46 protein-coding genes (1 of these 46 only partly in view) are annotated in these 57671 nt (G+C 53.8%); 22 read left to right on the forward strand and 24 right to left on the reverse strand.

What is annotated here, in order from left to right; translation table 11 throughout:
* Positions 1-67 precede the first annotated feature (67 nt).
* Entirely contained in the window at positions 68-1204 is a 1137-nt protein-coding gene (locus tag Pla144_RS02330) for a hypothetical protein (RefSeq protein WP_146447703.1), read from the forward strand.
* 17 nt (positions 1205-1221) lie between these two features.
* Here the strand turns inward: Pla144_RS02330 and Pla144_RS02335 are convergent, their stop codons facing one another.
* From Pla144_RS02335 to fae, 3 genes are read right to left on the reverse strand one after another with little or no spacing between them, the layout of a single operon-like run.
* Positions 1222-1788 carry a hypothetical protein gene (locus Pla144_RS02335; protein ID WP_146447704.1) on the reverse strand — a complete coding sequence of 189 codons (567 nt, stop codon included), beginning with the start codon at positions 1786-1788 and terminating at the stop codon, positions 1222-1224.
* Between the two features lie 12 nt (positions 1789-1800).
* Entirely contained in the window at positions 1801-2676 is an 876-nt protein-coding gene (locus Pla144_RS02340; protein ID WP_146447705.1) for a methylene-tetrahydromethanopterin dehydrogenase N-terminal domain-containing protein, read from the reverse strand.
* Between the two features lie 15 nt (positions 2677-2691).
* Positions 2692-3189 (reverse strand): formaldehyde-activating enzyme, encoded by a 498-nt coding sequence (gene fae / locus Pla144_RS02345; RefSeq protein ID WP_146447706.1) that lies wholly within the window; start codon positions 3187-3189, stop codon positions 2692-2694.
* Positions 3190-3748: 559 nt separating this feature from the next.
* Between fae and Pla144_RS02350 the strand changes: the two genes are divergently transcribed.
* On the forward strand, positions 3749-4843 hold the full coding sequence (locus tag Pla144_RS02350) for a DUF1559 family PulG-like putative transporter (protein WP_197530331.1): 1095 nt from the start codon (positions 3749-3751) through the stop codon (positions 4841-4843).
* Between the two features lie 77 nt (positions 4844-4920).
* Here Pla144_RS02350 and Pla144_RS02355 read toward each other — a convergent pair whose 3' ends face one another.
* Positions 4921-5295 carry a FliM/FliN family flagellar motor switch protein gene (locus Pla144_RS02355; RefSeq protein ID WP_197530332.1) on the reverse strand — a complete coding sequence of 125 codons (375 nt, stop codon included), beginning with the start codon at positions 5293-5295 and terminating at the stop codon, positions 4921-4923.
* A gap of 200 nt (positions 5296-5495) precedes the next feature.
* Between Pla144_RS02355 and nadA the strand changes: the two genes are divergently transcribed.
* Positions 5496-6632 (forward strand): quinolinate synthase NadA, encoded by a 1137-nt coding sequence (gene nadA / locus Pla144_RS02360; protein WP_146447709.1) that lies wholly within the window; start codon positions 5496-5498, stop codon positions 6630-6632.
* 31 nt (positions 6633-6663) lie between these two features.
* On the opposite strand, the gene Pla144_RS02365 is transcribed toward nadA, so the two are convergent.
* Positions 6664-7344 carry a hypothetical protein gene (locus tag Pla144_RS02365; RefSeq protein WP_146447710.1) on the reverse strand — a complete coding sequence of 227 codons (681 nt, stop codon included), beginning with the start codon at positions 7342-7344 and terminating at the stop codon, positions 6664-6666.
* A 174-nt stretch (positions 7345-7518) separates the two neighbouring features.
* Here Pla144_RS02365 and Pla144_RS02370 point away from each other — a divergent pair, with 174 nt between their 5' ends.
* Entirely contained in the window at positions 7519-8355 is an 837-nt protein-coding gene (locus Pla144_RS02370; protein WP_231936127.1) for a 3-keto-disaccharide hydrolase, read from the forward strand.
* A gap of 43 nt (positions 8356-8398) precedes the next feature.
* On the opposite strand, the gene Pla144_RS02375 is transcribed toward Pla144_RS02370, so the two are convergent.
* The gene (locus tag Pla144_RS02375; RefSeq protein ID WP_146447711.1) at positions 8399-8899 is read right to left on the reverse strand and encodes a hypothetical protein; all 501 of its coding nucleotides are present in this window, start codon (positions 8897-8899) and stop codon (positions 8399-8401) included.
* Positions 8899-10015 (reverse strand): peptide chain release factor 2 gene (prfB, locus tag Pla144_RS02380; protein ID WP_391580956.1). Its coding sequence is split into 2 segments (ribosomal slippage): positions 8899-9945 and positions 9947-10015, totalling 1116 coding nucleotides; the frame shifts between segments, so codons are not numbered across the junction. The genes Pla144_RS02375 and prfB overlap by 1 nt, the downstream gene beginning before the upstream one ends.
* A 230-nt stretch (positions 10016-10245) precedes the next feature.
* On the opposite strand from prfB, the gene mnmA reads away from it, so the two are divergent.
* The 12 genes from mnmA (at position 10246) to glsA (ending at position 26713) form a co-directional block, all read left to right on the forward strand.
* Entirely contained in the window at positions 10246-11358 is a 1113-nt protein-coding gene (gene mnmA, locus Pla144_RS02385) for a tRNA 2-thiouridine(34) synthase MnmA (protein WP_146448978.1), read from the forward strand.
* 72 nt (positions 11359-11430) lie between these two features.
* Positions 11431-12285, forward strand: a complete 855-nt coding sequence (locus Pla144_RS02390; RefSeq protein WP_146447713.1) for a DUF502 domain-containing protein — start codon at positions 11431-11433, stop codon at positions 12283-12285.
* Positions 12286-12357: 72 nt separating this feature from the next.
* Positions 12358-12957: a DUF3611 family protein gene (locus Pla144_RS02395; RefSeq protein ID WP_146447714.1), complete on the forward strand. Its 600-nt coding sequence runs from the start codon at positions 12358-12360 to the stop codon at positions 12955-12957.
* A gap of 60 nt (positions 12958-13017) precedes the next feature.
* Positions 13018-13911, forward strand: coding sequence for a YihY/virulence factor BrkB family protein (locus tag Pla144_RS02400; RefSeq protein ID WP_146447715.1), 894 nt, complete (start codon positions 13018-13020; stop codon positions 13909-13911).
* Complete coding sequence (locus tag Pla144_RS02405; RefSeq protein ID WP_146447716.1) at positions 13908-14651, forward strand: carbonic anhydrase family protein; 744 nt, start codon at positions 13908-13910, stop codon at positions 14649-14651. The genes Pla144_RS02400 and Pla144_RS02405 overlap by 4 nt, the downstream gene beginning before the upstream one ends.
* Before the next feature lie 173 nt (positions 14652-14824).
* Entirely contained in the window at positions 14825-16117 is a 1293-nt protein-coding gene (locus Pla144_RS02410) for an efflux RND transporter periplasmic adaptor subunit (protein ID WP_231936128.1), read from the forward strand.
* Entirely contained in the window at positions 16114-19245 is a 3132-nt protein-coding gene (locus tag Pla144_RS02415; RefSeq protein ID WP_146447718.1) for an efflux RND transporter permease subunit, read from the forward strand. The genes Pla144_RS02410 and Pla144_RS02415 overlap by 4 nt, the downstream gene beginning before the upstream one ends.
* 83 nt (positions 19246-19328) lie before the next feature.
* The gene (locus Pla144_RS02420) at positions 19329-20822 is read left to right on the forward strand and encodes a DcaP family trimeric outer membrane transporter (protein WP_146447719.1); all 1494 of its coding nucleotides are present in this window, start codon (positions 19329-19331) and stop codon (positions 20820-20822) included.
* 113 nt (positions 20823-20935) lie between these two features.
* Positions 20936-22753: an SLC13 family permease gene (locus Pla144_RS02425; protein ID WP_146447720.1), complete on the forward strand. Its 1818-nt coding sequence runs from the start codon at positions 20936-20938 to the stop codon at positions 22751-22753.
* 42 nt (positions 22754-22795) lie between these two features.
* Positions 22796-24439, forward strand: a complete 1644-nt coding sequence (locus Pla144_RS02430) for an AbgT family transporter (protein ID WP_146447721.1) — start codon at positions 22796-22798, stop codon at positions 24437-24439.
* A 75-nt stretch (positions 24440-24514) separates the two neighbouring features.
* The gene (locus Pla144_RS02435; protein WP_146447722.1) at positions 24515-25714 is read left to right on the forward strand and encodes a M20/M25/M40 family metallo-hydrolase; all 1200 of its coding nucleotides are present in this window, start codon (positions 24515-24517) and stop codon (positions 25712-25714) included.
* A gap of 6 nt (positions 25715-25720) precedes the next feature.
* Positions 25721-26713, forward strand: coding sequence for a glutaminase A (gene glsA, locus Pla144_RS02440; protein ID WP_146447723.1), 993 nt, complete (start codon positions 25721-25723; stop codon positions 26711-26713).
* A gap of 29 nt (positions 26714-26742) precedes the next feature.
* Here the strand turns inward: glsA and Pla144_RS02445 are convergent, their stop codons facing one another.
* The 5 genes from Pla144_RS02445 to Pla144_RS02465 form a co-directional block, all read right to left on the reverse strand.
* A complete protein-coding gene (locus Pla144_RS02445; protein WP_146447724.1) occupies positions 26743-28053 on the reverse strand; it encodes a threonine/serine exporter family protein in 1311 nt (436 codons plus the stop codon).
* A gap of 18 nt (positions 28054-28071) precedes the next feature.
* Positions 28072-29607 (reverse strand): AbgT family transporter, encoded by a 1536-nt coding sequence (locus Pla144_RS02450; protein WP_146447725.1) that lies wholly within the window; start codon positions 29605-29607, stop codon positions 28072-28074.
* A 254-nt stretch (positions 29608-29861) separates the two neighbouring features.
* Positions 29862-30299 carry a universal stress protein gene (locus Pla144_RS02455; protein ID WP_197530334.1) on the reverse strand — a complete coding sequence of 146 codons (438 nt, stop codon included), beginning with the start codon at positions 30297-30299 and terminating at the stop codon, positions 29862-29864.
* 25 nt (positions 30300-30324) lie between these two features.
* On the reverse strand, positions 30325-30813 hold the full coding sequence (locus Pla144_RS02460) for a CBS domain-containing protein (protein WP_146447727.1): 489 nt from the start codon (positions 30811-30813) through the stop codon (positions 30325-30327).
* 13 nt (positions 30814-30826) lie between these two features.
* Positions 30827-31135: a hypothetical protein gene (locus Pla144_RS02465; protein ID WP_146447728.1), complete on the reverse strand. Its 309-nt coding sequence runs from the start codon at positions 31133-31135 to the stop codon at positions 30827-30829.
* A 217-nt stretch (positions 31136-31352) separates the two neighbouring features.
* On the opposite strand from Pla144_RS02465, the gene Pla144_RS02470 reads away from it, so the two are divergent.
* Positions 31353-32831: a sigma 54-interacting transcriptional regulator gene (locus tag Pla144_RS02470; protein WP_146447729.1), complete on the forward strand. Its 1479-nt coding sequence runs from the start codon at positions 31353-31355 to the stop codon at positions 32829-32831.
* Positions 32832-32893: 62 nt separating this feature from the next.
* Here Pla144_RS02470 and Pla144_RS02475 read toward each other — a convergent pair whose 3' ends face one another.
* The 7 genes from Pla144_RS02475 to nifJ all read right to left on the reverse strand — a co-directional run bounded on the left by Pla144_RS02475 (position 32894) and on the right by nifJ (position 42564).
* Positions 32894-33658, reverse strand: a complete 765-nt coding sequence (locus tag Pla144_RS02475) for a hypothetical protein (RefSeq protein ID WP_146447730.1) — start codon at positions 33656-33658, stop codon at positions 32894-32896.
* Positions 33659-33694: 36 nt separating this feature from the next.
* Positions 33695-36250 (reverse strand): sodium-translocating pyrophosphatase, encoded by a 2556-nt coding sequence (locus Pla144_RS02480; RefSeq protein WP_146447731.1) that lies wholly within the window; start codon positions 36248-36250, stop codon positions 33695-33697.
* An 88-nt stretch (positions 36251-36338) separates the two neighbouring features.
* The gene (locus Pla144_RS02485; protein ID WP_146447732.1) at positions 36339-36836 is read right to left on the reverse strand and encodes a Crp/Fnr family transcriptional regulator; all 498 of its coding nucleotides are present in this window, start codon (positions 36834-36836) and stop codon (positions 36339-36341) included.
* A 78-nt stretch (positions 36837-36914) separates the two neighbouring features.
* Complete coding sequence (locus tag Pla144_RS02490) at positions 36915-37406, reverse strand: CBS domain-containing protein (RefSeq protein WP_146447733.1); 492 nt, start codon at positions 37404-37406, stop codon at positions 36915-36917.
* A 2-nt stretch (positions 37407-37408) separates the two neighbouring features.
* On the reverse strand, positions 37409-37861 hold the full coding sequence (locus Pla144_RS02495) for a CBS domain-containing protein (RefSeq protein ID WP_197530335.1): 453 nt from the start codon (positions 37859-37861) through the stop codon (positions 37409-37411).
* A gap of 68 nt (positions 37862-37929) precedes the next feature.
* Positions 37930-38943, reverse strand: a complete 1014-nt coding sequence (locus Pla144_RS02500) for a dihydroorotate dehydrogenase-like protein (RefSeq protein ID WP_146447735.1) — start codon at positions 38941-38943, stop codon at positions 37930-37932.
* Positions 38944-38994: 51 nt separating this feature from the next.
* Positions 38995-42564, reverse strand: a complete 3570-nt coding sequence (nifJ, locus tag Pla144_RS02505) for a pyruvate:ferredoxin (flavodoxin) oxidoreductase (protein WP_146447736.1) — start codon at positions 42562-42564, stop codon at positions 38995-38997.
* A 487-nt stretch (positions 42565-43051) separates the two neighbouring features.
* Between nifJ and Pla144_RS02510 the strand changes: the two genes are divergently transcribed.
* Positions 43052-44101 (forward strand): class I fructose-bisphosphate aldolase, encoded by a 1050-nt coding sequence (locus Pla144_RS02510; RefSeq protein WP_146447737.1) that lies wholly within the window; start codon positions 43052-43054, stop codon positions 44099-44101.
* 258 nt (positions 44102-44359) lie between these two features.
* On the opposite strand, the gene Pla144_RS02515 is transcribed toward Pla144_RS02510, so the two are convergent.
* The 5 genes from Pla144_RS02515 to Pla144_RS02535 all read right to left on the reverse strand — a co-directional run bounded on the left by Pla144_RS02515 (position 44360) and on the right by Pla144_RS02535 (position 52050).
* Complete coding sequence (locus tag Pla144_RS02515) at positions 44360-45799, reverse strand: PEP-CTERM sorting domain-containing protein (protein WP_197530336.1); 1440 nt, start codon at positions 45797-45799, stop codon at positions 44360-44362.
* 83 nt (positions 45800-45882) lie between these two features.
* Positions 45883-47157 (reverse strand): PEP-CTERM sorting domain-containing protein, encoded by a 1275-nt coding sequence (locus tag Pla144_RS02520; RefSeq protein WP_146448981.1) that lies wholly within the window; start codon positions 47155-47157, stop codon positions 45883-45885.
* Positions 47158-47471: 314 nt separating this feature from the next.
* Positions 47472-48398, reverse strand: a complete 927-nt coding sequence (locus tag Pla144_RS02525; RefSeq protein WP_146447739.1) for a DUF1559 family PulG-like putative transporter — start codon at positions 48396-48398, stop codon at positions 47472-47474.
* Positions 48395-51448, reverse strand: a complete 3054-nt coding sequence (locus tag Pla144_RS02530) for a serine/threonine-protein kinase (protein ID WP_146447740.1) — start codon at positions 51446-51448, stop codon at positions 48395-48397. The genes Pla144_RS02525 and Pla144_RS02530 overlap by 4 nt, the downstream gene beginning before the upstream one ends.
* Before the next feature lie 5 nt (positions 51449-51453).
* Positions 51454-52050 carry a sigma-70 family RNA polymerase sigma factor gene (locus Pla144_RS02535; protein WP_146447741.1) on the reverse strand — a complete coding sequence of 199 codons (597 nt, stop codon included), beginning with the start codon at positions 52048-52050 and terminating at the stop codon, positions 51454-51456.
* A 1763-nt stretch (positions 52051-53813) separates the two neighbouring features.
* Here Pla144_RS02535 and Pla144_RS02540 point away from each other — a divergent pair.
* The 4 genes from Pla144_RS02540 to Pla144_RS02555 form a co-directional block, all read left to right on the forward strand.
* Complete coding sequence (locus Pla144_RS02540; protein WP_146447742.1) at positions 53814-54323, forward strand: hypothetical protein; 510 nt, start codon at positions 53814-53816, stop codon at positions 54321-54323.
* A gap of 459 nt (positions 54324-54782) precedes the next feature.
* Positions 54783-55052 (forward strand): hypothetical protein, encoded by a 270-nt coding sequence (locus Pla144_RS02545; RefSeq protein WP_146447743.1) that lies wholly within the window; start codon positions 54783-54785, stop codon positions 55050-55052.
* Between the two features lie 56 nt (positions 55053-55108).
* Complete coding sequence (locus Pla144_RS02550; RefSeq protein ID WP_146447744.1) at positions 55109-55306, forward strand: hypothetical protein; 198 nt, start codon at positions 55109-55111, stop codon at positions 55304-55306.
* A gap of 447 nt (positions 55307-55753) precedes the next feature.
* Positions 55754-57671, forward strand: partial view of a glycosyltransferase family 4 protein gene (locus Pla144_RS02555; protein ID WP_146447745.1) — the 5' portion only. It continues 410 nt past the right edge of the window; the window shows 1918 of its 2328 coding nt (coding positions 1-1918); its start codon is at positions 55754-55756; its stop codon lies beyond the right edge, outside the window.

Below are 57671 nucleotides of genomic sequence, written 5' to 3' on the forward strand. Positions count from 1 at the left end.
AGGCCGGCTATTCGTTACAATAGAAACTCACTGAATCATCCGCGATTCGTCCTAGCGAGAATATCTGATGCGAACGTTCTTTCAGACTCCCTGGTTTACCTTCTTGGTTCTCGTAGGGATTGCTTACCCTCGGGATTTCGTAGCGGCACAACGAACCTCCGAAGTGGAGACCAAGGTCAATGAATACCGGCCAATCACGGAACCTACTAAACTCACGCTCATTACGGCAGGCACGGATCTCGATGCCGTGCTTGCCGATATCCAAGCACAGACTGGTAACAAACTCGTCGATTTTCGTGAGCGATTCGGTCAAGATGTCTCGCAGTCACTTTGGAACTTTAGTATTAGTGACCGTGATTTTTGGCCGGTTTTAGACAAGTTTCTCGATGCGGCGGATTTGGGATTGTACGCAGCTTCGGGGGAAGATGCCCTTGCCGTTGTCAATCGTACTCCTGATTCTTTGTTACGTTTCGGTCGAGCTTGTTACTCAGGCCCATTTCGGATCGAAGCTACAAACATTACTGCGCGAAAGGGATTGCGGAATCCAAGAGAAAGTTCAGCGCAACTCGAATTGGAAGTTGCTTGGGAGCCTCGACTTAACCCCATATCTTTTTCACTTGCCAAGGATACGCTTGAAATCACTGCCGACGATCAGACGATGCTTACCGTCGAAAAAGGGGTTCCAGTGATTGGTGCCGAGGTCTTGTATGGCACCCATACCGCCGAAATGGTCGTGCCACTCCAGCTTCCTCCCCGACAGATTCGTTCTCTCATGTACTTGAAGGGTCAACTTATTGCTTTGGTTCCCGCAGGAAAGACGGAATTCCGATTCACCGATCTTCCGGTCGCCGCAGATGTTGAACAGATTTGGGGCGGAGTAAAGGTTGTACTTGTCGATGTCATTCGAAAGCAATCGCTCTGGGAACTCCGTATGCGGCTGGAAGTGGTAGGCAAGGTACAGGCCCTGCAGAAATATCGCGGCTGGGCATTTCAGAATCGGACCTACCTGGAAAACCCGGAGGGAGAAGTAGTTGACCATGCTGGTTTCGAAACAATTGGTCAATCAGAGGGCTTTTTAAGTCTGGCCTATTTCTTCGATCTTCCGGTGGAAAGTCTCCAAGGATACACCTGGGTCTACCACACTCCCGCTGACATTACTGAACTGCCAGTGGAAATTGAGTTGAAAGACCTTCCGCTGCCGTAACGGGAGTCGTGTTAACCCTAGTTGGGACCACGGAACATACCGCCGAGTTCTACGACAGGTTTCCCCTCGGTTTGCATCTCGTCGATCCAGCTGCGAATCGCCAGCGGGTCGTTGGGGTCCATGGCGAGCATGTGCTCGACCACCTCGAGTGCCATGGACGTTTTTTGCAGATGGTGTAAACACCAGGCGAGGCCGCGGCCGCAATCGAAGAAGACGCGGTTGGCTGGGTGAAGGGCGGCTACGGGGGTGGGTTTGCCGGCACGGCGCCAGGCTTGCAGGCCCAATTGATAGCCCGCGCCGAAGTGGCCACGGCCCAGGTCAACATCGTTGTTCACTTCGACGGCCAGTTTGCCGAGCAGAAAATGGGCAGCGAGCATTTCACTACACATGCCCAAGAGCCAGCGGAGTTCGTCCGTGGCTATGTCGGTTTCGCCTGCCTCGATCATCTCACGAACTTCTTCGAGGTCTTCGGCACATTCACGCACCTCTGCTGGGTGCGCAAAAACCCAGGCATTGCCCCCCTGCGACCGGACGAGTGAAAGCCTGTTCTTGGAAGAGGAGCGACGCTGCGGGTGTTTGGCCACGTGCTAACCGCCCTATTTTGCGTCGGCCAAGAGCTTGCCGAGGTTGTAGATTTCGTCGGCATCGAGGATCCGATCGTTCGACTCGAACAATTGACGGATCGCTGCCTTGTGGATCTTCATCTTGAGTCCCCCGACGGCCAGAGCCCCATAGCAGATGCGACCCTCTTTGTTGACGGCCTTATCGGTGGGAGCAATCCCCGTGATGCCCGCCGGCGGGACGGCATTGAGATCGAGCGCCACTTGCAGTGTTTTGGCGTTTTTTAAGTCAGCCGAGTCGAGCAGATTCACTCCTGCCGCACCTGTTGCGATCACCAAATGAGCAGCATCCAAGAGGTCGCCCTTATCGGTGTCGGTTGTACTGCGTGGAGTGACGCGGGCCCCAGGGACGGCGGCAGTTATGCGATGGCAGACCGCTTCAGCGTGGGTCAAGCGGCGCGATGCAACACGGACATCAGCCCCCTCGCGGGCAAGCATTCGCACAACTCGCTGACCGACCGAACCGGTAGCGCCCAGCACGAGGGCAATCGTTTCGGGGCCGAGAGGCAAGTGACGACTAGCGCACACCACGGCGGCTGCGGCAGTCGTATTGGCACCGTTCGAGTCCAGCATCACCGACACCCGCACTGGCCCGAAGAAGGCCTGTTTGGCGGCTTGCAAGAGTTGTTCGCCAGCCACCACATCGGAACCACCGATGATCGCTGCGGCATGATGGAGTTGATCGCCGCCGCGTGTGAACATGAGTCCGTGAATCAAGTTCTTCACGTCTGCGGGAGTGACTCCCCCATGGCGCAGTAGCTGCCCCGCCCCGGCGTCGAGCGCGACGACACTGTCGAACACGCTCGGCTGGGGATCGGTGTCCATGCAGAGCAGGATTTTTGCCAGAGCCATGGGGACTCCTAAAACCTAAAACCCACGGAAGGGGTGGGCAGCTTCGTCTTTACCAGCCAGCATTTCATCGACACTGGGCTTGTTTTCCATCGCGTTCTTGACGGCCATCTTCGTGGCCTCGTAGTTGTAGTCGTAGATCTTCTTGTCGTCGGCCGCTTCGGGGTGAATGAACACGCCACAGACGCAAACCAAATTCTCGGCATCGCCCTTCTTGATCACACCGTCAGAGACGCTGTCGGCAATCGCCTTGGCGACGGCGGCCTGGGCGGGGCCGAACATCTGCACGGCTTGGCGCATTCCCTTGATGGTCACCTTGGTAATCATCACGGTAGCAGGCTTGACGGCGAGGTTGGGGGTTAACACGGCCAACAGGTTGCTGTGGCCTTCGCTCTGTCGAGCCAAGGCATTGGCGAACGCGGTCCCGACGGGGCCGTCCTTCGAGCCGATCAAGAGATCGATATGGGCAATCTCGTTACCATCGCCGGACAAAGCCTCACCAATAAACATCGACATAAAAATTCTCCTAAAACCTAGATACCGGGAAAGTTTGTTGTCGAGTGGTAGCGGCGTGGCCGGAGTGGCATGGCCGCGGGTATAGCTGGCAATGGAAGAGTTCACTTCGCCAGGTGACACCAGTCCTCTCAGTTGTTACTTAGAGCCATAACATACCATTGAGGAGCAACGGGCTTCAACTGGCGGAGTGAATTAAAGGTCAATGGCCAATGTCCAATATCCAAGGCCCAATTGACAAAGGTTGCAATTAAGCCCGAAATTGGTCACTGGACCTTGCTCATTGGTCATTTTCTTGTGCCCTCTGCTTGCTGCGAGATTCGTTTGAATAGAGGTTTTTTCCGGATTTCCGATTGCAGGTTCGCGAATTTCGGGGCTACGAATGCTGGACAAGTGGCCCGAATGTTGCGACAATTTAATTGCTGGCCGATTTGTGCGGGAACAGAGAGCAATTTCAGTCATTCGTCGGTAGCCGTTGCTTGCGGCGGCAGTTCGATCATTGAATTCGATAGGTTGGCTAGCCGGGCAACACTCTTCCACCCTACGCATGGAGAAAATCGAGATGAGGCACTCAATTTATCGCCGTAATAATTCTGCTTTCACTCTGGTCGAACTTTTGGTGGTGATCGCCATCATCGGCACGCTAGTGGGCCTGTTGTTGCCTGCCGTGCAATCGGCGCGCGAGGCAGCACGTAGCAATACGTGTAAGAACAACATCAAGCAACTCTCGCTGGCCATGCAGACCCGGGAAACTTCTATTCCATCTTTCCCGGGGTATGTCAATGCGTTGGGGATCAGTCAAAGTCGGAATATGACTCGAGCCAGTTGGCTCGTAACGGTGTTCCCTTATCTTGAGCAAAGTCAGTTGTTTGAACAGTACAGCGGTGGCCTCGTTCCGGATCAGTTGCCTCAGCTAGAGAACCTTATTTGTCCTAGCAATCCTCCTTCGGTACAAAGCGAGCCCAATCTGTCCTACGTGTCGAATTCCGGGTATCTTTTTGCTTGGAATTTTGGTCAATCCGATGGCTGGGAGAACCCTGCGGATGGGGTTTTCTTTGATCAGACTCGTATTGCTGACGTTACTCCTACATCAGGTCCCGCGCCTAGCTGGGTAAGTGTCACCGACAAGCGAGACACGCCTGTGTACGCCCCACGCGTATCCATGTCGATGGCTTATATCCAAAGCAAGGGGGACGGCACGAGCAAGACTTTGATGTTCTCGGAGAGTTTGGCTTCGCTCTTCTATTCCTACCCCTCGCCGCTATCAAGCTCTTCAGCGAAGGATGATTACGAGAGCACCCCGGATCGCAATTTCCATTTTGGCTTCTGTTGGGTCCAGCCTAATGACGTGGCTACAAACAGAGAATTGAGAATTAACGGCAGCAAAGAAGTACCAAACTACATAACATTTGAGGATATGAACGTCCTTGGTGATAATCCGCCACTTCCAGATACAGCTAATCCTGTTGCTAGACCCGGTATCGCGTCCAGCTTCCATCCTGGTGGTGTCAATGTGGCCTTTGTTGGCTCTCAGGTGTCATTTATCTCAGATCAGATTTCTCCGTTTGTTTTCGCACAATTGATGACCTCTAATCATAAGAAGTCGAGTCTCAGTGGAGATGCGACAGAGCCTGAGCCAGCGGACGGGCAGTTCTAAGTCGAATTACTTAGCAATGACCAAGCGCGGGGTGCCAATGGGCACCCCGTTTTTATTGGGAGCGAGAAGAGCTGCGACTACCCAGTCTTCTTGCGCAGCTGAGAAAAGTGTTCTCGCGGCAAAGTCATGGTCGCGGTGCGGAAGCCGAACTTGTCGCCTACTTTAACGGCTTCGCCCTGAGCCACCTGCTGATTGCCGACGAAGAGTTGCAGCAGTTCGTCGCACGGCTTCTCGAATTTGATGATCGTGCCGGGAGCCATCTCTACGATGTCTATCAGGTTTTCCTTCTTGCTGGCTAGCACCACGCGGACCGGCACGGTTATCTTGAGAAGACTGCGAGTGTAGTCGGGGAGTTCGGCAAAGCTGGTCGGGTGACGTCCATGCGGTTGCTCCGATGGGCTTTGCTCCTGGGGAGCGGCATCGTCAGCAGTTTCTGGAATGGAATCACTCATAGAGAAGTTCAAAGATTGCGGTGCAAGCGTCGGCAAACGTACCATCAGCGGGCGCATCCCCTGCGCAGGCAGATATGGGTATCTATCGACCAACGAGGCGTTAAACTTTGCCCAGTTGACCGCTGCCTGTTTTCTCTAGTTGCTATCGCCTATAATTGGGCTGCTCTTTTGCTAGCACACCGCCAACCGGGTGAAATCTGATGACCGCCACGCTTGATGCCCCGAAATTCGAATTGAAACCCTATAAATCGCTCTCGAACGAGCAATTGCAGGAGCGGATCCAGAAGATACGCGATGAGTTGGGGCCGAAGCTGCTGATTCTGGGGCACCACTATCAGCAAGACGAAGTGATCGCCCAGGTTGATCTCACCGGCGACAGTTATCAACTGAGCCAGATGGCCGCCGATTCGAGCGACTGCCGAGCGATCGCTTTCTGTGGCGTGCACTTCATGGCCGAGACGGCCGACATCCTGGCCAATCGGCCCGAGAAACTTGCTGAACGCGGAGGGGAACGGGTTCGCGTGATACTGCCCGACATGGCGGCAGGTTGTTCGATGGCCGATATGGCGGCAATCGACCAGATCGAGGACGCCTGGGATCAACTTGGCGAGGTACTCGACACCGAGGACATCACGCCGGTCACATACATCAACTCGGCCGCGAGCTTGAAGGCGTTTGTCGGTCGCCATGGGGGGATCGTATGTACTTCGTCGAATGCCCAGGCCGCGCTGGAATGGTCGTTTGCCAAAACGTCGCGAGTGATGTTTTTCCCCGATCAGCATCTGGGCCGTAACACGGCGCTGGGGATGGGGATCACCACCGACGAGATGCCCGTGTGGGACCCGTATGCTGAGGAGCTGGGTGGCAACTCGGCTGAGATGCTCCAGCAAAGCAAGGTAATTCTATGGAAGGGGCATTGCAGCGTACACCAAATGTTTCGCCCCGAGCATGTAGCTTTGTTTCGCGAGCAGCATCCGGGAATCAAGATTCTGGTCCACCCGGAATGCCCGCGAGAGGTGTTCGAAATCGCCGACGAGTTTGGCTCTACGGGCAAGATCATCCGCATGGTGGAGTCTGCCCCCCCCGGCACCAAGTGGGCCATCGGCACGGAACTGCATTTGGTGAATCGGCTCAAGCAGGAGCACCCCGAGCAGGAAGTTTATTTCTTGTCGCCGGTGGTATGCATGTGTGCGACGATGTATCGGATCGATTTGGCGCACCTGTGTTGGAGTCTAGAGAATCTGGTCGCGGGGACGCCAGTCAACACGATCGAAGTAGACGAAGAGACAGCGCGCTGGTCGCTAGTAGCGCTGGAGCGGATGCTAGAAGTGCGATGACCCATCGAGTCGTATCGTTACATCGCATGATCTACGCCGCGTCGTGTTCGCGGCAGTAGGCGACCATCTCGTCGATGCTCATTCCCGTTTTATCGATCTTGACGATGCCGTCGGCGGAAGGCGCTGCAGCTTTCGCGGGTGCGGGTTCTGACGCTGGGGTGGGCTCGGGTTCGACGGCCGCTGAAGCGGCCTCGCCACCGTCGGACTTTTGGGAGTCACCGCCGCGGGCGGCGGCTAGCATGTCGGCGACAGACATCTTGCTGCGGTCGGGCTTGCCGCCTGATGCGGGTTTGGGTTCCGCTTTGGGCTTTGGTTTCGCAGGTGCTGAAGCAGCTTCTCCACTGGTGGATTTTGCTGCGCCGCCCCCTTTGAGTTTGGCGAGAATGTCGGCGGTGGAGGGTTTGCCTGCGGGTTTTGATTCCCCAGCCGCTGGAGCGGCCTTGCTGGCTGCGGGTTTAGCGGCAGGTTTCTTCGGCTCGGCCTTCTTCTCTTTTGGGAGCGGTTTGTCGACGACTTTGAGGTAGTCCAGATCAATGTCGAACCAGCCAATGTTGAGGTGGTAGTCCTGGAACTCGACGAGGGCGCGGCCGCTCATGTTGACCGTTTTGACCTGTCCCACAAGGTCTGCGAACCGTGCCAGCTCGGGCTGGCTGGCGTCGACCACCACGTACTTGTCGGTGTATTCCTGTTTGATCTTTTCAATGTTCGCCATGACCATTGCCGGAATCGACTCCTAACTCTGCAGCTCAGGGGAAGAAAAACGAACTGAAATTGTGGCCAATAATACGGCCTCTGGCAATGACCTCAATGGTTTTCCTTGCGAACCGGCACGGGATACTCAATAATTGCCGAAAATCCGCTTTTCCCTATAACTTGGAGATATTCGATGATGAATTCAGCGTTTGGACGAATCACGTCGTTTTTTGCATTCTCTATTGCCTCTTGTATCGCATTTATTCCGCTCAGTGCCAAAAACCTTGAGTACCTGCCTGGCATCGATTGGCCCGAGCCCCCCGTGGTAACTCCAGGGGCAACCAGTTCGGATCCTCCCTCCGATGCGATCGTGTTGTTTGACGGCAAGGACCTCTCGGCATGGGAAGGGGCCGAGAGCTGGAAGGTTGAAGATGGGGTGGCAATTGCCGGCCCGAATATGATCCATACGAAACAGAAGTTTGGCGATTGCCAACTGCATATTGAATGGTCCGCTCCCTCTCCTGCCAAAGGCCAGGGCCAAGATCGCGGAAACAGTGGCGTGTTTTTTATGGACGTCTATGAATTACAGGTACTCGATTCTTACCAGGCCAAAACCTATTTCGATGGCCAGGCCGGCGCGATCTACAAACAGTCGCCGCCGATGGTCAACGCGATGCGTCCCCCAGGTGAGTGGAACACGTACGACATTATCTGGACTGCCCCCCGTTTCAACTCGGATGGTACGCTTGCGTCGCCTGCCTATCTCACGGCTTTGCAAAATGGCGTGTTGATCCAAAATCATTATGAACTAGCCGGGGGAACCTATTGGAACGAACCTCCCAATTACAAGATGCATCCCGACAAACTGCCCATCTCCCTGCAATATCACGGACACCCAGTGCGCTATCGCAATATCTGGGTGCGTGACTTCAAACAGATCAAGGGGATCCAAGCCAGAGAACCGATGTTCCACGATCACGACAGTGACAAGAAGTGGAAAGCAAGCGAAGGGACCGACCCCCCTAGCTGAGTGCAAAAGGTAATTCCGGACCGCGTGGCGGTCCGGCTGGGGATCATACCCGCGCGGCGTATTTCCACTGGAGGGTGGTGGGGAACTCCAGAGGGACTTCAGCAGCGGAAGCGATGCAGATTTGCTCCGAGTCATTTAACATCGCTTTGCCACTCAAAGTGTGGAGCATTTCCTGCGCTGAATCGTGCATGACTTCATACTTACTCCCCAGCCATGGCGGCTTTGCTTTGAGCCGACACGCGACTTCAAACACCAAGCGATTGGCAGACATGGATTGGACACTGAGTGACCAATGGCAAACGGAAGTCGCGCCGGTCAGAAAGAGAACCTGTTCCTGTTGATGCAGTTCGAACAGACAGGGGCTCGCCGGGAATAATTCGTCCTCCGCGCCTTCTAGGGAGGTGACAACTGGAACCGCCGTGTCGCAGGTGACGCGATAAATCGTGTGAAAGTAGCGATCATCGCGCCAGTGGAACTCGACTCGCAAGCCCTGACGCTGCTCGTCGAGTGCATCCAGAGCAACCATCGGCGGGGGGCTGGCCACTACTCGTCGTCCTCTTCCACAGGATGACCGGCGCGCCAGCGTAGCACCGAGTCCAGAAAACCCTGGATGTCGCCGTCCAGCACGGTGTGGAAGTTGCCCATCTGAAATTTGGTGCGGGCGTCTTTCACTCGCTGATCGGGATGCAGGAAGTAATTGCGAATCTGGGAACCGAAACCGCTTTTAGCCTGCTGCTGGTATTTGATCGCGTCCTCGGCTTCGCGTTTTTCTTCTTCGACACGGGCCATGCGTGCCCGGAGCATTTTCCAGGCGGTCGCGCGATTCTTGTGTTGGCTCCGCTCGTTCTGACACTGCACGACGATGTTCGTGGGGATGTGCGTCAGGCGAATCGCGCTGGAAGTCTTGTTCACATGCTGGCCCCCCGCACCAGAAGCGCGGAAAGTGTCTTCGCGAACATCCTCTTCATCGATCTCGATAGCGACCGAGTCAGAAATCTCGGGAGAGACATCCACCGCGGCAAAACTGGTTTGGCGTTTCCCTTCACTGTTGAACGGGCTGATCCTCACGAGGCGATGCATGCCAGTCTCACCACGCAAGTATCCGTAGGCCATTGGGCCGCGGATAGTGATCGTGGCGTTGTTGATGCCCGCCTCTTCATTGTCCTGGCGGTCAACCAGTTCCACACCGTAGTCGTTTTTCTGGGCCCATTGCATATACATCCGCAGAAGCATCTCAGCCCAGTCGTTGGCGTCAGTGCCGCCGTCACGGGCATTGATGGTGAGTATTGCCCCAGCGGCATCATGCGTGCCATTGAGCAGGGCTTGAAGTTTGAGTTGTTCGATAATCGCTTCGAGTCGGACGACTTCGGCGGGGACCTCAGCGGCGAAGGTTTCGTCATCCTCGGCCATCTCGAGCATGGCATCCAGATCATCACTCGAAGCTAGTGCTTCGGAAAGTGGCTTGACGATCGAGTCGAGCGATTTGCGCTCGGAAACGATCAGCTGGGCAGCTTCCTGACTGTCCCAGAAACTGGGGGCTGCCATCTCGGCATCGATGGCTTCGATACGTGTTTCTTTGGCAGCGCAGTCAAAGAGAGTCCCGCAACTGGAGAATCGCCGTGCGAATCGCGGCCGCGCGATCGTACCATTCTTTTTCCAGTGCCATCGGTGGGGACTCCAAATTTAGGGTGGGAAGGGAAGAGCGGCATTATACGCGTCGCTGGTGAGAGTTGCTAGACGGGCGAAGGACCGAAGAAAAATGACTAAGGACCAATTAACAATGAACGATCTGGTTAAGTTTTCTGCCTTGAATTGGTCATTGGACCTTGCTCATTGGTCATTCTCTCCAGGAGGTAGCCCGTGGTTTGGATTGCTCGTAAACTCAAGGATATGGCACGAGTCGTACTGGCAATGTCGGGCGGAGTAGATTCCAGCGTCGCGGCCCATCTGCTCACCGCAGAGGGACACGAGGTGATTGGAGTCTTCATGCGCCATGGGCAGAAGTCGCCGGTGGCGTGTGGCGAGCCCGCTTCGGCGGGCGGTAGTCTACCCATAGTGAATCGATTGGATCACAAGCAAGGATGCTGTACGGCAGCCGACGCCGAGGATGCACGGCGCGTGGCGGATCGCCTTAATATCCCCTTCTACGCATTAAATCTGGAAGCAGAGTTCACCCGGATCATTGATTACTTCGTCGAGGAGTACACCATTGGACGCACGCCCAATCCGTGCGTGCAGTGCAACAACTGGATCAAGTTTGGCAAGCTTTTTGACTACGCCGACAGTGTTGATGCCGAGTTCGTAGCGACAGGCCATTATGCACGCTTAGAGTCCACGCTTGCGGGTTTGCCCGCCTTGCTGCGAGGGGTCGACAGCGGCAAGGATCAGTCCTACGTACTCTTCGGTATCGAGCGCGACTATCTCAAGCGGATGCTGTTGCCTGTTGGTGAGTATGAGAAACCTGCGATCCGTAGGATCGCGGCTGATCTGGGTTTCAACGTGGCGGAGAAGAAAGACAGCCAAGAAATTTGTTTTGTGACTCAGGGGCGATATGACCAATTCGTGCGGGATCATCGTGAGCCAGTCGATACCTCGGGCGAGTTTGTCACCACCGATGGCACCGTCGTCGGTACACACTCGGGGATCGAAGGGTTTACGGTCGGACAGCGAAAGGGACTGGGCATCGCGCTGGGAGAACCGAAATTTGTCGTGCGTATCGAACCAGATTCGCGACGGGTTGTGCTAGGAGATCGTGAGGAACTTGCACAGCCTTCACTCACTGCGACTCAGACCAATTGGTTGGTTCCTATTGAAGATGTACCACGTCGCTGCCAAGTACAGATTCGTTACAACACGGCACCCGTCTGGGCAGACGTGCAATTGTTGCCGGAGCGGCGCTTGGCAGTGAAATTTGTGGAACCCCAATGTGGCGTTGCGCCCGGGCAGGCAGTTGTCTGCTACGACGGGGATCGCACACTTGGGGGTGGCTGGATTGAGTCGTGACAATGAATTTCTTTGCTTCGACGTATTTCTTTGGTTCGACTTAGCTTCCTCAACTCGTAGACACTGGTCTAGTTGAATTGGTCTGGTGAGCAAGCTACAATCCTCAACACAGGCGGCGGGCCGCCCCGCGATATACCGATTTGTACTTTGCTCACGCTTCGGCCCGGTATTATCGAAACGCTGCGTTCTCAAAATTCCTGCAAGCAGTTTGAGGGACTGGTGATGAAAGTAGGGGAAGAAAAACTGACGCTTTCACAGCGGATCAGCCAGCCATTTATTACCGGGCTGATCGGATTTCTTCCCTTGGCCCTCACGCTTGCCATTCTGGCGTGGGTGGTTGTTTTTCTGCACGATCTCGTAGGACCAAAAAGTGAGTTTGGAAAAATCCTCTCCAAGGCTGGATTGAACTTAGTAGTCTGTGAGTCGATTGCCTATCTCGTGGGATTAGTAGGTACTTTAGTAGTGGTCTACGTTTTCGGCTTGCTCGTCGAAAGTGGAAGGGCAGGACGCTACCATTTTGTTGTCGAAGGTGCCCTGCACCGTGTTCCCTTGGTGGGAACCATCTACGATGCATCCAAGCAGCTTACCAGTGTGTTCGATCGCAAGAACGAAGACGTCAAGGCAATGTCACCGGTGTTGTGTACCTTCGGTGGGCAAGGGGGGGCAGCCATGTTGGCTTTGTTGCCGAGTCCCAAGGTCGTTCACATCGACGGTTATGACTATCATGTGGTTATCGTCCCCACGGCGCCGGTTCCATTCGGTGGAGCCTTAGTGCTGGTTCCCGTAGACAGTGTGAAACCTGCCGGTTGCAGCGTCGATGGGCTGGTGAGTGTCTTTATGTCAATGGGAGCCAGTGCTCCCCAGGTTCTCGGTACAGCGAAAGACGACAAGTTAGAAATTTGCGAAAACGATCAGGCACCAGAATAGATTTCGTTTTTTCACGGCCGCAAGCCGAAAATTCCAATTTCAGAACAGACCGTTCGCAACCATTGGTCAGCCATGTTTAAAAAATTCTCGCTATTTTCCTCGCAGCCTCAAAGTATCGCCAAGGTGTTTTCGCGACTCGGCTGGATTGGATTCTGGTTGCAGCTCATTCTGGCCGCCTTGCCGATCCTCTTGATGATCTATGTGTTGTTCTTCTGCGAATCTGCAGCCTATCAACGCGGTGTTATGGGAATCGGCGAATACCTGGGATTGATTGGCTTGGCAATTCTGATGTTCACGATCTTCTGGTCCTATCGCTATACACGACTGGCGAGGCGAATTGCCGACCCTGATCGGCGGCCCCCCAAGTCATCGGTGGAAGGAACCTTGTGGATCGGCTTGTGGGCAAGTTGCCTGGGTATCCTGTTCTCGATGTTGTTGATGGTGTTCGAAGTGGGGCGATTGCTGTTTATTTTCCTGCGAGCACCTCAAGGGGGAGTTCCGGTCATGCGCACTGAGACGGCGAATCCATCGAATTGGGTGTCCGCGATCGACATGGTTGGGTTATTGGCCGACCTCTCGGTGTTGGCGGCCGAACTGTTGGTGTTGGCCTTTACACTTTGGCTGCTCTTTCGGATGACCAAGGCAACGGAGTACGACCAGAATGTGGCATGATGCGATCGAATTGCGACTAACAGTCGAACAAAGAGACTTGGGTAACTGTGTTGGATCCGCATGAATAAATCACGTTCCTTGCGAGCATTCATCGCGCAGCTCTACAAGACTTACACTTTAGAACGTCCCACGCATTTCGCAGCATCGCTGGCCTATTACTCACTGTTTTCATTGGTTCCCATCATCTATGTCGCCATCACCGTGGCCGGTCTGTTTGTGGATAACGATGCTGCCTCTGATCGCTTGATGGATAACATCGACTCTGTGTTTGGGGCCGATGTGGCGGAAATGGTCATCACAACACTCGAGGAGGTTTCGGACGGGCATGATCAAGGCCCCCTGTGGAAGAGAGGGATCAGTTTCGTCGCCATCCTGGCTGGTGCTTCGCTGGTGTTCTTTCATCTCCAACATGCATTGACCTCAATCTGGAAGATGCCACAGCCAGAGAAAAGTGGCGCAAGAAAAATGATTTGGGACCGGATGTTGGCCTCCGTAATCGTGTTGGGCATCGGTCTGCTGATCGTCCTGATCACGCTGACAAACTTTGTGATATCGATCTTGAATTCACAATTCAACATCGAACAGACTAGACCACTGATCAGCTTGATCGCAACAGTGCTCGTGGGCACCCTGTCATTGGCGTTGATGTTTAAGTACATGACCAATGCCATCGTGGCTTGGAGGGACTCCTTGGTGGGGGGACTGGTCACAACACTGTTGTTGGTTGTCGGAGCTAACCTGTTGGGTCGATTTGTGGCACAGGGGAACTTCGGATCGGCCTTTGAAGCAGCGGGGACCGTCGCGGTGCTGTTGATCGCCGTCTATTTTCTTGCCCAGTGCTTGGTGTTTGGGACAGTATTTACAAGAGTCTACGCCAACATGTATGGCAGCGGAATTCGTCCGCGGATTCAGACAGGGCGACGTAATAACAATTCTAAGGAGAGTGAATCATGATCGGAAAACATTTGTTCTTGTGCGCTATGGGGAGTGCTTCCGTATTACTATGGGGTGGGAACGCAAAAGGTCAGGAGCCGTCTACTAGCGGGGCAGAGTCCAAGCCTCTCGTGGTACGCGTGTTGACTCGAGAGGAGCAGGAGAAACTGACTCCTGATGACGTGATCGAATTGTTGAAGAATGGAAACAAGCGATTCACCGCAGGAACGCTGACTAGCCGTGATCATTCCAAGATGATTCGTGAGGCAGCGCTAAATCAGTTTCCCAAGGCGGTCATCTTGTCTTGCTTGGATTCACGCATTCCCGTGGAGGATGTTTTTGATCGGGGGATTGGCGATATCTTTGTGGCCCGCGTGGCAGGCAACTTTGCCAACACCGACATCTTGGGAAGCATGGAATTTGCATGCAAGGTATCGGGTTCAAAACTTGTCTTTGTGCTCGGCCACGAGCATTGCGGTGCGGTGAAGGGAGCCATCGACGGCGTCGAGTTGGGCAACATCACCCCGATGCTCGCGAACATTACGCCTGCGGTCGATCATTTTGCCGCTTACAGGGGAGAAAAGTCGAGCGAAAACGAGGAATTCGTAGAAAAGGTGGCAGAGCAAAATGTGCGAATGACCATCGAAAACATTCGAAAACACAGTCCGATTCTTAAAGAGATGGAAGCCGACGGCGAGATCAAGATCGTCGGGGGTATGTATGACATGAATTCGGGGGAAGTCCACTTTTTTGACAAGTGACCGTGCTATAGTAGAGTAGCTGGACAAGCCCAATGCAATTCGGCATACTTTTTTGCTTCGGTGGCGAAACTGTGATCGGTTTTTGCCGGCGATAGAAATGATTTACTGTTTGCGGCATCGAGCCGTCTCAGGCAACTTTCTAACAACTATCGGAACAAAGAATGCGAGTTCAGATGGCAACGAAGAGATTTCTTCCTGTTCGGCTTGCCGGGTATTTGTCTTGCGCAGCTATCTTGTTCGTGAGTGGGTGCCGACCGGAGGAGTCGCCTCCAGTCCCTGGGGTTCGCCCCGTGAAGACTATGGTCGTGACTGCCGGAGACGGAGAACGATTGCGCTCCTTTCCTGGGACGGTTGAGGCCTCGCGACGCGTGGAGCTTGCCTTCCGAGTACCGGGATTGCTCGCCGAACTGCCGGTTAAGGAAGGGCAAGAGGTTGTCAAAGGGGACTTAATCGCCCAACTTCGGCAGGGGGAATTTGAGGCTCGACTCAAGTCGCTCCAAGGAGAATTGGGACAGGCTCGTGCAAACCTTGCTGCTTTGCTGGGGGGCGAACGGCCTGAGGAAATGCGTCGCCGAGAGGCCCAAGTTAGGGCGACCGAGGCCAGAGTGGCTAATACGCGAATGATACTTGCTCGCAACCAGCAGTTGATCACCCAGAGGGCGGTCTCGCAGCAGGAATTAGAGAAGTCGGAATTAGACTATCAGGTCGCCCAAGAGGAGAACACTGCAGCAGTCGAGTTATTGCAAAAAGGAACTCGTGGTCGCAACGAGGATATCGAGGCGTCCGAGGCCCAAGTGCGGGGATTAGAAGGTCGAGTGGTGGAAGCACAAATCCAACTCGACGACTCCAATCTGCGAGCCCCTTACGACGGAGTCATTGCCCAGCGGTTTGTCGATGAGGGCCAAAACATCACTCCGAACACCCCTGTTGTGCAATTTCAAGATCTCAACGAGATCGACATTGTTGTGGATGTCCCCGAGGCAGTGATGGTGGGCGAGATACAGTTAGCCGACATCGTGGATATGTCTGCCGAGATAAGCTCCGTTCCAGGAGTTGATTTCCCTGTGCGAATCCGGGAGGTTAGCCAGGTAGCAGATCCCGTGACGCAGACTTTCAAAATTCGTGCAGCAATGCAGTCTCCTGAAAACTTGCGTGTGCTTCCTGGCATGACCGCCAACGTCAACGTCCGCTACCACCGGTCCCGCGCTTTAGCAGAGAACCATATTTGGATACCCATTGAAGCCGTTGGCGTGACACCCGCCGGGGAGCAATTGGCATGGGTCTTTGGTGAAGAGGACACGGTTTCCAAACGCCCGATCAAGCTGGGAGCGACCGCAGCTGGTCGGATCGAAATCGTCGAGGGGCTCGAGCCGGGGGACCGCATTGTCGTCGCGGGTGTGCGATTTCTCCGTGAAGGGATGAGAGTCCGAGATCTCGGGGATGCGTTGGGAAGGGCTACGCCATGAATCCCGGCGTACTTTCCGTCAAACATAATCGCGTGGTTTTCGTCGCGATGGCGCTGTTGATCGTGGGTGGCGCTTCAGCCTACATGTCATTGGGGCGGCTGGAAGACCCTGAATTCACCATCAAGCAGGCGCTCATCATTACGCCTTATCCTGGTGCCAGTGCGGAAGAAGTTGCTCTGGAGGTCACCAACCATATCGAAACTGCCTGCCAGCAGCTTGGCCAGCTCGATCGGGTGGAGTCGGAGTCGGTGCGCGGGCGTTCCATTGTGAAAGCCTTCATCCGCGACCGGTACGACAAACATCGGATGCCCCAGGTGTGGGACGAGTTGCGTCGCAAAATAAACGACGTCCAACCACAACTTCCCCCCTCGGTCCGCGGACGGACGATGGTGGTCGACGACTTTGGCGATGTGTATGGCGTGTTTCTTGCAATCACCGGCGAAGGGTTCACCTATCCCGAGCTCCGAAGGTATGCCGAGTTTCTGCGCCGTGAGTTAAAGCTCGTTGATAACGTGCAAAAGGTCGATCTGTTTGCTGAACAGCAGGAGCAAGTGTTTCTGGAAATCTCGCGACAACGCCTCTCGCAACTTGGCATTAACGAGGATGCGATTTACCGCTTGCTGCAGGAAAAGAACATAGCCGCTGATGGAGGTCGAATCCAGGTCGGCGACGAGCATCTGCCAGTCGATCCCGCAGGGGGCTTTCGCATACCTGAGGAGATGCTCGGCATCGTCATCGGATCGGATAAATCCGGCAGGCAACTTACGCTCGGTGATGTAGCCACACTAGAGCGGGGGTATAGCGATCCTCCTCGCCGAATTCTTCGCTTCGATGGCAAGCCAGCCATTGGAATCGGCATTTCGACGGTGCCTGGCGGTAACGTCGTCTATATGGGCGAGGGTGTCCGTGAAACATTTGCCCGACTCAAACCGTATCAGCCCATCGGTATCGAGATCGGCGAGATCAACTTTCAGCCCGAAGCCGTCACCAAAGCTACCAACGACTTTGTGTTCAATCTATTTAAGGCGGTGAGCATCGTTGTCTTGGTACTCCTGGTGACTATGGGTCGCAAGACAGGCCTGATTATCGGCATGGTGCTTTTCCTCACGATCATGGCAACCTTTCTGGTCATGTCTATGAAAGGCGATCTGCTGATGGAACGTATTTCCCTCGGTGCGCTGATCATCGCCCTCTGCATGTTGACCGACAATGCCATCATCGTCATCGAAGGGATCAAGGTTCGCATCGAAGCGGGCGAAGACAAGTTACAGGTCGTCCGCGATGTCGTCGCACAAAATCAATGGCCGTTGTTTGGTGCCACGGCCATTGGCGTCCTCGCATTCGCCGCGATTGGTCTCTCGGAAGATAGTACTGGTGAATACACCAATTCACTTTTTTGGGTGATCCTCATTGCGCTCAGTTGGAGTTGGGTGACTTCCGTCACAGCGACTCCCTTACTGGGAGCTTTGTTTTTCAAGCCAAGCCAAACAGCCGGCGACGGCAGCGCCCCGGCCGATCCCTATGGCGGCCCGGTCTTTCGCGCCTATCGCTGGCTGCTTGTCATGGCGCTCCGCTATCGATGGCTCGTGATGGCGGCATCGGTCGCACTCTTTGTGGCGTCTCTCTACGGTTTTACGATGGTTAAGCAAAGCTTTTTTCCCCCAGCGACTCGGCCCCAATTTATGGTGGATGTCTTTCTCCCCACCAGCACGCATATTCGCGAGACAGAGGCGTTTGCTGAAGACATCGAAAACTTCATCCAAGAACAGTCTCACGTCACGCACATCGCATCTTTCGTCGGTGGCGGGGGACTACGCTTCCTGCTGGTCTATTCACCTGAATTGGAAAACCGCGCCTTTGTGCAGTTCCTTGTCGAAGTGGACGATCCAGACGCGATAGATGATTTAGTGGATGTCGTGCAAACTCAATTGGACGAAAAGTATCCGGATGCCAACGCCGTTGCCAATAAATTCCTGCTCGGACCAGGCGATGGTGGTCGTATCCAGGCCCGAATTCGCGGACCGGATCCCGACATGCTGCAGCAACTAGCCGACGAAGTCATTCAGGTCTTTGAAACAGACGGCGGTGCGAAAGGAGTCCGACATGACTGGCGCGAGCGCGAGAAAGTGATCCGTCCGACTCTGTTCGAATCACAGGCGCGTCGCAATGGCCTCACCCGTATCGATGTGGCTCAGGCACTGGAAACGAGCCTTGAGGGCCGAGTGGTTGGCTTTTATCGCGATCCGGGGCACGGCGGCACCGGTACAGGCGACTTCCCGCAGGAAACTCGCTTGTTGCCGATCATTGCTCGACCTCCCTTGGGCGAACGCAACGATGTGGCCTCGATCGCCAGCATGCAGATCTGGAGCCCTGTGGCGGGTCGGATGATCCCGCTTAGTCAGGTAGTTTCCGGCGTGGATGTCTCTTGGGAATCTCCCGTGATCATGCGCCGTGATCGTTTTCCCACCATCACGGTCCATGCAGACCCACGCTCTGGATTGCCGAGCCAACTCTTCGGCCGAGTCCGCTCGGCCATTGAAGCGATCGACCTGCCTCCAGGCTATTCGCTGGAATGGGGCGGCGAATACGAAGATTCCCGCGATGCACGTAAAGCGTTGGCAGCACCGCTGCCCTATTTTCTCGCGTTGATGTTTTTTATCGTCGTGTGTCTGTTCAACTCTATGCGTGTTACAGCACTTATCTGGCTGATCATGCCACTGGCTATCATTGGTGTGACGGCTGGACTACTGCTCACCGGGCAGCCCTTCGGATTCATGGCGCTCTTAGGTACGCTGGCCCTTTGCGGCGAACTGATCAAGAGTCAGATCGTCGTGCTCAGCAAGGTTTTCACCGAGATCGAAGAGGGCAAGCCACCTTACGAGGCGATCCTCTACGGGGGCACCAGCAAGATGCGGCCCGTTTGCATGGTCGTTATTACAACGGTTCTCGGCATGATCCCGCTGCTGCAGGACGCCTTTTTCGGCTCCATGGCAGTTTGCATCATGTTCGGCCTCTCGTTCGCTGCCGTGCTATCACTGCTCGTGACTCCGGTGCTCTATGCGATCATGTTCGATATTCATGAGGAACCTGCGCGAGGGACCAACGATCCAGTGCCTGCGAAGGCATAGTTTCTGCAATCGTTAAAGTCAGCCCAGTTTGTAAGACGATAGGACCCGAACAGTCCTTCTCTATATCTTATCAGGGTGACTTCATGTTCGGCTGCATTCGCACGATTTGCACTCAACTTGCGATTGCGCTCCTTGCACCTGCGCTGCTAGCACAAACACAATTGCCTGAGGTGCCGGAATACAATCTTCCGGAACAACAAGACGCACCCGGCGTCTCTTATCAATCCACGTCGCAACAATTACCGAACTACTTCTATACCCAACGCTACTTTGACCAAACCGATGGGGATGGTGCCCGACCGATTGCCGATTATGGTCCGCCGGGATACACGCATCGGGATTATCAAGATGCACCTGGCGAGCCCGAGTGGACGAGACTCACGCCGCCCGTGCGGGTCAGTGCACAAGAAAGGGATCAGCTCGACGTGCGCGGACTCTACCCGGGATCATTTCTGGCTCCAGGTACGAACACGTCTTTCCGCTTACGTGGATTTGTGAGATTAGCTTCGCTCTACGATTTCGATCCTATCGGGAGCACCGATTCGTTCGTGCCCAACACGATACCGGTCCCTCAGCAAGACGGGCAGAACTACAACATGAGCGGTCGCATTAGCCGCTTTGCGTTGGAATCTTGGACACCTACTTCCTATCGCGACTGGAACGTTCATACATTTATCGAAGGCGATTTTTTCAATGGTCCCGCCCAGGCAGCCGGTGGCGGTGGCAATCCGTTTCGGCTGCGGCATGCTTTTTTTGATTTTGGTTACTTTCGTTTTGGCCAGCAGAATTCCGTGTTCATGGATGGCTCGAACTGGCCGAGTCTCGTCGACTTCCAAGGTCCCAACAGTTGGGTCAACCAACGTCAACCCTCAATGCGGGTGACACTCCCGGTGCGCGAACGAATCTTCTGGGCGGCGAGCGTTGAACGCTGCTTCTCGGACATTACGACCAACGGACTAGGCACCAATGTGCAAGAGGTTCCCGACCTTGCAACTCACTTGCGTTTCGAGGCAGATCGAGGACACATTCAGGTGGCGGGTCTCATGCGTACTATTGGTTATCGACCGACTGGTGGGGACGTGACTCAGCAGACTGGGGCAGGAATCAGTGGAAACGTTGTCTTTCATCCCTGGGCGATCTTGTCTGGCTGTGACCCCGTCCACGAAGTAAACCCTTCCGGTTTGACTCGCAGCCGCATTCTGTTGCAAGGTACGTGGGGCTCGGGGATTAGTCGATACATCAACGATCTGGCCGGGCAAGGATTCGACGCTCAAGTAAATCCGATCACAGGTGAATTTGAACTCGTAGATGCGACCGGTTGGAATGCCAGTTACGAACACTGGTTCAACGAACATTGGCTTATGAATTTCACCTATGCCAATGTGAACGTCGACAACAACGCCAACCAACCGGCTACCACCTATGACGCCGCCGAGTATGTGGCTGCCAGCCTCTGGTGGATTCCCGTGCCGCGACTTTCTTTCGGAGTCGAGTACATCACGGGGGAGCGGGAAAACTTGGATGGCGAAAGTGCTCGCGCCCAACGATTACACGGCCTGGCGCAATACAATTTCTAACCACGCGGCTTGTATCGTCCCACACACTTCATTAGAACTAGAGACATAGTTGCCTGCGTAATTCCGCAGGTTTTCTGGCACTGTGTCCTCTTGTTGCTGGTTATCGGTGTGCGATGTCTTCTGAGCTGGCCATAGTCCTCGCCTTGCTAGTGGCTGCGATCGCGATGTTTGCGATCAATAAGCCGCGGATGGACGTGGTTGCGCTGATCATGCTGACGGCCTTGCCGCTGACGGGTGTAATCGATGTCTCCGAAGCTCTAGCAGGATTCAGCGATCCGAATATTGTTCTCATCGCTGCGCTATTTGTAATAGGCGACGGTCTTGTGCGCACAGGTGTCGCGCGGTCCCTGGGTGACTGGTTAACCGTAAAGGCCGGCAGCAACGAGACCAAATTATTGGCGTTACTAATGGCGGTTGTCTGCGGATTGGGTTCCATGATGAGTTCCACCGCGGTGACTGCGATCTTTATTCCCGTGGCGCTACGAATCTCTCAGAGCACAGGCACGCCATCGAGTCGGCTAATGATGCCATTAAGCATGGCAGCCCTCACCAGCGGAATGATGACCTTGATCGCCACCGCCCCTAATCTTGTCGTGAGCAGCGAACTGGAGCGGAACGGTTTCGAGGGCCTTCATTTTTTTGCGTTCACCCCATTTGGCATTCCAGTTTTGGTGCTGGCAATCGCCTACATGATGTTTGCCCGGCGCTGGCTTGGAGGGCATGAAGAAGTTGCGACGGACTACACTGGGGTACCTACCTTGGCTAATTGGGTCGAGGAATATAACCTTGTTGCGCGAGAACACCGCGTGCAAGTCACTGATCAATCTCCTTTCATCGGTGAGACGGTTGAGTCAATTCGACTCCAAGACACATCCGGCGCGAAGATGATCGCCATTCAGCGTGGAAAAGCGCTGATTCACCCAAGCCCGAAAACTCAAATACAGTCCGGCGATATTTTGCTCGTGGATCTGATTGCAGAAGAGTCTGCAGTGGAGGCTCTTCGACAGAAATTCGGACTGGAAGCCTTGCCGCTTACCGGAGACTATTTCACGGATCGATCCCAGGAGATCGGCATGGCCGAGGTCATTCTACCAGCGAATTCGAAGCTCATAGGCAATTCGCTCGTGGAAACCAGTTTCTACGATCAGTATGGGGTGCGGGTAATTGGTGTTCGACGCGGCCTGACCACTATCGAATACGATCTCAAGAACGAAGACCTCCAAATCGGAGATACACTCTTGGTCTTAGGTCCCTGGCGCGAGATTCGCAACTTGCAATCCTATGGCAATGACTTGGTCGTATTCAATTTGCCGGCAGAGATGAAAGATGAACTGCCTGCCCATGGCAGGGCTTCTCAGGCAATCTTCAGTCTGGCATTGGTCATCGGGCTGATGGTAAGTGGAGTGGTCCCCAACGTGTTGGCCGCATTGATTGGTTGCCTTTTGATGGGCGCGCTACGTTGTGTCGACATGAATAGCGCCTATCGCTCGATCGACTGGAAGACACTCGTGTTGATCGTGGGGATGCTGCCATTTTCAATTGCCCTGCAACGTACTGGTGGTGTCGATCTGGTGGCCGACGGGTTGATGAAGGTGATTGGCCAGGCGGGGACATATATGGTGCTGGGAGTTTTGTTTGCCATCACCGCAATGCTGGGAATGTTTATCTCCAACACTGCGACGGCGGTCCTCATGGCACCAGTTGCTATCGCGTTAGCAAAGGACTTGGGAGCTTCCCCCTATCCGTTCGCAATGATCGTCGCCCTGGCCGCCTCATCGGCTTTCATGACCCCTGTCTCCTCGCCGGTCAACACGCTCGTCGTAACGCCGGGGAACTACACTTTTGGCGACTTTGTAAAAATCGGCGTGCCGTTCACGATCATAGTTATGATCGTGTGCGTCGTTATGGTGCCTTGGTTATTACCACTTTGACCCCAACGGGAATAATACCCTAGCAATTGGAAGGTACTAAGAATGAGCCAGTCCAGTGATGCCCCTAAAGGTATGATGCAGCGAATCCTCGACGTTGTCGAGCGAGTGGGAAACCTCGTGCCGCATCCAGTGCTTATTTTTATGACTTTGATTGCGATCGTGATAATTCTGTCGCATATTCTCTACCTAGCTGGAGTTGGAGTTGGAGTTACCTATGAAGCCATCGTGCCGGAAGCAGCGGCCGACGCTGAAACTATTGACGGCATTGACCAGGTCTATGACACAGGAATGCACGTCGACTACGAGGTCATGGACGAAAAGAATTACCACATTGCAGAGCAGTCAATCTCCGTCCGAAGCCTGTTGACTGCCGAGGGGATTCGCTTCATTTATGTTTCCCTGATTCCGAACTTTATGAGTTTTACGGCGGTCGGGTTGATGATTGCGGCCATGGTGGGGGCCGGCGTGGCGGAAGAATCCGGATTGGTCAATGCGATCATTCGCAAGCTCGTGATTGTTTCTCCTCGCTGGGCGTTGATCTACATCCTGTCATTTGTGGGAATCTTATCAAGTATTGCAGCCGACGCGGGCTATCTTGTCTTGATTCCTTTGGCGGGGATCGCGTTTATGAGCGTAGGGCGACATCCCCTCGCAGGGCTGGCATTGGGGTTCGCAGCAGTGGCGGGGGCGTTCACCGTCAATATGCTTATCAAACCATTAGATGCCGTGTTGGTTGAGTTTACGAATGATGCCATCCAACTAGTTGACCCCGATGTCTCGATTGGCCTCGCTTCGAATCTGTGGTTTTCCATCGCTTCGGTTGTCGTACTCACGTTTGTTCTGGCAATTATTACGGAAAAAATAATCGAACCCCGTCTGGGAAAATACGATCCAAAATTAGCTGGAGACGACCAACCCGACGTTCAGCAAGGAGCTCTTACTGCCGATGAATCGCGCGGCCTCAAGTTTGCATCGATTGCACTGTTAATAACGCTTGGTGTTTTCGGGTATTTGACTTTGCCGGCCAACGCCATCCTTCGCAGCCCGGAGACGGGTGAACTGATCGGGAATTCCCCCTTCATGAACGGCTTGATTGCATTGATTATGATTCTGTTTCTGGTGACTGGTTCTGCCTATGGGTTCGGGGCCAGAACAATCACAAGCCTCACCGGCAATATTAAAGCGATGGAAAAGGCGATGTCGGGATTGGGGAGCCTCATTCTGCTGTTCCTTGTCCTCAGCCAGTTTGTGGCCTATTTCAACTACACCAACATGGGCACGATCTTGGCTTTAAAATTGGCTGAGATTCTGAAAGCCGCCAATTTCCCGGCGCTGCTCTTGCTCATTGGTTTTATCGTCGTGGTCGCCTTGATCGACCTTCTGATTACGGGTGCGATTGCGAAGTGGGCCTTGTTTGCCCCGATTTTTGTACCGCTATTGATGACTCTCAGCGTGGCACCTGAAGCTGTGTTAGCCGCCTACCGTGTTGCTGACTCGCCGATGAATACGATCACACCGCTTAATGCCTATTTCGCCCTGGTAGTTGGCTTTGCTCAGAAGTACGACAAAAGCGCGGGGGTTGGGACGGTTGTATCCCTGATGCTTCCCTATGTGGTTATCTTGTTCATTCTTTGGACTGCACTCTTTGCGGCATGGCAATGGATGGGACTTCCCTGGGGTCTGTAACCAAGGGCTTGCTAGTATTTCTCGTAATGCGAACAGCAGTGAGCTGACAGAATTCAATTTAAAAGGAACCAGACCATGAGTAGCGATATCCCCAATGTCGATGTGAATGCGGCAGAAGATCACCTGCTGCGGTTTCTATCCGTGGAAGGAGTTACCGGCGAAGAAGCTGCGATTGCCGAAGCGGTTTCTGATGAACTGAAAAAGGTCGGCGTCCCCGCGTCAGCAATTCATTACGACACTGTCCATGAACGGATTCCTTTACCCACTCAGACCGGCAATTTGTGGGTTGATTTGCCTGGAACTCGTAAGGGTCCGCGGCTTTTGTTTTCAACCCATCTCGATACAGTCCCGCTCTGCGCCGGTGCCAAGCCGAAACGCGAGGGGGATCGCATCGTTTCTGATGGTACAACCGCATTGGGGGGTGACAACCGAACTGGTTGCGCCGTCTTGGTTACGATGGTCGAGACGCTGCTCAAGAACAACTTACCCCATCCCCCCATCACGTTGTTGTTCACGGTGCGCGAAGAAAGCGGCTTGCATGGGGCTCGTGAACTCGACCCCGCTGATTTGAACGGGGCCGCCATGTGCTTCAATGTCGATGGCAAGCTGGCTTCTGAACTGATCACTGGAGCGGTAGGACAAGAGAATTGGGAAGTCGAGATCAAAGGCAAGGCGTCCCATGCCGGTGTGGCACCTGACAAAGGGATTTCGGCCACACTCGTCGCCTCTTTGGCGCTCGCTGAAGCCCACCGTGGCGGATGGTTTGGCAAAGTCGTCAAGCCAGACGGCAACGGCACTAGCAATCCCGGCGTCTTCGGCGGGAAGGATGGCAAAGCCGCTGGTGACGCAACGAACGTCGTGACGGACTACGTGCATGTTGTCGGAGAGGCTCGCAGCCCCGACGTTGCATTCGCCACGAAGATTGCGGCAGCCTACCGCGAAGCGTTTGCGAAAGCTCAGGCCGAAGTAACCGACGTAGATGGCGAAACGGCTGAGGTAAATTTCGTCAGCAAGCCTTCTTATCCGTCGTTTGAAGTGAAGGACGACGCCCCTGCGGTAAAGCATGCCAAACGAGCTGTGGAACTGATCGGCCTGAAGCCGGTTACCTTGTTCTCCAACGGCGGACTCGATGCCAACTGGCTCGACAAGCATGGCGTGCCGACCGTGACTATCGGTGCAGGGCAGTATGAGATTCACACAATCAAGGAATACATCGACCTGCCCGAGTTCGCCCAAGGCTGTCGCCTGGCAGTGGCCCTGGCGACACTGGAATAGCGCTCTATGGCTGGTGATCCTCTAAAAATTTCCGGTTACATATCGACCGGCCACTTGCCTGCCCCATACGTGGTCGAGGAACTTGTACAGGAAGCGTACCAAGAATTCAAAGCGAATTCCGATGGTCTGAATTCCCAGGTTTATCCCGCATTGGCTCAGGTGCCAGCCAACTTGTTTGGCATATCTGTGGTGGGAACGAATGGCGATGTTTTTGCAGTTGGGGATTCCGAGCATGAATTCACGATCATGAGCGTCTCGAAGCCGTTTGTGATGGCGCTGGTCAGCGAGGTTTTGGACCCCGACGAGGTCCGCGAGAAAATCGGCGTTAACGCCACTGGGAGGGCGTTCAACTCGCTTGAGGGAATTGAACGTGGGGACAATGGCCGCACAAACCCGATGGTCAACGCTGGGGCAATCGCTACGACCAGCCTCGCTCCGGGCAAGTCGTTCGAAGAGAAGTGGCGGTTTATCCATGAAGGATTGTCGCGATTTGCGGGCCGCACACTATCGATAAACGACGAAGTTTATATTTCCGCATCAGAGACGAATTACCGCAACCAGTCCATTGCCCGTATGTTGCAAAGTTTCGGGCGAATCTATATGGACCCCGTAGAAGCGGTCGAACTTTACACAAAACAGTGCGCGCTGAATGTTTCGGCAAGAGACCTGGCAGTGATGAGCGCCACGTTGGCGGATGGAGGGGTCAACCCGGTCACGAAGGAGCGGGTTGTGGATCCGATGGTCTGTCACTACGCACTGGCTGTCATGGCAACCGCCGGATTGTACGAAACTTCGGGAGATTGGCTCTACGAGATTGGCTTGCCAGGGAAGAGCGGCATAGGTGGAGGAATCGCCACGGTCTCACCTGGAAAAGGCGGACTAGGAACTTTTGCCCCGCCGCTGGACAAAGCAGGCAATAGTGTCAAAGGCCAGCTTGTGGCGAAGTTTCTCTCACAGCGATTAGGCATGGATCTGTTCGTATCCAAGCCTGAGGTTTAGTCTATTCAAGACACGATGGAGTTGCCGAACTAAGGCCGCTTGCTTTTTTGCCACAAGTTTTGGCTCACCTGCCCCAGTTGAAGTTGCCACCAGCCCAAGGTATCAGAGACCCATTTGTAGAGTGACGCGCCGATCAGGGTTCCTAGTGCGATCGAGACAATCGCAAATAGGGCGGTCACCATACCGTCGATGCCCGCTTCGCGATCGCTCAACATGGTTTTCACACTTACTAGACTTAAGGCTCCAGGGACAAGAATCCAAAAGCTGGGGAGGAACGTGACCATCGCCGGCGGTCCCCTGAATCGGAACTGGATCAAGTAGCTCAGTGGGGTGACAACCATCATGCCAAAAAATCCACTGGCCGTCGTGCCGACCAGGTCGGCGGTGTAATACTGCGTGGCAAAAGCCACGAGCATGACCAGCAGCATCCATGGCAACGAACCTGGAGGTGCGGAAAAGTGCAGGTAGACGCCGAGTCCAAATACGGAAACTCCCAGCCATCCAACCCACCAGAATTCTTGCTCCTCCAGCGTGGTTTTAGCTGCATCGACTAGATCGGCGGCGGTGTAACCCACAATCACGGCCCCTGCGACGAGTCCAATAACCAAGAGGAGAAGTTGCACGAAACCGGTGATTAATCGGCTTGATCCACTGACCATGTCTCCAAAGGCCAACTCCACCATCCCTAGCGTGAGACGGGCACCGGGGAGGAATGTAACCAGCGGAGGAATCAAGACGTACAAAGGATCAATCTTGTATTCCCATTTGATTGCCAAGAAAACAAGTGTAGATACCACACCAGCAGCCACGACAGGCAGAGGAATAGACAACACAGGTTGCCCGCGATGGAAGCTCTTTAATGCGCCCACGATGGCACCAAGAAGTGCGGCGGCAGCCAAGTTTGGCAGCGTGGTCGTTAGCACCATCGCCAATCCAACTGACAGGATAATATGTCCAACTACTGCACCAGCGACGCCAAAACGAGCGGGCTTCTTCAGAATGGTAGTCAGTGACTTTAACCCTTCATCAGGATCGACCTCCCCTCTTTCCGCCGCATCCCCAATTTTGTAAACCTCGGCGATCTGATCCAACCGCAAGTTTTTCGTAGGTCCTTCAGCGAGCGTGATGTGTTCTTTTTCTCCATCGTGCAGGCTGAGGAAGAGAGCCGTCGGGAAAGCAATAACTTTCGATTTCTCTACGCCATAAGCGGTCGCGGAGCCACGGAGGATTATCTCTACGATTGCTGTCTGTTCGCCGCATGCCAAATAGGCCTGGCCCAACTGAGATAAGAACTCCAATAGGGGGACCACTTCGACAGAAGATGATTTTTCTTTCGCCATCAGCAAAGGTACCTGTCATCAGGTCCCGAAGGGAAGATTCAGCCAATACCAGGCAAAGAACAAGAGCATCCAAGTTACCGCGGTTGCTGCGGCATAGGGCAGCATCATCGCCACGACGGTTCCGACGCCGGCGTCGTGCTGCCAACGTCGCGTGAAACCAACGACGAGCGCGAAATGGGGTAGCAGAGGGTTGATGACATTGGGAGGCGAATCACTCACTCGATATGCTGCCAAAACGACGTCGGGATCAATGCCAAGTTTTAGAAACAACGGTACAAATACCGGGGCAAGGATCGCCCATTTCGGCAATATGTTCGGGACCGGGATACTCATGACTAAACCAATGAAGAGAAACGCTAGTAGCAGGGTTGTGCTGCCGAGGTTGGCGTCTCCCAGGCCATCGGCCAGTTTCACCGCTAGAACGGTCCCCAGATTCGTGTATGTGAAATAGGCCACGAATTGCCCGATCACGAAGAACAAGAAGAGGAGCCCTGCCAGATCGGCAAACGTTTTCGTGATCGCATCAAAAGCACTGTCGGCCGATTGGATAGTTTTCGCACCCATTCCGTAGGCGATGCCTGTGACCAAGAAGACCAACATAATCAAAAACACCAAACTGCTCATGAATGGCGAATCACCGATGATCGTGCCGGTTTCTGGATTGCGAAGCGGCGCGTTAGATGGGAGTGTCAGAAGCAAGATCGCGACAATGAACACCAGCAGTGCCCAGAAGGCATATTTGAGGCCGCGTGATTCTTCGGAGGAGAGCGATTGGCTATCGGGGGATGGCGAATCCCCTTCGTACTTGCCGAGCCGTGGTTCCACAATCCGGCTCGAGATGAATGTGCAGACCACGATCAACAAGATGCTCGACGCTATGCCGAAGTAGAAGTTGGCCGTCAGGTCAATCGACCGGGAAGGATCGACGATATGGATAGCGTCGTTCGTCATTTCGGCCAGGATGCCGTCGATGGGTTTGACAAGGAAGTTTGCACCGAATGCGGCGGCCACTCCCGCAAACGCGGCGGCCAATCCTGCCAGCGGATGTCGCCCCAGGCTATGAAAGGCGACCGCACCCAAGGGAATGAGCACCAAGTATCCAGCGTCACTAGCAATGCTTGAGAGCACCCCGAGAGTCACTAGGATGGCGGTCATGGACTGCGGCGGTGCGACCATGACGATCTTTCGAATCAACGCCCCGATCAGTCCCGACCTTTCGGCCAGTCCGACACCGATCATCGCAACCATGATGATCCCGACTGGACCAAAGTTAATGAAATTTGACACGACCGAAGTGAAGACGAATCGAATTCCGTCGGCGGAAAGGAGGCTTCGTATGGAAGTGGTCGCTTGCTCTATTTCATGGGTTTCGGGATTGATCCGCTGGTAGGAAACGCTGACTCCCATCCACTGAAACAAAACTGAAAGCAACGTGACAAGCAGGATCAACGTGAGAAAAAGTACAGCGGGATGGGGCACTTTGTTCCCCAGGTGCTCGATCACGTCGAGCAACTTTTGAAAGAGTCCTCTTGGTGCTTCCTGCGACTTCGCCATGCCCAATATCCTGTGCGTGCTGGAAATCCAAACCTTCCCATTGGAAGAGTGGGTATTTTAGAGGAATACCTGGAGAATAAACAAGCTCTAAGGGTGGCTTGTTCGGAGGCTCAGGCGAGGTTCAAGCATTGCTGCATGACAGTTCTTGACTGGGCTATAGGGAATGGGCTGGCAACTAATCACTGTGTCGATACCATGCTGCACCATGTGGAAAAAGCTGCGCAGCATGATTTGCTTTCGTGCCATTCGCGTCTCTACTCGCGAAGAACCAACACGGGGCAATGGGCCAAGCGGACTACGCGCTCGGCGACCGAACCGATCATGAGTCGGGCCAGTCCCGTGCGACCATGCGAGGGAAGCACGATCAATTCTACCCCCTCTGCTTCGGCGATTCTGGCGATCTCCTCGGCGGGCGTCCCATAGGCGATTCTAAATTGTACTTTCTCGTACTTTGGGTCAGCAAACTTTTTCTGAAGCATCTCCAGGAGATGCTTGGTTCGGTCTTCGTCGCTGACCATGTTCCATCCAACGAGGGGATCTCCTTCTGAGAAACTGCTCAGTGCGGGAGCGACATGGAGCACAGTCAGGTGCTCGGCGTCGTCTACAAGGTCCACGCCCTGGTCAACGGCTTGGCTAGCCTGGTCGGAGAAATCGGTGGGAACCAATACACGTTTGGGATGAAGTGATACCATGATAGGATCCTCCATAAAAAGTTATTCAGATGTGTTTTTCCTCGACGATTGCAATGAGGGTTGCTACAAGATCCAGGCTTGAGAGTACTCCCACTGGTTTGTTATTCTTGTCTAGAACTACCAAGCGATGAATGTGTTCGTTGCATAGGCAACGAGCCGCAGTCAGCAACGAAGTGTTTTCGCTGATGGTTTGTACCGCGGAGGACATGCGCCGACACACGAGGTCATGGCCCATATCATCGATACTGTAGAGTCCCTCGGGATGGTGTGTGGAGAGGACATGACGGACGTCGGTTCCTTCAAGCTCCTCGGCTTTGAGGCGAATGAAATCTGAACCACTCAACACACCGACGCAGCACCCCTGTTCATCGACCACCGGTGCTCCTGTGACCTGATGCTGGCAAAGTTCGTCAGCGGCTTCCGCCATCGTGCTATTGGCGGTGATTGTGAGGACGTTTCGGGTCATGGCATCGCCGACGCAAAGTTGACCCATTCTTTCGGTTAATATAATCATGAGAAGGCCTCCTCTAATCTCGGCTCCTCGAGTTTGCACTGCCGTTGGCAGTGACGACCGCTACCCGGTTGTCGACTCGATCGACCCCGGGAAGATCTCGCAAAGCCGTTTGCAATACCTGCTTCAGGTAAAACGAAGGCAATTCGCCTGTCACCAGGAGAGTCCCCGTCTGGTAGCTTAGGTTCAGAGTGTCCATGTGCCCCTGGAACATAAAATGGCGTTTCAGACGGCAAGACGCACTCTCAACGACTTCCTCTGCTCCCCGGTGGACGGCGCCTCGGATATCCGGAACACTTCGTTTTGGTTTATCAGGGATCAACATCACAATATCCTCCCTGTTAAGCCTGCCCCAGGAAAAGAGAAAGCGTTATATTAAGTAGCAAGTTCTGGACCAAAAGCCGCAATCCTGGCTGAGTAGTCATTTACGCGAGAAACCGTAAACTAGCGCTGGAGGAAGTGGGCCAATTCGCACACTTATCGCCAAAATGGCGCAGTAATCACGAACTGAGTATCGAGTAAATCCGTTAGGAGAGCGGTTCATGCAGCCATTTGATTCTTACGAAAAATTCCTGGATTTGCAGCGATACGTCTCTTGGGGCGACGACGATCAGCAGCGGATCTCCGCGGTGCGCGAGCGACTGCTGGCCCGTTCGACCGTGATCATTGAAGACTTTTATGCTGAAATCAGACGGCATCCCTTCGCTGCCAAAGTGATCACTGGAGGGGAACCACAAGTTGCGCAGTTGAAGTCGACATTGCGGCAATGGCTGCGTCAATTACTGACAGGACCTTATGACCGGGACTATCTCGCCTTGCGAAGCCGAGTGGGTCAAAAGCATGTATCGATTGGCCTAGACCAAGTCTACACGAGTACGGCACTATCTCGAATGCGGAACGGACTCATTCGCCTGCTGACTGAAGATTGGCAAGAAACCCCCGACGAACTATACCTTACAATTGAATCTTTGAATAAACTTCTCGATCTCGATCAGGCGATTATTGAGGACTCCTATCAGACAGCTTTCATCACTCAAAGCCAGAATCTAAGTAAAGAGAACCTGCAACTTCGCGTCGCCTTAGAACGCGAGCAACGTAGTACGCATATCATAGGTGCTTGCGAACCGATGATGGCAGTCTATCGTCTTATCGAGCGAACCGCTGCAACTGACAAGCCTATTTTGATTCAGGGGGAGAGCGGCACAGGAAAAGAACTTGTCGCCAAGGCTTTGCATCGTGCCAGTCGGTTTGCGGGAAAACCGTTGGTCGTCATCAACTGTGCTGCATTGCCGGAAAATCTATTGGAAAGCGAACTCTTTGGCCACGAAAAAGGGGCCTTTACCGGTGCTATCGCCAGCAAGCCTGGACTGTTTGAGGTTGCAGACGGAGGAACCCTGTTCATTGACGAAATCGGGGAACTGGCCGGCGGTCTGCAGGCCAAGCTATTGCGAGTGTTGGAAGATGGCTCGCTCCGGCGGGTTGGATCCGTCAAAGAGCGGCGGGTGAACGTGCGACTGCTGGCTGCAACCAACAGGGATCTGGGAAAAGAGATTGAGAAGGGCCGGTTTCGCGAAGATCTATATTATCGGATCAATGTGCTTACGATCTTGTTACCCCCATTGCGCGAGCGGCGAGGCGATATTCCGCAGTTAGCACGTCACTTTGCAGGGAAAGGGTGGAATTGGGAAAGCCGCTTCATGCAGATACTGGAAAACTACAGTTGGCCAGGAAATGTACGGCAACTGCGTAATGCCATCGAGCGTGCCAAAGTTTTAGCGGAGGAGAACACTCTCATCGCTGAAAATCTACCCCCGGAAATATGGCGTTCTGGAAATGAGAAGGATATTCTCACACCTAGTTCTGAAGCGGACTTGGAGACGGTCAACCGCGCTCATATCGCAGATACTTTCCGTCGCCATAGCGGGAACAAAGCCCGGACGGCGCGTGCCCTGGGAATCAGCCGCCGCACACTCTATCGCCTGCTAGAGAAACATGATATTGAAGAAGATGCGGCGCAGTAGTTCTGTCCCCTACGTGAAGTAGCTTCAGCTGAAGTCCTCTGTGCATTATCGACCAAGCCCCTTTACCCCATCGAGGCAGATCGCCACCATGTGTGGTGCTCAGCGTCTAAGGTAGCGACATCGGGATAGGGGTAAAACCGGATGCCCGTGGAGTCGCCTAAATAGAAACCCGTAGCGATCGTGCGATAAAAGGCTTGGAGCGGCGGATTGCGATCGACCGTCTTGCCGAGCTTATTTGGGAGCTCCTCCACTTCACGCAGGCAGTCTTCTATGTGGCTTGGATTGGCATATGGCAGATAACTTGCCAGACGACCGTCCTTGTCGAGTTCGACCTGCGTATCTGCAAAAAAGATGCGCGGCACATGGACGGTGGTCGCGGGGTCGGTGATCCGCTGGGTGAATGCTTTGGGGTTCAAATGCGAGACTACCCGCGATGTCAACGGGCACAACTCGGCATACATGAAGGGCCCTTCGGAGCTAAAGTCCTCGTCGAAATCCCTGCCATCAAGGGAGAGTACCCGACCATCTCGGGTCGTGAGATGCAGCTTGCCGTAGGCCGAGAGGGGGACGCGTTCCATAACTCGGTACAGGCTCATGTACTTGCTCCGTCGTGGAGTCCCGTCGGGATGGGGCTTGCATTTTGCTTCAACTTGTTCGAGATGCATCTCGGTCGAGCGGAAGGTGGGATCGATTTCAAAAAAGACCACATTACCGAAAGTCTTTTTGCGTGTACCCACGGCCATGTACGAGCCAAATTCTTCCGCTTCCAGTTGCGAGGCGACCAGGGCTTCGGTGCGGTAGCACATGAGATAAAGGTGAATATCCATGATGGATCTCCTTAGGCAACTGTTAGTAGATAATACTTACTGTCCCATACCGAGGAAGGAAGAAATCTCGGGGGCAAATTTTACAACTAGACCGGCGAACACGATGCTCACCATATTCATCAACTTGATCAAAATGTTGAGCGAAGGGCCGGTCGTATCTTTAAAGGGGTCGCCGACTGTGTCTCCCACGACGGCGCTCTTGTGGGCGTCAGAGCCTTTGCCGCCGTGTTGGCCTGTCTCGATGAGTTTCTTAGCATTATCCCATGCCCCACCAGCGTTAGCCATGAAGACCGCCATAGCGAAACCTGAACATAATCCTCCCACGAGAAGACCCATTACTCCTGCCACGCCGAGAAGCAAGCCGACCAGTACTGGCGCCAGCACGGCAAGTAGCGAAGGGCGGATCATTTCCCGTTGTGCGCCGGCGGTTGAAATAGCCACACAGCGGGCGTAGTCAGGTGTGGTCGTTCCTTCCATGATTCCCGGCATTTCTCGGAATTGACGGCGGACTTCCATCACCATAGCCATCGCTGCCCGACCGACCGCTTTCATCGTCATCGCACCGAACACGAACACCATCAATACTCCGGCAAATATTCCCACCAGGACTTTGGGGTTCATCAGTGTGACTTGGTAGTAGTCCATGAAGTCAAACAAACCGGCAGGAGTCGTTGCAACCAGTTGGGAGATTAAAGGGTCATCAGTCGCTTGCCGCACTGACCCACCCAAGTGGTTGATGATCATGTCCACGGGTTTGCCATCGACGAGAACTTCCACGGCGTGTTCTGCATTACTGCGTAACGTGCTGATGGTGTAGTTCTCACGATGACTGCCGTCCGCGCCGGCCACATAGAGACCGTACTTGCCGAAACCGAGATCGACTGCTGTGTAGCCTGCACCCTCTTCAACTTGATAGACAGCGGCTGCTTCGCGGTGAATTCCTACGCGTACCTCTTCGACGTAAGCGGCTAGCAGGGCGAGCGAGGTAAGTGCTGCCGAACCGATAGCAAAACCCTTGCCCACGGCAGCAGTGGTGTTGCCAAGCGAATCGAGGGCGTCGGTACGCTCGCGGACCTCCTTGGGCAAGCCTGCCATCTCTGCGTTGCCACCTGCGTTGTCGGCAATCGGTCCATAAGCATCGGTGGCGAGGGTGATTCCCAGGGTCGAGAGCATTCCCACGGATGCCATGCCAACTCCATACAAGCCCATGGCCAAGTTGTCAAAGCCATCACACATGCCAAACGAAACCATCATGCCGATGCAGACCGCGGTGATTGGGATCCATGCCGACATCAAACCCGCCGCGATGCCGTCGATAATCAACGGGCCGGTTCCAGAAACAGCCTGATCGGCGATTCCCTTGGTCGGTTTGTATTCGGCGCTGGTGTAGTATTCCGTGCCGTAGCCAATGATGAGGCCCACCACGAGACCGATGGTAACTGCCGCCACGACACCCCAGGCGATACTGGCAGGCAACAGCATGGGCAGAATCACCATGGCCACCACAACGACCAGGGCGCTTGATCCCCAGATGCCCTTATTGAGCGCCCACATCAGCTCCTTCATCGAAGCACCTTCTTTGGTGGTCACGAGAAAGATACCTGCCAACGACAGCAGGATGCCAAGACTCGCGAGTACCATCGGGGCACTCAAGAAAGCCAATTGGGCAGAAAACGCATTGTCGAACCCCTCGGGCACTCCGCCAAAGCTGACCGCCGCGACACCTAAAGCCATCGTGGCAAGGATAGATCCGGCGTAGGACTCGTAGAGGTCGGCCCCCATGCCGGCGACGTCTCCGACGTTGTCACCGACATTATCAGCGATCGTCGCGGGGTTCCGCGGATCGTCTTCTGGGATCCCGGCTTCGACTTTGCCCACCAGATCCGCTCCCACATCAGCTGCCTTGGTATAGATTCCACCGCCGACGCGCGCAAAGAGTGCCTGTGACGATGCCCCCATTCCGAAGCAGAGCATCACGACAGTAATAGTTTCGAGGCTCATTGGCTCGCCACCGAACAGGACATGGTGGAATTTGTAGAGGTACAGGAACCATAAACTGATGTCGAGCATTGCCAACCCAACGACGGTCAAGCCCATCACCGAACCGGCACGGAAAGCAATTTTCAAGCCTTGGTCAAGAGAATGGCTGGCCCCCTGGGCTGTTCGTGCCGAGGCACTGGTGGCGGTCTTCATTCCAAAAAAACCAGCGAGCCCCGAGAAGAAGCCACCTGTTAGAAAGGCGAAAGGAACAAGAGGGTGCTGTACATGGAGTCCAAAGGCCATCACGGCTAGCAAAGCCGAAACGACGACAAAGAAGATCGCCACAACGCGGTATTGCCGCCGCAAGTAGGCATAGGCCCCATCGCGAACGTATTGGGCAATCTCTTGCATCCGCTCATTTCCCTCGCTCTGGGCCATGATCCAGCGATAAAAGCCCATTGCACTCACGAGTGCGATAACAGCACAGATCCAAGTAACATGCCACCACGCAGGCAGAGCGCGCGCGGCAGAGTCGATCCCATCAGCCACTGCAAAGAGCGAAAAAGAGCTGCTAGGACCTACGTGAGGGTCAAATATGTGGGCAATAGGCATCTTGGTTCAGTCCTTAAGGGTACGCGGACCAACATCGAGTTAGACCTTCCGCGCGAGGGAGAAAATTGTTTTTCCCGGATGTCTGAAATTAGTCGCTCTCAAGTTGTATTCCTGAAAGTGGAAGTCGTGAGCCGCACATTTCTAGCAATTGCAGTCGTGTCCCACTCAAGCGAAGCGCCATGGCACTCGCGGCCTGACGCATGAATTCGAACCCGAATGAGGGATGATCGTTGCAGAACTTCGATAACTCGGACCCATCAAACACCAATGCCTTGACGGGAGTTAACGTACTGGCTGTATCCGACAGTCTGGTTCTTCCCAGCAAGGACGACCATCCCACCAGATCTCCATCTCCGACAATCGCGATCTGTCGACAGCTCTGCTTGGGTTCGCAGATCGCCAGTGACACTTGCCCACTGAGGATGATGTAAACCTCCTTGGCGCGATCGTATTCTTCGAAGATCACTGTGCGTTGTGGTAGTTCAACTTCGCGACAGATTTTGGCTACTTCTTCCAAATCTTCCGCCTGCATGTTGCTAAAGAAGCGACTTCTTTTCAGCTTCGCCACTGTGTCATTGTCACTCATGAATCACCTCTCTCGTTGAGAACTTTCATTATTCAAAGGTAGTTGATGGGACAGGAACTCTATCCATTACTTGTGCATTTAGCCATTCAAATGCTTACGCAGAAATGCTGTTACTCTTTGCGGGCTAATGATCCCTAGGGCTTTGTGTTTGACATCGATCACAGGTACATGACGGAACCCAAGCACGGCCATGACACACAATGCAGCGGCCGAGGAATCCGACTCGTAGACGAATGCGGGATCTTTTGTCATGACCTCGCTGACGGGATTGTCTTTTAGTTGTTCATATCCTAAGGCCACCTTTTCGAGCACATCGCGATCTGAGAAGACACCGACCAGACGCCCGTCCTCTTCGATCAGCAGGCTAGCAACTTGAAGACTCGCCAATTGCTCCACCGCTTTGTGGATGGGTGTGTCTGGAGTTGCAACGGCTACCGGTCGAAACTGAATTTCAGCAACGCTCTTTTCTGCCAGGGCCTTCTCCAGTGGATCAGAGTATTCTTTCGGTTCGTAATTCTGAAGCGGGTCTTGAAAATCTTCGGATTCTGCGGGGACTTGTTTTTCAGGCATGGTTAAGCTCCTTCCCGATCGACAGGATATGGGTTTCCACCAATTCGCTGGACGTTGACTTGGCCAGGGAAATGTTCTGCAACATATTCCATCAGTCCCTTTTGACCAGTCAGGCCAGCCAGCTGCCCATCTTCATTGACCACGATGAGAAAACGCACATTGCGAGATTCTAAAGCATCAAGAACTCGAGCGATAGGATCGGTGATCTTGACCGTTGGCCAATCTTTCTTGAGGTGCTTGGAGATAGGTTCGTTCACGACAGCGGAGTTTTTGCTGAGCAGTTGTGTCAGTTCGGATTCAGGGAACAAACCTTGCGGCACTCGATTCCGATCAAGAACAATTGCACACCCAAGTTTGTTTTTTCGCATGGCTGTGACAGCGTCGCGAATCGTAGCATTCTCTTGGACCACCACAGGATCGCGGAGGGCCAGTCTGCCTACTGTTTCAGTTCGCATGTTTTCATAGAGTCCCATCTTCATCTCGCTTCTAAGGATTCAGTTGGAAAGAAACACTATCTTGCCTATCAGGGATACCAATATTCTTTGGTGTAGGTTGTCAGTGCTTTCATGTAGTTTGCACGTTCCAATGCGCTCGGGTCCGGGCAGTTGGCCCGACTCATACTTCCCTTGAGCTGGTCCACGGAAACATATTCGTTTTCAGAAAGCCAGCTACTTAATTCAGTCAGGATGGTCTCAACGTGACGAGGTCCTTTTTTCAGAAGTGCCGTGGTCAGCATCGCAACATCTGCCCCAACCAAGAGCACCCGACTCACGTCGGCAGCATGATGAATGCCGCTAGTAGCAGCCAAGGAGCATTGCAGTTGGTCGCGCAATATAGCGATCCATCGCAAGGGCAATCGCACTTCGTAAGGCTGACTCAGAACCAGATCGGGGATAATCTCCAAGGTTTCGAGGTCGAGATCAGGTTCCAGGAAGCGATTGAAGAGCACCAAGCCATCTGCACCGACAGTCATGAGCCTGTAGGCGATATTGGGGATGCTGGTGAATTGCGAACCAATTTTTACGGCCAATGGGATATTGATCGATTGCCGTACACTGGCCACCAAGTCAACGTAGCGTTGTTCGACATCCTGCGAATCCATACCACAGTCGGTCGGGACAAAGTAAACGTTCAATTCGAGTGCGTCTGCCCCCGCATCAACCAGCATTTGTGCATAGCGGGTCCAACCCCCTGGAGTGTGGCCGTTGAGGCTGGCGATTACCGGAACAGATAGTGCATTCTTTGCTTCTTCGATTAGATCGAGGTATTCTTGCGGCCCTTTGCTATAGTTCTCTGTCTCAGGAAAATAGGAAAGGGATTCGGCGTAGGAATCGGCCTGATATTGGTACAAGCGATCAATCTGTGCCTCGTCGTGTTCGATTTGTTCTTCAAACAACGAAGGCAGCACGACGGCAGCAATGCCACTGTCTTCTAATTGGCGGAGAGCGTCTAAATTACCCGTGAGGGGACCGGCAGAGGCCACGATAGGGTTCTTTAGTGTCATACCCAGGTAAGTCGTCGATAGATCAGTACTCATCGTAATGTCCAACCATTAGTTGTCATGATTTGTTGTGAATGTTGTGTGAAACTACTCCGACATAGTGCGTTCGATTCCTGCCATCTGTTCGTAGTAGTGCCATTGATCGTTGATGTCTTGCTGGGTCAATTTGAACAGACGATCCGCTTCCTCGGGGTTGGATCGAGCTAACATTCCGAAACGTGCTTCTTGCATGGCAAAGTCGCGGAAAGTCATGCGCGGGGCGCGACTATCTAGATGGAAGGGCTGCCCATCGGCGCGAGCTTCACGTGGATCATAGCGATACAAGGGCCAGAAGGCGGATTGCACAGCGTCTTTTTGGTGCGTCATAGAGGTCGTCATATTGATGCCATGAGCAATGCAGTGACTATATGCCAAGATGAGCGAAGGGCCTGGATAGGATTCGGCCTCGGCAAAGGCACGGATTGTTTGGGCAGGGTTTGCTCCCATAGCGATCTGGGCGACATACACATTTCCGTACGAAACGGCGAGCATCCCGAGGTCTTTTCTGCGAGACTGTTTTCCACTTGAGGCGAATTTTGCCACGGCGGCACGTGGGGTTGATTTGGAAGCCTGGCCTCCGGTGTTGGAGTAGACTCCTGTATCGAGGACTAGAATATTTACGTCGCGACCGGTGGTGAGCACGTGATCCAGCCCGCCGAAGCCGATGTCATAGGCCCAACCGTCGCCTCCCACGATCCACACACTGCGACGCACTAAGACATCGGCGATGGCTGAGAGGGTTTTGGCTGCAGGGAGGTCGAGGTTGGCGAGTTGCTTGCGTAACTCGACTACGCGGCCACGCTGCTCTTGCAACTCTTTTTCATCAGTTTTGTGTGACGCACTTAAAGCCGTGACTAGATCTGGGTTCAACTGATCTGCACATGCCGCCAGCAGAAAATTTGCGTATTCATGCTTGGCATCGATGGCCAGTCGCAGTCCAAGGCCGAACTCGGCATTGTCTTCAAAGAGTGAGTTATTCCAAGTGGGACCACGGCCTTGCGAGTTGGTAGTCCATGGTGTTGTTGGCAAGTTGCCTCCGTAAATGGATGAACAGCCGGTCGCATTCCCAATCAAGGCACGATCGCCAAACATCTGGCTCATGAGTTTGAGGTAGGGGGTCTCGCCACAACCGGCACATGCTCCTGAGAATTCAAATAGCGGCTCGAGCAATTGAGATCCCTTCACGGAGTCGATCTTCAGTTGAGTGCGGTCGGATTGCTCAATCTCCAAGAAGAAATCGAAGTTGGCTCGCTCTCTCTCCAGATGTTCATCCTTGGATTCCATGTTGATGGCTTTGTGGCGAGCCACTTCTTTGCTCTTCGCGGGGCAGACATCAACACAGACGCCGCAGCCTGTGCAATCATCCGGAGCAACCTGAATAGTCATGAGGTGCTCAGGCTGCTCTTTGTCGCGCCAAGCTTTTGACAGATAGCCGTTCGGCGCGGAAGCGATAGTATCTTCAGCGAAGACTTTCACACGAATGGCGGCATGGGGGCATACCAGCGAGCAGAGACCACAGTCTATGCAAATCGAGGGATCCCAGATCGGAATCTCGGTTGCAATACTGCGTTTTTCGAGTTTTGCAGTACCAGTGGGGAAGGTTCCATCAACTGGGAGCGCGCTCACGGGCAGCAGTTCACCTCTGCCAGCCAAGAGTGCTGAGGTCACACGCTCTACGAAAGTGGAATGACTACTGCCGTTGAGTACCAGCTCAACGGGAATGTCGTCGATCTTCATGTCGGGAACTTGCACTTCATGGAGGGCAGCCAGTGCCGCGTCCACGGCCGCAAAGTTACGTTCGAGCACCTGTTCGCCCCGCCTGCCATAGGTCTTGCGAATCGCCTTCTTAATTTGCTCGATCGCTTGTTCACGCGGCAGAATGTCGGCCAACGCGAAGAAACAAGTCTGCATGACCGTGTTGATCCGACCCCCCATGCCAGTCTCATTGGCCACCTGAAGGGCATCGATCACGTGAAATTTTAGGCCCTTATCGATAATTTGCCGTTGGACGCTGCTTGGCAACTTGCTCCAGACTTCCTCAGGTTTGAAAGGGCTATTGAGGAGAAAGGTCGCATTCGGCCCAGCAATTTGCAAGACATCCATCTTTTCCAGGAAATTGAATTGATGGCAGGCAACGAAGTTGGCATCTTCAATCAGATAGGTTGAATTGATTGGCCTGGGACTGAATCGCAAATGAGAGACGGTAACCGATCCTGCTTTCTTCGAGTCGTAGACGAAATATCCTTGGGCGTACATCGCCGTATTTTCGCCAATGATTTTTACGGAGTTCTTGCTGGCGCCAACCGTTCCATCACTTCCTAAGCCGTAGAAGACGGCCCGCTTTACATCCTCGGATTCTTGCATCGACTCGGGATCCCAGCTGAGACTCAGATTCGTGACGTCGTCTCGAATGCCAACGGTGAAGTGTTGTTTCGGGGTTTCCTTGGCCAGTTCCTCGTAGATGCTCACAACCATCGCAGGAGTAAATTCTTTGGAAGAGAGCCCGTAGCGACCTCCGATGATTCGTGGCAGCTTGCGATGAACCGAACCGTTGCTGCCCTGAGTTTCATAAAATGCCGTGAGAACGTCTTGATACAGAGGCTCACCTAGTGAACCAGGCTCCTTCGTGCGATCGAGCACGGCGATCCGCTCGACGGTAGCAGGCAGGGCGGCTAGGAAGGCACTCCTGTCGAACGGACGATACAATCGCACTTTCAGCAGGCCGACCTTTTTGCCCTGTGCCGACAAGCTTTGCACGGCCTCTTCGACTGCCCCGGCCCCAGAACCCATCATGACAATCACATGATTGGCATCTTCGGCACCGACGTAGTCAAAGAGGTGATATTGCCGTCCGGTCAGTTTTGCAAACCGGTCCATTGTCTCTTGAACTATGTTTGGCACGGCTAGATAGAACGGATTGCATGCCTCGCGAGCCTGGAAGAAGACATCTGGGTTCTGAGCAGAGCCTCGTAGCACCGGTCGGTCAGGGTCCATCGCGCGGTCGCGGTGTTCCTGAACAAACCGGTTGTCTTGCATTGCCCGAATGTGTTCATCGGAAATGATTTCGATTTTGTTCACTTCATGGGAAGTCCTAAATCCATCGAAGAAGTGCAAGAACGGCACGCGCGATTGAAAGGTTGCCGACTGCGAGATTAAGGCAAAGTCATGTGCCTCTTGGACGCTGTTTCCTGCCAACATTGCCCAGCCAGTGCTACGTACCGCCATCACGTCGCTGTGGTCCCCAAAGATTGAGAGGGCATGCGTAGCCACGGTGCGTGCCGAGACGTGGAATACCGTGGGAGTTAATTCGCCGGCAATCTTAAACATGTTGGGGATCATGAGCAGCAGGCCTTGCGAGGCGGTGAACGTAGTGCTCAATGCACCCGCTTGGAGGGCACCATGGACCGCGCCGGCTGCCCCTGCCTCGCTCTGCATCTCGATCACTTCAGGAACCGTGCCATAGATATTGCGTCTGCCAAAGGAAGACCAGGTATCGCAGTACTCACCCATCGGAGAGGCGGGAGTGATGGGATAGATGGCGATGACTTCATTCGTTGAATGGGCAATCAAGGCTGCTGCTTCGTTTCCATCAACGGTACTGAATCGGTGGTTGCTCACAAGTTTTCCCTTATCCAGATTCCATCACCAGCCCGACTATACAGACAGGCCATTGTTTGCTTTTTAGTAAGAATCAAATGCCCGTACGTTGTAGGGCGACAGACCCTGGGGCAAATGTCATTCCACCTGAAGCAATAGGGAAATGAGATCGTGAGGAACTCGTTGCCGCGGTCTCTCCTGGTGACTCACAACTGCTTGCCGATTGGCATCAGACTCTTCCCAACTTATAGATAATGAGGATTGCGGCGTGGATTTACTGTGCCAGATTCGCACACTTGTGTGCCAAAACTGGATCCGGTGCTTCACTTGAGCTTAGAGAAATAAATTGTTCTCTTCCTTGATAACTCTCAAAACCGGCATTGGAGCAGGACTTCAAAGGGAGAATTCGAGAACTGTCGAGAAAGGCATGAAAAACGCTATAATTTTTCGGTGACAGTCACCTAGAGTGATAACCATCCTCCCCAAAAGATACTGAGGTAGTAATTCCATGAAAAATCTAGCCGAACTGCTCGGCTCTGAAGCCGATGCCTTGCTGAGTCACCGTTGCCAAACGATTTCCCAGGAGGCGCTCCATTTGCCAGGCCCAGACATCGTCGACCGGATTTATTCAGCCAGCGATAGAAATGTACGCGTTTTAGGGAATCTCCAGAGATTGATAGGCAATGGCCGCCTGGGCGGAACGGGGTATCTCTCGATCCTGCCGGTCGACCAGGGAATCGAGCATTCGGCCGGGGCCTCCTTCGCGCCCAATCCTATCTATTTCGATCCGGAAAACATTGTCCGGCTGGCGATCGAAGGAGGCTGCAACGCGGTTGCCTCGACGTATGGCGTCCTGGGAATCGTCGCGCGCAAATATGCCCACAAGATCCCCTTCATCGTCAAGATCAACCACAACGAGTTCCTAACCTATCCCAACAAGTTTGACCAAATTATGTTCGGCACGGTTGAACAGGCCTACGACATGGGCGCTGCTGCCGTCGGAGCCACCATTTACTTTGGTTCCGCCGAGTCAGCGCGGCAGATTGTCGAAGTTGCGGAGGCATTCCAGCGGGCGCACGAACTCGGCTTGGCAACGATCCTGTGGTGTTACTTGCGCAATTCTGAATTCAAGAAGGACAAAGACTACCACGTATCGGCTGACCTCACCGGCCAAGCCAATCACTTAGGAGTCACCATCCAGGCAGACATCATCAAGCAAAAGCTGCCCGAGAATAACGGTGGGTACAACGCCCTCAAGTTCGGGAAGACGTCTCCCAAGGTTTACGATGAATTGACCACCGATCATCCCATTGATCTGTGCCGCTACCAGGTGGCCAACTGCTACATGGGGAGATGCGGCTTGATCAATTCAGGAGGAGCCTCCAGTGGCAGTGGCGATCTGGCCGAGGCAGTCCGCACGGCAGTCATCAACAAGCGCGCCGGAGGCATGGGTCTCATTAGTGGCCGCAAGGCGTTCCAACGACCCATGGCCGAAGGCGTGCAATTGCTCAACTCGATTCAGGATGTTTATCTCGATGCAAAGGTGACGGTCGCGTAATTCCCTTCAGCCACGAAGTGGCGCCAGTCAATAGCCAGGGTGCGTGAGCCCCTGGAAGGAATGAAAAACGAATACACAGCCTCGAAGAGGCGACAGAAGGGTCGACTCAAGAACTACTGCGGTAGCTTGATCAACTCCTTCTATCGGGCGGCATGACTTAGCTCGGTCTTTCATGGGCAACTTCAGCGCGCTGTGTCAAGAAAAATATCGCCCACGCGCCAGTTCCAAAAAACGGTTGGCTTTAGAGAGTATCACGCATCAATGAGTATTTGAGACGTGCTTGGCTCTTCGTCGCCATCTGCCAAGAACGCAGACCTGCGCCGCGATCGACAGCAGCAACCATGTTGCCGGCTCTGGCACGGCAGTGGTGGAAGCAAGTGTGGAAGCCTTTAGCACTGGGTCAAGGATCAGCAACATGCTTTTAGATACGCCGTCAATTGTTCTGCTTCCTTGGGCGATGATTGTGGGCCAGCCATTGTCACGGCGATCCGTCAACTCCATTGCACTTTCAAAGTGTGCACCATCGAGACTCGCTACATCAATTAAATCTGCAATATTCAGAAGACCATTCCCTTCGCTCCAATCACCGTTCAGCAGAGTATCATAGTTCAGTAGGGCATCCCCGTCATTGTTTATAAACGCAGTTAACCAGTCAGATGCATTCGCATCGTCTGCGCCCACTGGAAGGTATTCAGACGTTCCAGCCGCCCAACTCGCGGCGAATCTCCTTGCATTAGACTTTTTGCCCCTCGTTTGTGTTCTTAGGATTCCAATTGCGGTGATATCGCCTTTGTCATTCATATCGATGGGGCCTACATCCCCAATTTGATACTCGGAGCCGAATGAATTAATGTATGGCTCTGCAAATTCAAAGTTAGTGTGATCAAAATTCATCCGAAATAGTTTTTGTTCGCCAGATACTGAGTTAACAATACGTCCTGCTATTATTGCGGGATCAGATCCGATGCTATCCGAAAGCTGCAGGGCATCGAAGTCCTGAACCTCCCACCCTGAGGGAAATTGAACCTTTTGAATAGTTGCGGGCGAGTTCCAGTTTCCTATGAGAAGACTCTTTTCGACGATGCCACTAACGGTCTTCTCTGATGAGATAAGGATGTCCAGGCTATTATTAATTCGTAGTGCACTCTCCTTATCTGCGTTCGTATCGAAGGGTCCAAGGACCGATAACTGGTACGGAGAGCCGCCGCTGGTTGCAAGCAAGAATGGTTTAGTAATAGTATTTTCAGAGCTAAACGGCTCGAGGTTCCCAACGATCATTCCATTGCTGTTGACTCCTATTGCGCTGCGAGTGTGCCAACCATCGTCGATTCCTCCGACCTCCAAGGCGAAAGCTGCTTCCGCCGGCGAGAGGCTTGCCTTTTCTTCTGGCGAAGTCAAAAAGAAAGAATTGCTGGAAGATATCGATGGCAGGTACGCTGTCGCGCGGCGGCCAACTGGCGTGTCGTTAGTCCAGCCGACGACAGCAGAGGCATCGTCATGGTTACTGTACTGAAAATTGCCACCCGGTAATCCAACTGAAGTTACCAAGTAGCTGACCGGGGCAGTCGGTGCAGGCGGGTCGCCTCCTCCAGGATTGCCACCTTTTTTTTTGGCGAGGCACTCGCTCGTAGCAACCATACTTACTACTAGCGAAGCTGCTAGCGGCAAACATAGTCGGAGAGTCGCTCGAATCAACATGTTTTTTTCTTCCTTGCTTGATCTCTTGATTGTGAGAGTGTGAAGTGAATTGCTCGAAGGCATAGACTTGGCCAAACCAATACTCACTGACCGGAACGGTAGTTGGAAATCGCACCTAGCCCGAGCGCCAACAGGAAAAGTGAAGAGGGCTCGGGTACTGTTGTGCCCCACGGAACGTCGAGGCGGATCAGCCATGCGGTTTCTAGTCCGTCGGAGGGATGGTTCTCAGGGCTGGACCAACCAGTGAAGTATTGGCCGTTGGCTGATACACTTTGGATGCTGGTGAGATTCCATCCTTCGAGTGCATCCCCCATCCCGTAACGGTCAATGAGAACTTGCTGAAAGTTCTCCATGCCAGCGGCTTCACTCCAGACGAACGGAATCTCATCGGGATAGAATCCACTCCTGCCAACAATCAATCGACCGTCGGGAGTCATGTCACGGACTTGCGAGTCCGCCTCTCCGTTTTCTCCCTCGGTGCCGGGCAAAAACCCCAAACCCACGACGCCTGAATCCGCAGTCCAGCGGAACGCTTCGAGATCCGTTCCTGATGAACCATACGTTGTACCTGCAATAGTTGCTCCATCCGAAGAAACAACCGCAGGGTTAGGGCGTAATCCGCCATCGTCTGGTGCCCCTACAATTCCTGTGCCCAACATGCCATTGGATTCGCTCCACGTGAATACTTCGTATTCTGCCCCGGCAGACTGTCTATCAATACTTGTGCCAACGATTATGGCACCATCGTCAGAAATGTCGCTAGGATAAGTCGCATTGTTTCCAGCCAGATGTCCGAGTCCGACCAGCCCATCCTCCTCGGTCCAACGAAACGGCTCTGGGTTGTCATCACTTACTGTAGTGATAGTGCCAATTACTACGCTGCCATTATGAGAGACGCCATTGGCGGTCGTCGCTCTAGTCCCAGGATTAGGGTCGATGCCTTGCATTCCTCCGATTGTATTCTGGATAAACGCCGTCCGAGTATAAGATGCATCGTCGTCGTAAGAGTATCCGACTATCGTCGAGCCATCTCTTGAGAGCGGTTGACGCCCATTCTCGCCAGCTCCACTTGAGTCGCCGCCAGGTAACGGGCCTAAGCCGACCATTCCGCTCACATCGGTCCAACGAAAAGCTTCGGAAACGCTTGGATCTCCGTATCGCATGATTCCTGCTACGACCATTCCGTCATTAGAAACGCCATACGCACGACTATTAATGCTCGATAGGTTCTCTAGCACAATGAAATCAGCAGCGTGAGTCAGCTGGCAGGAGGCAGCAACGATAAGAAATGCAGAGAGATGAAACACCCTCACAGATTTGACAGTTCGGACGGCATCGATTTGTTGCTCATGATTCATTGGAAGATTCTCCAGGTTTGGTAAGGAAGTAATGAGGTGTTAAGTGGCGAGTTGTACGCAGCTTGTAAAGTAATTCACCGATGGTTCATGAGTTCGTTATTCCTCTTTTTGCGTCGGTTGCCGATCGCGAGGTGTGGTTTCCGAAGCCCCCTCGAGCAACCGGGGTTGCGCTGATGGTGGCGGAGCCGGATTTTTTGGAATCTCAACCGCATTCTCTGACTCGCACCCGGTGACCACGAACAGCAGGATCGCCACTGATATTTTTTGAAACTTAAATAGCATCGTTGTTTTCTACCTAGCCTGCAGGAAAGTTCTCACCAGTCAGAAGATGCGGGGGCGATCTCACCATCGTACATCCCGCCGATGGCAATCAGCACATCGGGATCGATTTGCTTGCTCACACCATGTACCGAACCGTCGACATAACAAAACTGGACGATGCCTGGGTGTCTGCTCCCAAAATGCAATGGATGGCTGTCGCTGAGGCCCTGACCCACATGAAGCGGGCCGGCGCCCATCCAGGCATAAGGGACTTGCTCATCTCCAAACATGCCCAAACCCTCACCAAACAAGAGCGTTCTGCTCGCGCCATCGAGAACATTTGTGAATTGGTTTTTAGACCGGTCGGTAAACACTCCCTGGTAGTCGTCCCAACTGGTATCTGTTGTGCCCCAGGCCCCTGCACAACCGTGGTAATTGGTCATGCCCAGAAGCAAATCGGCAGGCTCTCCTCTGGACAGCGCTGTAGCATGCAAGTACATACCGAAGAAAACGTCGTAATAATGAATCAATAGAATGGCATCCTCGGGCTCATGAGGTGCCGAAGGACAGTGAAGCATCGGGATTTGAGTCTGGGCGATGCCATAGGTCGGCGCATCGAACCACCAATTGACACCGATTTTTTGAGGGTCAAGCTCGACTTCAATCCGCATGGCGACCTGACCGAGTTCCAACTGAGGCAACAGATAGGGCAAAGTACCCACGAATTGATGGTTTTCTTGTATAGGCGGCACTTCGATTGGCTGGCCCGGACCCAAGTAACCTGGCGGTAGTCGACGATTGCTGTCGTGGTACTGATGTGCCGCGATGCCTAATTGCTTTAGTCGACTTTGGCACTGAGTTCGTCGGGCCGCTTCGCGCGCCGACTGGATCGCTGGCAACAGGAGGCTAGTCAAGGTGCCGATGATGCCAAATACCACGAGTAATTCCGTGAGCGTAAAGCCTCGACGCGAACGGTTCATGGCTGCAGCCTTTCGCCAAAGGATTTGTCAGCCGTCAGTTGCTGCAATCCAAGCAGATGGGCTGCTTCCGCACGCAGGGCAACCAGTTCGACGTTGTTCGGATTGTGTTGTTCAAGCCACTTGGTGGCCTGCTCATACATCTTCCTCGCCTGTTCGCTTTGACCGGCTTGGTGATAGGCCATTGCCAGATAGAACCATCCGTAGCTGTCGGCGCCGGAATCAGCCTCAGCAAAGTCGGCGAGAAAGTTGACGGCATCGGCAGACGATCCACCCCGATACCAGCTGACTCCGTTGGCGACACTCATCACAACAAGGCCTTCATTGAAATGCGCAGGTTCCTCAACTAACTGCTGGTCGTAGACTGAAGCGCGCTCGTCGGGAAATTGCTCGAGGAACCAGTCCAGATCAGCTTGTGTGTGAACGCCACTGAGGGTGGTGGCGGTGCTGGGAGTGTATCGCAGTAGTCGCTGCCAAGTGCGGGCAGCCGACATGGCCATAGCGTCGTCTTCGGCGTGGTTGGCATCCCGCAGTAGCTCCGCCAGGCATGCGCGGGCGTTGGCTTCGACAACTCCAAATCGTGGAAGCGGATACGTGCTTCTCAGAACATAGGCAGCGCGCACAGCGTCGGCGAGCACTTGCTGAGATTCGTAAAAACGATTCAACTCGCCCAGGGTGCGGCCACGGCGAATTTCAATCTCAACAAATTGGCGAAACGCTTCCGGCTCTGCATACCGTGCCCATTCAGCTTCGTGGGTGATGGCGTAAGTCATCAGCATGTTAGGCGACACGTCGCTGCGAAGTGCGATCTGGGCTTTTTGCTGAGCGCGGCCGAGAATCTCATTGGCAGCCTCCCACCGCTCCTGTGCAATTTGTACGTCGGCCAACTCAATGAGCGCCGCGACTTGGATCTGCTTGAGTTGCCGCGAGTCAAACGAATCATTGGCCAGATAGGCCAAACGAATCTCTGCATCGCTGGCCAGTTTTTCGGCTTCGTCCAAGTTGCCTTGGAATCGCAGTACTCGCGAGAGCGCCACACGGCTCCGCTGGAAGGCCAGCTGGTAATCGGAGGACTTTCTCTCCGATTTCCACGCCGCCTCAGAGAAAGCGACTGCCTGGCGTGTGAGCTGCTCCGCCTGATCAAGTCGCCCTTCGCGCAACTCGAGTGCAGCGCGGTCGAGGTTGTTTTGCACCATAGCCAGGCGATAGTTGGCGTCGTTAGGATAATCGCGGGTGAGTGGTTCCAGCAGTTCGCGAGCGCTGTCCCACGCGGCAACTGCCTTGGGGAGTTTTTCGTGAGCGGCATGCAGCGCGCCGAGCCCTTGATAACTGGCGGCCAGTTCCGCGCGGCGGTCGGGATCGTCGACGAATGCATCGAGCAACGCTTCATGAGTCTTGATCGAGAGATTGTAAGCACTGTTGGCCTGACGGTATTGGCCGAGCTTATGCTGAATCTGTGCCACGCGGCCATACGAGGTGCCTGCTTCCCACTGCGACTGGGGATCGTCGCGGGCTTCTTCCGCGAGCCGCTGATAGATGCGGAGGGCTTTTTCCAAAAAGCCGCGCTGGGTCGGCGTGATCTCGCGATCCTCGGCGATCCAGTCGCTGGCAAGCTCGGAGTACATTTGATCGACAGCCAGCCGGGCGAATTGCAAACTGTCCTGCGCATCGTCGAGGGCGATCGCAGTTTGCGAGCGAGCCCGATTGAGGACCGCCATCCCAACCCCCAACAGGACTGTCGCCAAGAGCGAGCCGCCGAGCAGCATCGTGACCAGCGCCACATGACGCCGCATCCAACGCTGTGTGCGATTGGCTAGCGACGGCGGCTTGGCAGCGATAGCGCGATCCTCGGCAAACGCCCGTAGATCAGTGGCCAGCTCCCCAGCCGATTGATACCGGTCGGCAGGCTCTTTTTCCATCGTCTTCGCCACGATCGTTTCCAGATCAGTGGGAACACGTGCGTCGACTTGCCGCAACGCGGGGGGTGCCTTGTCAGAGATTTGCTGGAGCAATTTGGCGCGGTCTTCACAGTCGAACGCCGGTCGCAACGCAATCAGTTCAAACAGGGTGGCTCCCAGGGCGTGGATGTCTGTGCGGAAGTCGACCATCACCGGCTTGCCGGCGGCCTGTTCGGGGCTCATATAACGCAAGGTTCCCAGAATGTCGCCGGTGAGCGTGACGCCGGCCTCGCTTTCCAGGCGTGCCAGGCCAAAATCGGTGATCCAAACCTGGGATTGCTGATCAATTAGCAAGTTCGCCGGTTTGATGTCGCGGTGGACAACCCCTTGATTGTGGGCATAGTCGAGCGCGTCGGCGGCATCGGCGATCAACTTCGCAACACGCCGGAAGTAGTCCTGGGGATTCTCTGTCCGAACGGTTGAGAGCGCAGCCACCGTATCGATTTGGGATTGATGATTTCTGATTTCTGATTGCTCGGCTGCAGTGTCTCGACTAACCTCTAGCCTCTGACCTCTAGCCTCTTCACTCTCCCGTTCCTTCAATTCGAGGATCGCTTGCGCCAAACTACGGCCTTCGACCAGTTCCATAGCGTAGTAATGCACACCGCGCTCGACGCCGACCGAGTAGACGCCGACGATGTGCGGATGCTTGAGCGTGGCAGCGGCGCGGGCTTCGTTTTTGAATCGTTCGAGTTGTGGCGGACTCAGCGTCGCCGCGAGGGGCAAGACTTTGAGCGCCACGCGACGACCGAGCGAGATTTGCTCGGCCTCATACACAACACCCATTCCTCCACGGCCTAGCTCATGCAGGATGCGAAAATCTCCGAGCATGCCCGAGGAAGCGCGTGGAGGCCCGGCAGCAGCTGCATGTGGCTGGGTAAAGGATTCCGAGACGATCGAGTGGTCGAGGTTAGCCATCGCCTCCAGCGTAGGAAGCAACCTTTCCAGTTGTTCCCGCTCCTCTGGATAATCTGCCGTGAGTACGTCGAGGTCGATCGATTCCGTGTTGGCCAGTTTTTCCGAAACGAGCATGACCAACCGATCTAGCTCGGAGGAAGCGACCAAAGATTCAGATTGTGAACAAGTAGACGACATAATAATCAGTCGTGGCTAAGCAGTTGGTGAAGACGTTGCACTGCGCGACGGTAACGGGAATAAACGGCCTGTTGATCGATACCCAACACGGCGGCGATTTCTGGAACACTGAGTTCTTCGAGATGTTTCAGCACGATCACTTCATGGGCTGCCGGTGGCAGGGCGCTGAGAGCTTGTTGCACACGGTCGCGCACCTCTTGGCGGAGTGCTTGCTCGCTAGCCGTGGCACCGGTGGCCAACATGTGATCGACCAGCACCATTCGTGAATCGCCTGACAGTTCAAGGGGGCTAGCCTCGCGGCGGACACTGCGACACTCCGCGTCGATATGGCGCCGCGTCATTGCGATCAACTTGTCCCAGGCTATTCCGCGGAGCCAGGGATAGAAAGGGATCTGGCGATCAGACGCGTAACCAGGCAGCCGTCGATGGGCCTCAGCAAGCGTGTCTTGCACCACGTCGGAGGGATCAAGTCGCGCGGCCAACCGTGGATCGATGCGGAGATTCACCATCCGGCGCAGCCGCTGCTCGTGTCGCGTCAACAAGGTTGCGACGGCCGACGAGTGGCCTTGGCAAACGCTGTCGAGAAGTTGGTCGGTGTCCATGAGGAAAGTCTGTGCTGAGTTGAGATGTTTCTCCACTACCCCTAAACCAGCAGCCGAGTCTCAGATCTGGTCGCACATTCTCTCAGATTTGGCGAAAAAAGCAAAATTTGCCTTAGAAAAGGCCGCGGAGGGGCAATTCCCGGCGGTTTCCCCCACCTAAGTGGTCCGATTTATCGTGGGGTTGCTGATGCGATCCACGTAAGTCGATTTGCAATAATATCTTCGCATCAGAAGGGATTAAATCCATGTTTGCGCTCAAAACGACCGCCGCGGCTTCCTCCTCATCCTTTCAAAACCCCTCCCCCATAATTCATTGCTTTGCAATGATTTACGTCTCCGCGCCTCCGCGGTAAAAACTCTCCCCCCAGTCCCCAGTCAAATAGAGGCTAGATGTTAGAGGGCAGAGACCAGGAGGAAGTAGGGATACAGTTCGCAATTCGATCAATCCATCACTCATAAACTTCCCCCCCTTCTGCGACCCTGCGCCTCCGCCGAAAAAACCCCCCAGTCCCCAGCCCCCGCATCCCAGCCCCTTCTTCTCTGACTAGCGCCTAGCAACCAGCGCCTCGCGCCTACTTCCCAGGTGGTCAAAAATAGTCTCTAAACTCTGCCCCCTGATTCCTTATAATGACAATCGCAAAGCACAGGTTTTCACTCCAGCCAATGAACTGAGAAGTTCGCACCGGTTCAGATGCAGCGGACCAATCGACAGTTCCATCAGTTGGCCAGAGGACGACCGGTGCTGCGCGAAGTTTGTTCGATGTCTGCGCTTGGGGCGCCCCATTTTCCATCGAGAGCAATTCCAAAAATAGATTTCGCCACAGAGATCCCAGCGCTGCCCCTAGCCGCAACCTAAACAGGGAACAGGAAGATGGGTGACGTGTCAGATGTTTATGGAAGAAGTAGAACGCGGATAGACGCTGATTGGGCGGATTTGCGCGGATCAGATTGATTGTCTCGGTACGAATCAGCGAAAATCTGCTGAATCCGCGTTTGTCCGCGTCTAATTTCCCCCCCTCTTTGATTCTTGTTGAGATAGATTTAGCCACCGAGCACACCGAGAGAAGGTTACGAACTTCAACCTTCCTCTGTGAACTCTGTGTCCTCGTTGGCCATGTTATTCCCCCCCTGTCCTCAGGCAGGCCGGGGCTATCTGTTATGGAAGGAGAAGAGAGGCGAGGACACCCGGGCCGTGCGGCATAGGAGACGAGCGAGGGGTTTTGTTTTAAAAACTCCGGTCCACCGACGGTGTCGCATTTTACGTAAGCCTTGGCTCGCCAACGAGTTGAAGCGATCCGCGCCGACGAAAAGTGGGGGGGTTATTTAATAAAAAAAAGTTCCGATGAAAAATAGTACGTGCGTTGGATCATCGAGTCGTTTCAAAACTCTGGATGAAGCATGAGTTGATGGCTATGACCACCACAAGGGCTGAAGGCGTTTGGTGGCGCGAATTACCAGCGCGTTGAGAGTGAGATCAGGCTCCAGGGTAAGGGTCGGGGGCGCCGACCCATACTATCTCTCCCCTGGCCCCTCTGCTGTGGCCCTCCGCTGGTGATATGACTCAACAATTTGCAAATCCTCGGTTGTTGTGGGCACGCTTCTCTGTGTATTCGAGCCTGAAATATCGTTGTAACTGAGTGGCCATCTAACCAAAATCGCTGCAAATCGCCACGGAACCCATTGAACAACCACCTTTTGCAGCTACAATATATGTAGCTGCAAGAACACTATTTGCACACACAACCTCGGCGAGACCTATATATATGTCAAAAGTCACTATTACCCGGGATGAGTTCCTCGCAGACCGTCAGGGAAGAACCTTTGCTGATGTACTAAATGACCCGGATCAGCCCTTCGAAGAAATGCTCGCCTTTTTTAGTGATGAGAATCGGCAACGACGCATGGAAGAATCCGAAGTTCACCACGATCGCGCCCCCATGGCGGGTGTGGTCCGCGAACTTGAATCTCTACCAGCCATCAATCAGTTTCTCTCGGAAATCCATGCACAACGAACTCAACGATTGCGGCAAGCGATTGGCGTCCTAGTTCGCATAATCATGCAACGCCGCGGTTGGAAGAAAACTGGTAAAAAAGGCTCCCTAGGAGTTCGCGCTGATGCGACTGCGCATGTTCCGGCCCACAACTCGGGTGGATTGGCTCTGTGGTTTGTCCGAGCCGAACGCTATGAGCTGGCAGAAGGAATGCCGTTCCGACCGGTATCAGTAAGATCTAAAGAACTACAGGCAGGACGCGCAGAGCGATCGACTGCTTAGCGTTGAAGCTTGTGAAGGATCAATTCCCACGTCGCTCTTAAAACCATTCGCAGTTTCGCTCAAAGACGAAGGATTCGCCTGCCGCATCCGTGTCGATAGCATTGAATTCGCTCGTGAGGTTCTCCTGAGTTTGAGCAATGCTTTTGTCTTTAAAACGAGTAACCCGATGCAGAGCAGCTGGAATCCGCCCCAGTGCATCTTTTGGATCGCGTATGGCTCTCAACTCTCGCACCGTAAATTAGTAGGCCTGTTGTCCGCAATTCCTGGAGTGGAACTCCGATAGCGCGACGCAAGGATGAGAGTTTAGCTACCTGAAGTTCAAAAATAATGCAGTTCAAGTTACTAGAATCACCGCTCTTCTCAAAATTTCGCGCATCATGGCTTTACCGTCGCGGAATATTGCATGCAAGACTAAGCAAGAATGTATTGGCGGTCGCTGATTACACGAGCGTGATTGAAATGGCAGATGCGCCCGCCAGTATTCGTACAATGGCTCTCTACAATCGAGCACTGGTTTACTGTGCCACGTCGTGCGGAGTGCAGGCCGTTGAGGACCTCCAAAAGGTGTTAGAGATGCCTGGTGCGTCGGAACAAGTTAGAACTGAAGCGCGCAGAAAGCTCGTCAGAATGCAGCGCAGTTCCAATCGGGCCGACTCGAGCAACCCGCGCGACGAAGCATACCCCGAGGGAGGAGTTCCAGAGAAAAATCGTCCCGACTCGTCAACGTAAGCCCATTCAATTCGAAAAGCATTACCACGATCCTTAGCAACCCAGGAGAACAACTGATGATGAATGAGAGTGATGCCACGCGAGAGTGGCGGCAGCTTTTTGAGGGGCAGTCTATTACCACACAATTGCTGGTTAAAGCTGAGTCACTGGTAGGGCAGTTGCCATCGGAAAGTCCATTGCGATTGCGCTTTGCGACTGAGATCGATGAACTACGCCACCTAAATCAACCTGCGATTTCGAAGAAAAAGCGTTGAAGTACAAATATTTTCCAGCATCCAGGAACATCCATGAACAATAAGAAACCACACCCGCTCGCGAGTCCATCCAAAGCAAAAACATGTCCGGTTTGTGGTCATTCATCGTACTCACCGACCGGCGTCCATCCTCAGTGCTCGGTCTCGCAAGCGGACGAACCGCGGCGGCTGCAATTGGCTGCCGATAGAAGGGCAAGAGTTGATTTGGTCAAGAACGCTACCTAAACAGTAGCTATTTCTGGTGCTTTACTCGAATGATGCGACGACTGAGCGAACAAGTTGTCTTGCGGCCGAAGCACCTGGAATCAGGAGATTCGCTACGGTTGCAATACGGTGCCGCTGATACCTGTATTGTATTTGCAGAGTTCTCACAAAGTGAATTAATTGAGGCCTTAGAATGATCTTTCTCCCCATACAGAATGCCATACACTCTCAAGGAGTCCCCGCATGGCTTATACAGACCTACGAAAAATCGCGTTTGTTGGTGACTATCTACCTCGCAAGTGCGGCATCGCAACCTTCACTCACGATCTCCGAAGTGCAGTAGCTCTCTACGCACCCTCTGAATGCATCGTAGTTCCGGTAGATGACATTGCGGACAGCTACGAATATCCTCCAGAAGTTCGCTTCCAGATCACTGAACAAGACCTGGGGTCCTACCGTCGTGCTGCTGATTTCCTCAATTTCAGTGACGTCGATGTCGTTTCTTTGCAGCATGAATTCGGTATCTATGGAGGCCCTGCTGGTGGGCATATCTTGGCGTTTTTGCGCGACCTTAGGCGACCCGTTGTAACCACGCTCCATACGGTACTGCCGCACCCCAGTGACAACCAAAAACGTGTTATGGACCAATTGATCCATCTCTCCGCACGTCTGGTTGTAATGACCGAGCGAAGTCGCTCTATGCTTCGCGAGGTTTACAAAGTGCCTGAGAAAAAAATCGATCTTATAGTGCATGGCATTCCAGATCGTCCCTTCGCCGATCCGAATTTCTACAAAGATCAATTTGGAGTTGAAGGGAAATCCGTTGGTCTGACATTTGGCCTGCTCTCACCAAACAAGGGCATTGAATGCGTCTTGAAAGCACTGCCCGAGGTAATTCGAGAATTTCCCAATTTCATGTATATCATTCTAGGAGCCACCCATCCGAGTCTTGTTCGAACCGAAGGCGAAACCTATCGGATAAGCCTGGAGCGAATGGCCAAAGAACTGGGGATCCAGAAGCACGTCAGCTTTTACAATCGCTTTGTCGAATTGCACGAGTTGACCGATTTCATTGGTGCAGCTGATTTGTATATCACACCCTATTTGAATGAAGCCCAGGCCGTTTCTGGTACGCTTGCCTACGCGTTTGGCTGCGGCCAGGCTGTAATCTCAACACCGTATTGGCATGCCGAAGAACTCTTGGATGACGATCGTGGAGTACTCGTACCGTTTGCTGACTCTCCTGCGATTGCTCGAGAGATGATTTCGTTACTAGGCGACGATCAGCGTCGACACGCGATGAGAAAGCGTGCCTATTTGTTGGGTCGCGAGATGGTCTGGAGTCACGTTGCCGGACTGTACCTCAATTCATTCCAGGTCGCTCGTCGTAGTCCTACACAAGTTCCCAAGCCGTTGGCAGTTCGAACCTTAGAAGAACAACCACTGGCAATGCCGAGCTTAAATCTAGACCACCTTCTACGAATGACAGATTCGACCGGGATCTTGCAGCATGCATGTTATTCAATTCCAAACAATCAAGAAGGCTATTGCACTGACGACAATGCCAGAGCGTTGATTCTAACAGTGTTGCTCGAAGAACTGGGCAAAGATTCGCGAGAAGTGCATCAGTGTGCTTCCACCTACGCCGCCTTCCTCAACTATGCGTTTGATTCGGAGACGGGAAGATTTCGCAACTTCATGAGTTACGACCGCAAATGGCTCGAGAAAGACGGTTCGGACGATTCACAAGGCAGAGCGATCTGGGCGCTGGGAACTTGCATCGGCCGGTCGCAGCGGAGGAACCTCCAAGCCTGGGCGGTCCAACTATTTGAACGAGCATTGCCAGCATGCGCGGAAACGACTTCCCCACGAACTTGGGCCCTCGCTCTTATTGGCATCCATGAATATTTCCGCCGACTTAGTGGAGATCGACTGGTCAATCAAATGCGAGAAATCTTGACCAATAAACTAATCGGATTGTACGAAAACGTCGCTACCGACGATTGGCCGTGGTTTGAGGAGATAGCCTCCTATAACAATGCCAGACTCTCACAAGCACTGATTCTCAGCGGTAGGTGGGGAGGCAACGAGCGTGCCCTCGAAATCGGACTCAAGTCGCTCCGCTGGCTTGCAGAGAAGCAACTATCACCGCTCAGTCGTT

Source organism: Bythopirellula polymerisocia (genome assembly GCF_007860015.1).
GTDB classification, from domain to species: domain Bacteria; phylum Planctomycetota; class Planctomycetia; order Pirellulales; family Lacipirellulaceae; genus Bythopirellula; species Bythopirellula polymerisocia.

Coding starts and splice junctions, on each gene's coding strand:
- Pla144_RS02445 (WP_146447724.1), bottom strand. CDS start 28,053: ATGGCGAAAGAAAAATCATCTTCTGTCGAAGTGGTCCCCCTATTGGAG.
- mnmA (WP_146448978.1), top strand. CDS start 10,246: ATGGCACGAGTCGTACTGGCAATGTCGGGCGGAGTAGATTCCAGCGTC.
- Pla144_RS02475 (WP_146447730.1), bottom strand. CDS start 33,658: ATGGATATTCACCTTTATCTCATGTGCTACCGCACCGAAGCCCTGGTC.
- Pla144_RS02405 (WP_146447716.1), top strand. CDS start 13,908: ATGATCGGAAAACATTTGTTCTTGTGCGCTATGGGGAGTGCTTCCGTA.
- Pla144_RS02550 (WP_146447744.1), top strand. CDS start 55,109: ATGATGAATGAGAGTGATGCCACGCGAGAGTGGCGGCAGCTTTTTGAG.
- Pla144_RS02330 (WP_146447703.1), top strand. CDS start 68: ATGCGAACGTTCTTTCAGACTCCCTGGTTTACCTTCTTGGTTCTCGTA.
- Pla144_RS02515 (WP_197530336.1), bottom strand. CDS start 45,799: ATGTTGATTCGAGCGACTCTCCGACTATGTTTGCCGCTAGCAGCTTCG.
- Pla144_RS02370 (WP_231936127.1), top strand. CDS start 7,519: ATGATGAATTCAGCGTTTGGACGAATCACGTCGTTTTTTGCATTCTCT.
- Pla144_RS02480 (WP_146447731.1), bottom strand. CDS start 36,250: ATGCCTATTGCCCACATATTTGACCCTCACGTAGGTCCTAGCAGCTCT.
- Pla144_RS02365 (WP_146447710.1), bottom strand. CDS start 7,344: ATGGCGAACATTGAAAAGATCAAACAGGAATACACCGACAAGTACGTG.
- Pla144_RS02430 (WP_146447721.1), top strand. CDS start 22,796: ATGAGCCAGTCCAGTGATGCCCCTAAAGGTATGATGCAGCGAATCCTC.
- Pla144_RS02490 (WP_146447733.1), bottom strand. CDS start 37,406: ATGCCTGAAAAACAAGTCCCCGCAGAATCCGAAGATTTTCAAGACCCG.
- Pla144_RS02450 (WP_146447725.1), bottom strand. CDS start 29,607: ATGGCGAAGTCGCAGGAAGCACCAAGAGGACTCTTTCAAAAGTTGCTC.
- Pla144_RS02355 (WP_197530332.1), bottom strand. CDS start 5,295: ATGAGTGATTCCATTCCAGAAACTGCTGACGATGCCGCTCCCCAGGAG.
- Pla144_RS02435 (WP_146447722.1), top strand. CDS start 24,515: ATGAGTAGCGATATCCCCAATGTCGATGTGAATGCGGCAGAAGATCAC.
- nadA (WP_146447709.1), top strand. CDS start 5,496: ATGACCGCCACGCTTGATGCCCCGAAATTCGAATTGAAACCCTATAAA.
- Pla144_RS02535 (WP_146447741.1), bottom strand. CDS start 52,050: ATGGACACCGACCAACTTCTCGACAGCGTTTGCCAAGGCCACTCGTCG.
- Pla144_RS02545 (WP_146447743.1), top strand. CDS start 54,783: ATGGCAGATGCGCCCGCCAGTATTCGTACAATGGCTCTCTACAATCGA.
- Pla144_RS02500 (WP_146447735.1), bottom strand. CDS start 38,943: ATGAGTACTGATCTATCGACGACTTACCTGGGTATGACACTAAAGAAC.
- Pla144_RS02520 (WP_146448981.1), bottom strand. CDS start 47,157: ATGAATCATGAGCAACAAATCGATGCCGTCCGAACTGTCAAATCTGTG.
- Pla144_RS02525 (WP_146447739.1), bottom strand. CDS start 48,398: ATGAACCGTTCGCGTCGAGGCTTTACGCTCACGGAATTACTCGTGGTA.
- Pla144_RS02340 (WP_146447705.1), bottom strand. CDS start 2,676: ATGGCTCTGGCAAAAATCCTGCTCTGCATGGACACCGATCCCCAGCCG.
- Pla144_RS02400 (WP_146447715.1), top strand. CDS start 13,018: ATGAATAAATCACGTTCCTTGCGAGCATTCATCGCGCAGCTCTACAAG.
- Pla144_RS02530 (WP_146447740.1), bottom strand. CDS start 51,448: ATGTCGTCTACTTGTTCACAATCTGAATCTTTGGTCGCTTCCTCCGAG.
- Pla144_RS02395 (WP_146447714.1), top strand. CDS start 12,358: ATGTTTAAAAAATTCTCGCTATTTTCCTCGCAGCCTCAAAGTATCGCC.
- Pla144_RS02470 (WP_146447729.1), top strand. CDS start 31,353: ATGCAGCCATTTGATTCTTACGAAAAATTCCTGGATTTGCAGCGATAC.
- Pla144_RS02425 (WP_146447720.1), top strand. CDS start 20,936: ATGTCTTCTGAGCTGGCCATAGTCCTCGCCTTGCTAGTGGCTGCGATC.
- Pla144_RS02510 (WP_146447737.1), top strand. CDS start 43,052: ATGAAAAATCTAGCCGAACTGCTCGGCTCTGAAGCCGATGCCTTGCTG.
- Pla144_RS02410 (WP_231936128.1), top strand. CDS start 14,825: ATGGCAACGAAGAGATTTCTTCCTGTTCGGCTTGCCGGGTATTTGTCT.
- Pla144_RS02415 (WP_146447718.1), top strand. CDS start 16,114: ATGAATCCCGGCGTACTTTCCGTCAAACATAATCGCGTGGTTTTCGTC.
- Pla144_RS02350 (WP_197530331.1), top strand. CDS start 3,749: ATGAGGCACTCAATTTATCGCCGTAATAATTCTGCTTTCACTCTGGTC.
- Pla144_RS02465 (WP_146447728.1), bottom strand. CDS start 31,135: ATGTTGATCCCTGATAAACCAAAACGAAGTGTTCCGGATATCCGAGGC.
- fae (WP_146447706.1), bottom strand. CDS start 3,189: ATGTCGATGTTTATTGGTGAGGCTTTGTCCGGCGATGGTAACGAGATT.
- Pla144_RS02485 (WP_146447732.1), bottom strand. CDS start 36,836: ATGAGTGACAATGACACAGTGGCGAAGCTGAAAAGAAGTCGCTTCTTT.
- Pla144_RS02540 (WP_146447742.1), top strand. CDS start 53,814: ATGTCAAAAGTCACTATTACCCGGGATGAGTTCCTCGCAGACCGTCAG.
- Pla144_RS02420 (WP_146447719.1), top strand. CDS start 19,329: ATGTTCGGCTGCATTCGCACGATTTGCACTCAACTTGCGATTGCGCTC.
- Pla144_RS02455 (WP_197530334.1), bottom strand. CDS start 30,299: ATGGTATCACTTCATCCCAAACGTGTATTGGTTCCCACCGATTTCTCC.
- Pla144_RS02495 (WP_197530335.1), bottom strand. CDS start 37,861: ATGCGAACTGAAACAGTAGGCAGACTGGCCCTCCGCGATCCTGTGGTG.
- Pla144_RS02460 (WP_146447727.1), bottom strand. CDS start 30,813: ATGATTATATTAACCGAAAGAATGGGTCAACTTTGCGTCGGCGATGCC.
- glsA (WP_146447723.1), top strand. CDS start 25,721: ATGGCTGGTGATCCTCTAAAAATTTCCGGTTACATATCGACCGGCCAC.